The organism is Pseudomonas sp. IPO3778, from assembly GCF_013386825.1.
Classification (GTDB): domain Bacteria; phylum Pseudomonadota; class Gammaproteobacteria; order Pseudomonadales; family Pseudomonadaceae; genus Aquipseudomonas.
This window is the reverse complement of the sequence record NZ_JACARC010000082.1, coordinates 1-57,172: the sequence shown is the minus strand read 5'-3', so window position 1 is coordinate 57,172 and position 57,172 is coordinate 1. Positions and strand designations below refer to the sequence as shown.

General features: G+C 59.8%; 53 protein-coding genes, 1 tRNA gene and 1 pseudogene (1 of these 55 cut by a window edge). 25 read left to right on the top strand and 30 right to left on the bottom strand.

What is annotated here, in order from left to right:
* The 3 genes in view from HX855_RS30985 to HX855_RS30975 are tightly spaced (at most 18 nt apart) and all read right to left on the bottom strand, a layout consistent with a single transcriptional unit that may run on beyond the window.
* Window positions 1-404, bottom strand: the 5' portion of a protein-coding gene (locus tag HX855_RS30985) for an efflux transporter outer membrane subunit (protein ID WP_177091044.1). Its footprint begins 976 nt before the window's first position; only the first 404 of its 1,380 coding nucleotides appear in the window; the start codon lies at window positions 402-404; the stop codon falls past the left edge of the window.
* A gap of 18 nt (window positions 405-422) precedes the next feature.
* Window positions 423-1,877 (bottom strand): MFS transporter, encoded by a 1,455-nt coding sequence (locus HX855_RS30980; protein ID WP_177091046.1) that lies wholly within the window; start codon window positions 1,875-1,877, stop codon window positions 423-425.
* Window positions 1,874-2,905, bottom strand: a complete 1,032-nt coding sequence (locus tag HX855_RS30975) for an HlyD family secretion protein (RefSeq protein WP_177091048.1) — start codon at window positions 2,903-2,905, stop codon at window positions 1,874-1,876. Before HX855_RS30975 ends, HX855_RS30980 begins: the two co-directional genes overlap by 4 nt.
* 104 nt (window positions 2,906-3,009) lie before the next feature.
* Between HX855_RS30975 and HX855_RS30970 the strand changes: the two genes are divergently transcribed.
* On the top strand, window positions 3,010-3,633 hold the full coding sequence (locus HX855_RS30970; RefSeq protein ID WP_177091050.1) for a TetR/AcrR family transcriptional regulator: 624 nt from the start codon (window positions 3,010-3,012) through the stop codon (window positions 3,631-3,633).
* Window positions 3,630-4,145, top strand: a complete 516-nt coding sequence (mug, locus tag HX855_RS30965) for a G/U mismatch-specific DNA glycosylase (protein WP_177091052.1) — start codon at window positions 3,630-3,632, stop codon at window positions 4,143-4,145. The genes HX855_RS30970 and mug overlap by 4 nt, the downstream gene beginning before the upstream one ends.
* On the opposite strand, the gene HX855_RS30960 is transcribed toward mug, so the two are convergent.
* Genes HX855_RS30960 through HX855_RS30945 form a run of 4 tightly spaced genes read right to left on the bottom strand, consistent with a single transcriptional unit; the run spans window position 4,142 to window position 8,318 of the window.
* Window positions 4,142-5,257 carry an agmatine/peptidylarginine deiminase gene (locus HX855_RS30960; protein WP_177091054.1) on the bottom strand — a complete coding sequence of 372 codons (1,116 nt, stop codon included), beginning with the start codon at window positions 5,255-5,257 and terminating at the stop codon, window positions 4,142-4,144. The two genes, mug and HX855_RS30960, sit on opposite strands and share 4 nt — an antisense overlap.
* A gap of 20 nt (window positions 5,258-5,277) precedes the next feature.
* Window positions 5,278-6,366: an extracellular solute-binding protein gene (locus HX855_RS30955; RefSeq protein WP_177091057.1), complete on the bottom strand. Its 1,089-nt coding sequence runs from the start codon at window positions 6,364-6,366 to the stop codon at window positions 5,278-5,280.
* A gap of 1 nt (window position 6,367) precedes the next feature.
* On the bottom strand, window positions 6,368-7,261 hold the full coding sequence (gene aguB, locus HX855_RS30950) for an N-carbamoylputrescine amidase (RefSeq protein WP_177091059.1): 894 nt from the start codon (window positions 7,259-7,261) through the stop codon (window positions 6,368-6,370).
* A gap of 4 nt (window positions 7,262-7,265) precedes the next feature.
* Window positions 7,266-8,318 carry an agmatine/peptidylarginine deiminase gene (locus HX855_RS30945; RefSeq protein WP_177091061.1) on the bottom strand — a complete coding sequence of 351 codons (1,053 nt, stop codon included), beginning with the start codon at window positions 8,316-8,318 and terminating at the stop codon, window positions 7,266-7,268.
* 134 nt (window positions 8,319-8,452) lie between these two features.
* On the opposite strand from HX855_RS30945, the gene HX855_RS30940 reads away from it, so the two are divergent.
* Window positions 8,453-9,322 carry a LysR substrate-binding domain-containing protein gene (locus HX855_RS30940; RefSeq protein WP_177091063.1) on the top strand — a complete coding sequence of 290 codons (870 nt, stop codon included), beginning with the start codon at window positions 8,453-8,455 and terminating at the stop codon, window positions 9,320-9,322.
* Here the strand turns inward: HX855_RS30940 and HX855_RS30935 are convergent.
* Entirely contained in the window at window positions 9,319-11,364 is a 2,046-nt protein-coding gene (locus HX855_RS30935; protein ID WP_177091065.1) for a prolyl oligopeptidase family protein, read from the bottom strand. The genes HX855_RS30940 and HX855_RS30935 overlap by 4 nt on opposite strands.
* 337 nt (window positions 11,365-11,701) lie before the next feature.
* On the bottom strand, window positions 11,702-12,607 hold the full coding sequence (locus HX855_RS30930) for a LysR family transcriptional regulator (RefSeq protein WP_177091067.1): 906 nt from the start codon (window positions 12,605-12,607) through the stop codon (window positions 11,702-11,704).
* 87 nt (window positions 12,608-12,694) lie between these two features.
* On the opposite strand from HX855_RS30930, the gene HX855_RS30925 reads away from it, so the two are divergent.
* Genes HX855_RS30925 through HX855_RS30910 form a run of 4 tightly spaced genes read left to right on the top strand, consistent with a single transcriptional unit; the run spans window position 12,695 to window position 16,265 of the window.
* Complete coding sequence (locus HX855_RS30925; protein WP_177091069.1) at window positions 12,695-13,819, top strand: alanine racemase; 1,125 nt, start codon at window positions 12,695-12,697, stop codon at window positions 13,817-13,819.
* A 59-nt stretch (window positions 13,820-13,878) separates the two neighbouring features.
* On the top strand, window positions 13,879-15,177 hold the full coding sequence (locus HX855_RS30920; RefSeq protein ID WP_177091071.1) for a dicarboxylate/amino acid:cation symporter: 1,299 nt from the start codon (window positions 13,879-13,881) through the stop codon (window positions 15,175-15,177).
* Window positions 15,178-15,190: 13 nt separating this feature from the next.
* Complete coding sequence (locus tag HX855_RS30915; protein WP_177091073.1) at window positions 15,191-15,598, top strand: RidA family protein; 408 nt, start codon at window positions 15,191-15,193, stop codon at window positions 15,596-15,598.
* Complete coding sequence (locus tag HX855_RS30910) at window positions 15,585-16,265, top strand: HAD-IA family hydrolase (protein ID WP_177091075.1); 681 nt, start codon at window positions 15,585-15,587, stop codon at window positions 16,263-16,265. Before HX855_RS30915 ends, HX855_RS30910 begins: the two co-directional genes overlap by 14 nt.
* Before the next feature lie 140 nt (window positions 16,266-16,405).
* Here HX855_RS30910 and HX855_RS30905 read toward each other — a convergent pair whose 3' ends face one another.
* Complete coding sequence (locus HX855_RS30905) at window positions 16,406-17,146, bottom strand: SDR family NAD(P)-dependent oxidoreductase (RefSeq protein ID WP_177091077.1); 741 nt, start codon at window positions 17,144-17,146, stop codon at window positions 16,406-16,408.
* A 97-nt stretch (window positions 17,147-17,243) separates the two neighbouring features.
* On the opposite strand from HX855_RS30905, the gene HX855_RS30900 reads away from it, so the two are divergent.
* The gene (locus HX855_RS30900; protein ID WP_218176074.1) at window positions 17,244-17,615 is read left to right on the top strand and encodes a helix-turn-helix domain-containing protein; all 372 of its coding nucleotides are present in this window, start codon (window positions 17,244-17,246) and stop codon (window positions 17,613-17,615) included.
* Window positions 17,616-17,872: 257 nt separating this feature from the next.
* Complete coding sequence (locus HX855_RS30895; protein WP_177091079.1) at window positions 17,873-18,601, top strand: SDR family oxidoreductase; 729 nt, start codon at window positions 17,873-17,875, stop codon at window positions 18,599-18,601.
* Window positions 18,602-18,792: 191 nt separating this feature from the next.
* Here HX855_RS30895 and glcC read toward each other — a convergent pair whose 3' ends face one another.
* On the bottom strand, window positions 18,793-19,560 hold the full coding sequence (gene glcC / locus HX855_RS30890; protein ID WP_177091081.1) for a transcriptional regulator GlcC: 768 nt from the start codon (window positions 19,558-19,560) through the stop codon (window positions 18,793-18,795).
* A 232-nt stretch (window positions 19,561-19,792) separates the two neighbouring features.
* Here glcC and glcD point away from each other — a divergent pair, with 232 nt between their 5' ends.
* From glcD to HX855_RS30845, 9 genes are all read left to right on the top strand, one after another.
* On the top strand, window positions 19,793-21,292 hold the full coding sequence (glcD, locus tag HX855_RS30885) for a glycolate oxidase subunit GlcD (protein WP_177091083.1): 1,500 nt from the start codon (window positions 19,793-19,795) through the stop codon (window positions 21,290-21,292).
* On the top strand, window positions 21,292-22,356 hold the full coding sequence (gene glcE, locus HX855_RS30880; protein WP_177091085.1) for a glycolate oxidase subunit GlcE: 1,065 nt from the start codon (window positions 21,292-21,294) through the stop codon (window positions 22,354-22,356). Before glcD ends, glcE begins: the two co-directional genes overlap by 1 nt.
* A 3-nt stretch (window positions 22,357-22,359) precedes the next feature.
* A complete protein-coding gene (glcF, locus tag HX855_RS30875; protein ID WP_177091142.1) occupies window positions 22,360-23,577 on the top strand; it encodes a glycolate oxidase subunit GlcF in 1,218 nt (405 codons plus the stop codon).
* A 23-nt stretch (window positions 23,578-23,600) separates the two neighbouring features.
* Entirely contained in the window at window positions 23,601-24,002 is a 402-nt protein-coding gene (locus HX855_RS30870; RefSeq protein WP_177091087.1) for a heme-binding protein, read from the top strand.
* A gap of 50 nt (window positions 24,003-24,052) precedes the next feature.
* Window positions 24,053-26,233, top strand: a complete 2,181-nt coding sequence (locus HX855_RS30865; protein WP_177091144.1) for a malate synthase G — start codon at window positions 24,053-24,055, stop codon at window positions 26,231-26,233.
* A gap of 430 nt (window positions 26,234-26,663) precedes the next feature.
* On the top strand, window positions 26,664-27,473 hold the full coding sequence (locus tag HX855_RS30860; protein WP_177091089.1) for a transporter substrate-binding domain-containing protein: 810 nt from the start codon (window positions 26,664-26,666) through the stop codon (window positions 27,471-27,473).
* A gap of 57 nt (window positions 27,474-27,530) precedes the next feature.
* Window positions 27,531-28,205, top strand: coding sequence for an amino acid ABC transporter permease (locus tag HX855_RS30855; RefSeq protein ID WP_177091091.1), 675 nt, complete (start codon window positions 27,531-27,533; stop codon window positions 28,203-28,205).
* A complete protein-coding gene (locus tag HX855_RS30850; protein ID WP_177091093.1) occupies window positions 28,202-28,858 on the top strand; it encodes an amino acid ABC transporter permease in 657 nt (218 codons plus the stop codon). The genes HX855_RS30855 and HX855_RS30850 overlap by 4 nt, the downstream gene beginning before the upstream one ends.
* Complete coding sequence (locus HX855_RS30845; RefSeq protein ID WP_177091095.1) at window positions 28,855-29,580, top strand: amino acid ABC transporter ATP-binding protein; 726 nt, start codon at window positions 28,855-28,857, stop codon at window positions 29,578-29,580. Before HX855_RS30850 ends, HX855_RS30845 begins: the two co-directional genes overlap by 4 nt.
* A 94-nt stretch (window positions 29,581-29,674) precedes the next feature.
* On the opposite strand, the gene HX855_RS30840 is transcribed toward HX855_RS30845, so the two are convergent.
* From HX855_RS30840 to HX855_RS30815, 6 genes are all read right to left on the bottom strand, one after another.
* Complete coding sequence (locus HX855_RS30840; protein WP_177091097.1) at window positions 29,675-30,487, bottom strand: aspartate dehydrogenase; 813 nt, start codon at window positions 30,485-30,487, stop codon at window positions 29,675-29,677.
* Complete coding sequence (locus tag HX855_RS30835) at window positions 30,484-31,251, bottom strand: alpha/beta fold hydrolase (protein ID WP_177091099.1); 768 nt, start codon at window positions 31,249-31,251, stop codon at window positions 30,484-30,486. Before HX855_RS30835 ends, HX855_RS30840 begins: the two co-directional genes overlap by 4 nt.
* A gap of 10 nt (window positions 31,252-31,261) precedes the next feature.
* The gene (locus HX855_RS30830) at window positions 31,262-31,783 is read right to left on the bottom strand and encodes a cupin domain-containing protein (RefSeq protein WP_177091101.1); all 522 of its coding nucleotides are present in this window, start codon (window positions 31,781-31,783) and stop codon (window positions 31,262-31,264) included.
* Window positions 31,784-31,919: 136 nt separating this feature from the next.
* Window positions 31,920-32,954: a proline racemase family protein gene (locus tag HX855_RS30825; RefSeq protein WP_177091103.1), complete on the bottom strand. Its 1,035-nt coding sequence runs from the start codon at window positions 32,952-32,954 to the stop codon at window positions 31,920-31,922.
* 51 nt (window positions 32,955-33,005) lie between these two features.
* Entirely contained in the window at window positions 33,006-33,578 is a 573-nt protein-coding gene (locus HX855_RS30820; protein ID WP_256353129.1) for an NIPSNAP family protein, read from the bottom strand.
* A 4-nt stretch (window positions 33,579-33,582) separates the two neighbouring features.
* Window positions 33,583-34,335, bottom strand: coding sequence for an SDR family oxidoreductase (locus tag HX855_RS30815; protein ID WP_177091105.1), 753 nt, complete (start codon window positions 34,333-34,335; stop codon window positions 33,583-33,585).
* A gap of 577 nt (window positions 34,336-34,912) precedes the next feature.
* On the opposite strand from HX855_RS30815, the gene HX855_RS30810 reads away from it, so the two are divergent.
* Window positions 34,913-35,941 carry a LacI family DNA-binding transcriptional regulator gene (locus HX855_RS30810; protein WP_177091107.1) on the top strand — a complete coding sequence of 343 codons (1,029 nt, stop codon included), beginning with the start codon at window positions 34,913-34,915 and terminating at the stop codon, window positions 35,939-35,941.
* Window positions 35,942-36,034: 93 nt separating this feature from the next.
* Here HX855_RS30810 and HX855_RS30805 read toward each other — a convergent pair.
* Window positions 36,035-36,409 (bottom strand): annotated as a pseudogene (locus HX855_RS30805) (ParA family protein); the annotation flags it as partial.
* A gap of 123 nt (window positions 36,410-36,532) precedes the next feature.
* Window positions 36,533-36,608: transfer RNA gene (locus tag HX855_RS30800), tRNA-Asn, on the bottom strand.
* Between the two features lie 175 nt (window positions 36,609-36,783).
* Here HX855_RS30800 and HX855_RS30795 point away from each other — a divergent pair.
* Complete coding sequence (locus HX855_RS30795; RefSeq protein ID WP_177091109.1) at window positions 36,784-38,166, top strand: glycerophosphodiester phosphodiesterase family protein; 1,383 nt, start codon at window positions 36,784-36,786, stop codon at window positions 38,164-38,166.
* Window positions 38,167-38,208: 42 nt separating this feature from the next.
* On the opposite strand, the gene HX855_RS30790 is transcribed toward HX855_RS30795, so the two are convergent.
* Genes HX855_RS30790 through HX855_RS30780 form a run of 3 tightly spaced genes read right to left on the bottom strand, consistent with a single transcriptional unit; the run spans window position 38,209 to window position 41,785 of the window.
* Window positions 38,209-39,441 carry a CaiB/BaiF CoA-transferase family protein gene (locus tag HX855_RS30790; protein WP_177091111.1) on the bottom strand — a complete coding sequence of 411 codons (1,233 nt, stop codon included), beginning with the start codon at window positions 39,439-39,441 and terminating at the stop codon, window positions 38,209-38,211.
* Window positions 39,442-39,467: 26 nt separating this feature from the next.
* The gene (locus HX855_RS30785; protein WP_177091113.1) at window positions 39,468-40,997 is read right to left on the bottom strand and encodes a 3-hydroxyacyl-CoA dehydrogenase; all 1,530 of its coding nucleotides are present in this window, start codon (window positions 40,995-40,997) and stop codon (window positions 39,468-39,470) included.
* A 2-nt stretch (window positions 40,998-40,999) separates the two neighbouring features.
* Entirely contained in the window at window positions 41,000-41,785 is a 786-nt protein-coding gene (locus HX855_RS30780) for an enoyl-CoA hydratase (RefSeq protein WP_177091115.1), read from the bottom strand.
* 263 nt (window positions 41,786-42,048) lie between these two features.
* On the opposite strand from HX855_RS30780, the gene HX855_RS30775 reads away from it, so the two are divergent.
* From HX855_RS30775 to HX855_RS30760, 4 genes are all read left to right on the top strand, one after another.
* Window positions 42,049-42,906: an IclR family transcriptional regulator gene (locus HX855_RS30775; RefSeq protein ID WP_177091116.1), complete on the top strand. Its 858-nt coding sequence runs from the start codon at window positions 42,049-42,051 to the stop codon at window positions 42,904-42,906.
* Window positions 42,907-42,975: 69 nt separating this feature from the next.
* Window positions 42,976-44,130: an acyl-CoA dehydrogenase family protein gene (locus HX855_RS30770; protein WP_177091118.1), complete on the top strand. Its 1,155-nt coding sequence runs from the start codon at window positions 42,976-42,978 to the stop codon at window positions 44,128-44,130.
* Window positions 44,131-44,313: 183 nt separating this feature from the next.
* Entirely contained in the window at window positions 44,314-45,588 is a 1,275-nt protein-coding gene (locus tag HX855_RS30765) for an MFS transporter (RefSeq protein ID WP_177091120.1), read from the top strand.
* A gap of 169 nt (window positions 45,589-45,757) precedes the next feature.
* On the top strand, window positions 45,758-46,684 hold the full coding sequence (locus tag HX855_RS30760; protein WP_177091122.1) for a GGDEF domain-containing protein: 927 nt from the start codon (window positions 45,758-45,760) through the stop codon (window positions 46,682-46,684).
* A gap of 21 nt (window positions 46,685-46,705) precedes the next feature.
* Here HX855_RS30760 and HX855_RS30755 read toward each other — a convergent pair whose 3' ends face one another.
* From HX855_RS30755 to HX855_RS30725, 7 genes are all read right to left on the bottom strand, one after another.
* Complete coding sequence (locus HX855_RS30755; RefSeq protein WP_256353131.1) at window positions 46,706-47,467, bottom strand: iron-containing redox enzyme family protein; 762 nt, start codon at window positions 47,465-47,467, stop codon at window positions 46,706-46,708.
* 80 nt (window positions 47,468-47,547) lie between these two features.
* On the bottom strand, window positions 47,548-50,010 hold the full coding sequence (locus tag HX855_RS30750) for an EAL domain-containing protein (protein ID WP_177091126.1): 2,463 nt from the start codon (window positions 50,008-50,010) through the stop codon (window positions 47,548-47,550).
* Window positions 50,011-50,085: 75 nt separating this feature from the next.
* Window positions 50,086-51,906, bottom strand: a complete 1,821-nt coding sequence (locus HX855_RS30745) for an ABC transporter ATP-binding protein (protein ID WP_177091128.1) — start codon at window positions 51,904-51,906, stop codon at window positions 50,086-50,088.
* Entirely contained in the window at window positions 51,899-52,534 is a 636-nt protein-coding gene (locus HX855_RS30740) for a DsbA family protein (protein WP_177091130.1), read from the bottom strand. The genes HX855_RS30745 and HX855_RS30740 overlap by 8 nt, the downstream gene beginning before the upstream one ends.
* A gap of 3 nt (window positions 52,535-52,537) precedes the next feature.
* On the bottom strand, window positions 52,538-53,482 hold the full coding sequence (locus tag HX855_RS30735) for a rhodanese-related sulfurtransferase (RefSeq protein WP_177091132.1): 945 nt from the start codon (window positions 53,480-53,482) through the stop codon (window positions 52,538-52,540).
* Window positions 53,483-53,709: 227 nt separating this feature from the next.
* Window positions 53,710-54,003 (bottom strand): BolA family transcriptional regulator, encoded by a 294-nt coding sequence (locus tag HX855_RS30730; RefSeq protein WP_177091134.1) that lies wholly within the window; start codon window positions 54,001-54,003, stop codon window positions 53,710-53,712.
* Between the two features lie 6 nt (window positions 54,004-54,009).
* Window positions 54,010-54,528 carry a DUF2059 domain-containing protein gene (locus tag HX855_RS30725; protein ID WP_003216742.1) on the bottom strand — a complete coding sequence of 173 codons (519 nt, stop codon included), beginning with the start codon at window positions 54,526-54,528 and terminating at the stop codon, window positions 54,010-54,012.
* 193 nt (window positions 54,529-54,721) lie between these two features.
* Here HX855_RS30725 and HX855_RS30720 point away from each other — a divergent pair, with 193 nt between their 5' ends.
* Window positions 54,722-56,110 (top strand): class II fumarate hydratase, encoded by a 1,389-nt coding sequence (locus tag HX855_RS30720; protein ID WP_177091136.1) that lies wholly within the window; start codon window positions 54,722-54,724, stop codon window positions 56,108-56,110.
* On the opposite strand, the gene HX855_RS30715 is transcribed toward HX855_RS30720, so the two are convergent.
* Window positions 56,107-57,063, bottom strand: coding sequence for a DMT family transporter (locus HX855_RS30715; RefSeq protein ID WP_177091138.1), 957 nt, complete (start codon window positions 57,061-57,063; stop codon window positions 56,107-56,109). The two genes, HX855_RS30720 and HX855_RS30715, sit on opposite strands and share 4 nt — an antisense overlap.
* Between the last annotated feature and the right edge of the window lie 109 nt (window positions 57,064-57,172).

The window sequence follows — 57,172 nt, the reverse complement described above, 5'->3', positions numbered from 1 at the left end:
ACGTCGAGGTCGAAGCGGACCTGGGGCCCGACGCCATAGACATTCGTCACTGTTGGCCGCGCGGCGTTATGCACGCGCTGGCGGCCGGCTTGCGCAGCGAAATCCACCTGCGGGAACAGGGCACCTTCCGCCGCCGCCACCGAAGCAGCCGCCTGGCGCAACGTGGCGTCCGCGGCCGTCAGCTCAAGGTTGCCGGCAATTGCCCGGCGCATGACGCTGTCGAGCCTATGGGACTGGAAAGTCGACCACCAATCGACATTCACCGGCTGGCTGAACGAAACGCGCTGCTCGGCCTGCACGTCGTAGTGCGGCGAGGCGGTAACCGCCGGCGCTTTATAGTCCGGGCCAACGGAACAGGCGGACAGGGTGATAACGGCCGTGATAACAAGCCCATGGGATTTCATTTGGCACACTCCGGAAAACTAGTGGGTCGTGACAGGTTTACGCAGCAGCAGCACCAGCGGGCTCACCACCAGCATCGCCCACAGCAGAATCTTGAATTGGCCCAGCACCGCGATGAAGGCGGCCTGGCCGGTGATGGCTTCGTTCAACGCACCGAAGCCTGCCAGGGACGTCGATGCAGGGACCGAATGCCCGGTCAGGTGACTGGCCAGCGCCACGTGCATCGTCTGGGTGTTGTTGAAGAAGAACCACTGCACCACCGCCACGCCGAGGGTGCTGCCGTAGACCCGGGACAGGTTGAACAACCCGCTGCCTTCGGGGCGCAAGCTCGGGTCCAGGGTGCTGAACGCCACCCGCGAGAGCGCCGGCATCAGCAGGCCCAGCCCCGCACCCTGGATGGCCCCGGCCACCGCCACCGGCCAGCTGTCCATCAGCGGTGAGTAGCCGAGCATCGACTGGTTGGCGTAGATCACCACCGCGATCCCGGCGACCACGAACGGGCGACCATCGAGCGACGCGGGCACCCGGTTCATCAACCAGAACGCACCCAGCAGGCCCAAGCCACGGGGGATAGTGAGGAAGCCTGTGGTGTCCGGCGGAAAGCCCAGCAGTTCATCGAGCATCGGCGAGGTCATCGCCATGGTTGGCAGCAGCACGAAACCGACAGCGAAGAAGATCAGGGTCGACAGCACGAAGTTGCGGTCACGCAGTAAGCCCTTGCTGATGAAGTGCGTGTTGGACGTGAACCGGTGCACGGCGAACAGGTAAAACCCCAGCACGCTGGCGGTCGCTTCAAGCCAGACCTCGGGCGAGTCAAACCACTCCAGGCGCTGGCCACGGTCGAGGAGCATTTGCAGGCCGATCACACCGAGGGTAAAGCTGGCGAAGCCTGCAAAATCGAACGCCGGCGGGCTGCTGGCTTTCTTTTCTGGCTGCAACAGCGCCACGATCAACACGCTATAGGCCAACCACGGCAGGCTGGCATAGAACATCCAGCGCCAGCCGAAATGCTCGCTGACCCAGCCGCCGATCGCCGGGCCGCTGACGATGCCCAGCAGCCCGATCGCCGTCCACAACGGGCCGAAGGATGGCCGCCGCGCCGGGGCACGTGTCTCCAGGGCGATGGCCATCGACAACGGCGCCAACACGCCGCTGGCCGCACCCTGAATCAGCCGTGCGCCGACGAACTGCAGCGACGTGGTCGCCTCGGTCGCCAGCAGCAACCCAAGGCCAAAGATCACCATCGCCGCCTGGTAAACCGCCTTCACGCCGAAGCGCGCGGCCAGCCACTGGGCCACCGGCAAGGTGATCGCGCTGGCGGCCAGGTACGACGTGAAAATCCACCCCGCCTCATCATCCGTCATCGACAGGCTGCCCTGCACAAACCGCAGGGCCGCGTTCGGCAGCGACACGTTGACCGCCTGCAACCAGGTCACCAGCAACGCCGCGAACCTGAGGGTGCGTGCGCCGTTCATGGCCCGGTCCTGATATCGACGGTGACGGTGGCGCTGGTGCCGGAGAACAGCGGCAAGTCGGCGCTGGCGTCATCCAGCTCCAGGCGCACCGGTACCCGCTGCACCACCTTGACCCAGTTGCCGGTGGCGTTTTCCGGTGGCAGCAAGGCGAAGTCGGCACCGGCACCCGGGCTCAGGCTGGTGATGTGGGCCTTGAAGGGATGGTCCGGGTAGGTGTCGAGCTTGATGGTTGCCTGCTGGCCGGCGCGCATGTGGGTCATCTGGGTTTCGCGGAAGTTGGCTTCAACCCAGGTGCGACGGGGCGACAGCAAGGCGAACGCCGGCGCGCCGCTGTTCAGGTAGTCACCGACCTGCACGTCATCCACCTTGGCCACCACGCCATCGTCGGGGGCATAGACCGTCGCGTACGAGAGGTAAAGTTGTGCTTCGTCGAGCTGCGCCATGGCCTCGCGAATCGCCGGGTGGCGGTCGATGTCGATGTCCGGGTTGCCGTTCAAGGCCACCACCGTATTGGCGATCTGCTGCTCGATGGACGCGACGCGTTGCCGGGCGACTTTCAAGTCAGTGTCGGCCCGCTCAAACACCGCCTGGGACACAAACTCAGTGGCCACCAACGCCTTTTTGCGGGCGAATTCCTTCTGGTCGAAACCCGCCGATTCCTTGGCCGCTTGCAGTTCTGCCTGTTGCTGCCGGTAGCTGGCCTTGAGGCCTTCGATGCGCAGGCGCGCCACGCTCAGTTGGGCCTGGGCACGGTCCACCGCGACCTGGAACGGCTCGGGGTTGATCCGCAACAGCACCTGCCCTTTGTGCACGGCCTGGTTGTCTTCCACGGCGATCTCGACCACCTGCCCCGACACCCGTGCATTGACCGACGCTTTTGCCACCCGGGCATAGGCGTTATCCGTCGAAACGTACGGTGCGTCCTTCAGGTAATACCCATACCCGACCGCGGCAATGAGTACCGGAAAGCCCACCATCAACAGTGAACGCCAGGGTGTGCGGGTCGTGTTTTCCAACGCGTTGCTCATGATCGAATCACCTTTGCTGAGCCCGGGATTACTGAGGCCTGAATTTTGTGCGATGATGTAAGAATATCCATCCACCCACCTCTACTCAAGGATTTTTGTACGTCATGGCACAAAAAAAGACCACAGAGGCAAAAGGCCGTGGCCGCCCACGCGCCTACGACCCTGAAACAGCGCTGCAGCAGGCGCTTGGGGTGTTCTGGAGCACCGGCTATTCCGGCGCTTCCCTGGACAGCATCGCCACCGCCGCCGGGATGAACCGGCCGAGCCTGTACGCCGCCTTCGGCGACAAGCATGCGATCTATCTCAAGGCACTCGAGCAGTATTGGGGCCTCGCCTCAGCCGCCATCGACGCCGCACTGGACGACCCGGACCTGACGTTGGCCGACGCGTTGATGCGTCTGTATGAAGGCCAGTTGTCGATCTACTTTTCGGGGGATGGCGACCCACGGGGCTGCTTTATCATCGGCACCGCCACCACCGAAGCTGTCGAGGACGCCGAGATTCGTGCCGTGCTGTTGCAGCGCCTCGACGCACTCGACGCCCATCTGGAAACCCGCTTGCGCACGGCCATCGAGGCCGGCGAATTGAAAGGCGGTGCAGACCCGGCGGCCGTCGCCGTGCTCGCCGCTTCCCTGGTGCACAGCCTGTCGATCCGCGCACGGGCGGGCAAACCCCACGCCGAACTGATCGCCCTGGCGCGCAATGCGGTGCAGGTCATCTGCGGATGAAAGAAGGACTGGACGATATTCTGGCCGACAACCTGGCCGTGATTTTTTGCGGCATCAACCCCGGGCTGCGGGCCGCCGCCACCGGGCATCACTTTATGGGCAGGAGCAACCGGTTCTGGCGCACCCTGCACCTGGCCGGGTTTACGCCCCATGAAGTGCAGCCGGAAAACGACCGCACGATCTTGCAGTATCAGTGTGGGTTGACCACGGTGGTGGAGCGCCCTACGGCGCGGGCGGATCAGTTGTCGGCGGGTGAGTTCAAGGCGGCGGCAGTGGGGTTTGAAAACAAGATCGCCCGTTATGCGCCGCGGTGTGTGGCGTTTCTGGGCAAGGCGGCGTACGGCGCGCTGACGGGGCAGCGGGAGATGGCGTGGGGGTTGCAGCCGCACTCCCTGGGGAATGCGGCGGTGTGGGTGTTGCCCAACCCCAGCGGGCGCAACCTTGGGTTTACGCTGGAGCAGTTGGTCGACGCGTACCGGCCACTCCGGCAGGCACTGAATGACCCGCGCTAAACCAGCGGCTGGTGACCGGTCACACAATGAATCCCGCCGCCCCCCGCCGCGATTGCATCGATATTGAGCTGCACCACCTCGCGCTCCGGGTAGAGCCTGGACAGGAGTTCAAAGGCTTTTGCGTCGGCGACCTTGTCGCCAAACTCGGGGGCAATCACCGCCCCGTTGATGACGAAGTAGTTGATATAACCTGGCGCAAAATCCGGGTTGTTCCGGCTGAACCGGTTCTTGCGTGGGTTAAGCGGCGGCGACACGGTGTGCACCTGCAGCGGCCGGCCGTCTGCATCGGTGGCCTGCTTGAGCATCTCCAGATGCGCCAGCGTGACCTTGTGATCATAGGACTCGGGGTCGGTGTCGAGGTTGGCAATCACCACGCCCGGCTTGACGAAGCGTGCATAAAAATCGACGTGGGCATCGGTGATGTCTTTGCCCTTGATGCCCGGCAGCCAGATGATTTTGCGCAGGCCCAGACGCGCCTTCAGCTCGGCCTCGACCTCAGCCTTGCTCCAGCCGGGGTTGCGGTTGGCATTGATCCAACTGCTTTCGGTCATGATCCCGGTGCCATGGCCATCCACTTCGATCGCGCCGCCCTCGCCCACCAGTTGGCTGCGAATCGGCTGGGCGTTGGTGACTTCAGTGGCCAGGGCGGCCACCTGTGCATCCTCGGCGTGCTGCTGTTTGTCGCCCCAGCCATTGAAGTTGAAATCCACGGCGCCCAGCCCGCCCTGGCCATCGATAACGAAGTTGGCGCCGATATCGCGCATCCAGATGTCGTCCAGCTCCGTGACCACGAACGTGGTGTTGTGGGTGCCGCACTTGGCTTCGGCCAGCGCCCGCTCATCCGCGCGGCAGAACACCGTCACCGGCTCGTGACGAGCAATGGCGCGGGCGATCCGGCCCAGGGCCGCTTGCACATCCGGCGTAAAGTCCTCGTGAATGGCCTCTTGCGCGCCAAAGGCAATGAACGCCTGTTGGTGTTTTTCACCTTCGTCCGGCATGAACCAGTGGCCCTGGGTGGCAGCCTGCACCTGGCCCGGTCCCAGCCCAACGGACACGGCCGCGCCCACGGCGGTAACCACCGATACCTGTTTGATGAATTCGCGACGTGTCATGGGCAACTCTCTCAGTGGGGTTATTTAACGGTAGCAGTTTTGAATTTGGTCCAGACCCGCATGCGCGCACGCATGTCCGCCTGGGGGATGTCCTTACCCGGGATCAGGCGTTCGAAGGTGGCCTCGTCCGGGTAGAGTTGCGGGTTGTTGCGCATCGCCGGGTCAACCCCGGGGCGTGCCTTGGCATTCGCGGTGGGGTAGCCGGTGAAGTTACTGATAGCGGCCATCTTCTCCGGGCGCATGACGAAGTTGATGAACGCGTAGGCATACTCCGGATGCCGGGCATCCACGGGGATCGCCATGGTGTCCATCCACACCGTGGTGCCCTCGCGGGGGATGTGATAGCCGAACGTGACCTGTTTGCCGGCGGCGTCCGCTGCGCGTTGCGCCTGGGTCATGTCACCGCTGTAGCCGAGGGACAGGCACAGGTTGCCGTTCACCAGGTCGGTCACCGGTTGCGACTGGAACTTGCGGATGTAAGGCCGCACCTTGAGCAACAGCTCGCTGGCCGCGGCCAGGTCTGCCGGCTTGGCGCTGCGCGGGTCACGCCCCAGGTAATTGAGTACCACCGCCAGCACTTCGTCCGGCGAGTCGATCAGGGAAATTCCGCAGTCGGCGAATTTGGCGGCGAACTCCGGCTTGAACAACAGGTCGAGGCTGTTGACCGGCGCGTCCGGCAGGCGCTGTTTGATCTGCTCGGTGTTGTAGGTCAGGCCGATGGTGCCCCAGGTGTAGGGAACGGTGGCTTTGTTCGAGTAGGTGTAGTGCGTGCGCAACTGCTGCAAACCGGGCTCGATGTCATCCAGGGCGGTGAGCCTGGACGGATCCAGCGGCTGCAGGCTGCCGGCGCGCATCAACCGCTCGCCCACGGTGTCACCCGGAAAAATCAGGTCGTATCCACTGCCGCCGGCCATCAGCTTGGCCTCCAGGGTTTCGCTGCCGTCCATCACATCGTAGATCACCTGGATCCCGGTTTCGGCGGTGAAACGCGACAGCGTGTCCTCGGCGAAGTAGTCGGCCCAGTTGTAGAGCTTCAGGGTCTTTTCTTCCGCGTGCAGCGGCGACGCCAGCGCCAACGAGCAGAGCAACAGCGTGCAGGTAACCTTCATGTCAAAGCCCTCGGTAGGTGTGATGCCCATCCAGACTCAGCAGCCCGCCATACATCTCCGGGCGACGGTCGCGGTAGATGCCCCAGGTCAGGCGGTCCTCGCGCATGGCCGCCAGGTCCAGGCGGTGCACCAGCACGCCAGTGCTGTCGCGGTCGGCTTCGGCGAGCAGCTTGCCCTTGTGATTGCAGATAAAAGACGAGCCGTAGAAGTCCATTTGCAAGGTTGGGTCGGTGGTCGCCACCTCGCGGCCGACACGGTTGGCCGCGACCACCGGCACCAGGTTGGCGGCGGCATGCCCACGCATGGTCATCTGCCAATGGTCCCGGGAGTCCAGGGTCGCGCAGCCAGGCTCAGAACCGATCGCCGTGGGAAACAGCAACACTTCGGCGCCCATCAGCGCCAGGCAGCGTGCGGTTTCGGGGAACCATTGATCCCAGCAGATGCCCAGGCCGATACGCCCGAAGGCCGTGTCCCAGACCCGAAAACCGGTATCGCCGGGGCTGAAGTATTCCTTCTCCTGATACCCGACGGCGTTGGGGATATGGGTCTTGCGATACACCCCCAGCAACTGCCCGTCCGCATCGGCCACGCTCAAGGAATTGAAACAGGCATTGCCGGCCTTCTCGAACCAACTGAGGGGCAGCACCACCCCCAGCTCCCGGGCCAACGCGGCAAAGCGTTTGAGCACCGCGCTGTGCCGGTATTCCTGAGCCAGCGCCAGGTGTTTGTGGTGCTGCTCGATGCAAAAATACGGGGTGGCAAACAGCTCTTGCAGCAGGATCACCTGGGCGCCCTGCCGTGCCGCATCACGCACCAATTGCTCGGCCAGATCGAGGTTCTTGGGCAGGTCCCAGGTGCAGGGCATTTGTGTGACGGCGATCGTCAGTACGGACATGGCGTCACCCCTTCACTGGCCAGGCCGGCTGCTGCTGGGTGATGCAATGCACCCCGCCGCCGCCGTGGGCCAGGTGATTGATCCGCACCGGCACCACCGTGCGCCCGGGGAACGTCCGGGCCAATACGTCAGCCGCCACCTGGTCGGCATCAATGCCATAGGCCGGCATGATGATCGCGTCATTGGCGATGTAGAAGTTGGTGTAGGAGGCGCAAAACACTTCAGCCTCGGTGTCCACGGCGTCGGTCGCCTCATACAGCTCGACCATCTCGAAGCGGCGGCCCCGGGCATCGGTGGCCAACTCCAGGGCGCGACGGTTTTCCCGCACTACCTCGGCGTACACCGAGTGTGTGTCGTGGGTGGCATCCACCAGCAACACGCCCGGACGGGCGAATGCGCACACACCATCGACATGGCCGTCGGTCATGTCGCCGGTCACATGGTCGGGATCGCCGGGCAGCCAGATGGTTTTCTTCACGCCCAGCAGCCGCGTGAATATCTCCTCGATCTCGGCCTTGGTCACCCCCGGATTACGATTGGGGTTGAGTAACACCGATTCGGTGGTGATCAACGTGCCCTCGCCGTCCACATGAATGGCGCCGCCTTCGTTGCTCAACGGCGTGCCCAGGCATTCCATGCCCAGGTGATTGAGCACACGGCGCGCCAGGCTTTCATCCAGGTCATGGGCCGACTTGCCGCCCCACGCGTTGAAGCGCCAGCTCACACCGGCCAGCCCGTGTTGCGGGTGACAAACGAAGCTGGGGCCGGAGTCGCGGCACCAACTGTCATTCACTGCCAGTTCGATCAGTGCAATGTTCGGCCCGCACAAGGCCCGTGCGCTTTCCACCGCCGAAGGGTCGACGATCATTTTCACCGGTTCAAACCGCGCAATCGCATTGGCGACACGGGCAAAGTCTTCCTGCACCAGCGGCAACGTCACGCCCCAACCCGACTCCCACAGCGCCTGGTTATGGGGCCACACCATCCACGTCGCCGCATGCCTGGCCCACTCCGCCGGCATCCACCCGCCACTGTTTTGAATTTCGTTCTGCTGCATGACAAATACCTTTGAGTTAAGTCATTGTGTTCAATGAAAACTGCCTGTGAGGTCTTGGCATGCATGCTACGGCGGTGAAAACGGGCAAACAAACGATGGATTTTGTGGAAAACTGATTAGAGGAACTTATCAGCATGCTGAACCATTGGCCGCCTCTGGGCACCCTTCGCGGCTTCGAAGCCGCCGCCCGGCTGGGCAGTTTCCATAAGGCCGCCGAGGAACTGCACCTCACCCAATCCGCGATCAGCCAGCAAATTCGCAGCCTTGAGGCGTACCTGGAACAACCGCTGTTTTTTCGCAGTGGGCGCAGCGTCAGCCTGACCGATGCCGGGCACGATTTCCTCAGCACCACCCAGGCGCTGTTGCAGCAATTGGCCGTGGGTGTTCGTCGCCTGGGGCAGTACCGCAAACCCAACCAGTTGGTGCTCAACACCACGCCGACCTTCGCCCGCCATTGGCTGCTGCCACGCCTGGAGGATTTCCGCCGCCAGTACCCTGAGGTCGACCTGTGGATATTCAGCACCGACGAAGTCCCGGACATGGCCAGCCAGACCATCGACCTCGCCGTACGCGACGACATCAGCTCCCAGGCCGAATGCAGCTTCAAGGTGCTGCATGCCGACCGCCTGTTCCCGGCGTGCCATCCGCGGGTATTGGCACAGCCCAGGGAGCAACGCACCACCCTGCACGGCGAACGGGAGATGGATTGGAGCCATTGGGCGGTGGAGGCCGGGATTGATGTGGGGCAGCAGGATCAGGGGCTGAATTTCTCTGACCCGGGGCTGTTGCTGGATGCGGCGTGTACGGGGTTGGGGATTGCGCTGGTCAGCCAGTTACTGAGTCGCCAGGCACTGGAGAGCGGGCTGTTGCAGCCACTGGTAGAGGACACCATTCGGGGGCCGAATTGGGCGTTGCTGACCCACCGTGACAGCGAGAACGACCCGCTGGCACGGTGTTTCAGTGAATGGTTGACGGCCAACCTGGCAACCGCCGGCGCCGGTTAGTCCCGGCTGCCGCTCAGTGTCTCCCACAAAAAGCGGTAGACCAACGCTTTCATATGCGCCGCCTGTGCATGGTCCGCCGCACCGCCGTGCCCACCCTCGATATTTTCGTAGTAGGTCACGTCCTTGCCGGCCGCAATCATCTTCGCCGCCAGCTTGCGGGCATGGGCGGGATGGACGCGGTCGTCACGGGTCGAGGTCAGGAAAAACACCGGCGGGTAGGCCTTCGCCGGATCAAACAGGTGATACGGCGAAAACCTCTGGATGTACGCCCACTCTTCAGCCGCGTCCGGGTTGCCGTATTCCGCCATCCACGACGCCCCGGCCAGCAAGTGGTGATAGCGCTGCATGTCGAGCAAGGGCACCTGGGACACGATTGCACCGAACAGGTCCGGGTATTGGGTCAGCATATTGCCGGTCAACAAGCCGCCATTACTGCCACCCTGTGCCCCCAGGTGCCGGGCAGACGTGATGCCCCGGGCGATCAGGTCCCGGGCCACGGCGGCAAAATCTTCATAAGCCCGAGGCCGGTTCTGCTTGAGCGCCGCCTGGTGCCAGCGCGGGCCGTATTCACCACCACCGCGAATGTTGGCAACCACGTACACGCCACCCTTCGAGAGCCAGGCGCGGCCGACTTCACCGGAGTACTGCGGGGTCAGGGAGATTTCAAAACCGCCGTAGCCATAGAGCAAGGTCGGCGCCGTACCGTCCAGTGGCAGGCCCTTCCCGCGCACCACGAAATACGGCACACGAGTACCATCCCTGGAGACCGCGAACTGCTGCTCGATCATGTGCTGGCTTGAGTCGAAAAACGCCGGCAGGCTTTTCAGCACCTCGGGCGCCTGACCGATCTCGGCCAGCGCCAGGGTGGTGGGCGTCAGGTAATCGGTGGTCACCAGCCACACGGCATCACTGTCGTCGCTGTCCACTGCGCGGGCATACACCGTGCCCATGCCGGGCACCCCCGTGAACGGGCGTTGCTGCCATCCGTTCGCGCCGGGCGTGAGCACGCTGAGGCGACTCTTGACGTGATCGAGTACGTTCAGCACCAGGTGATTCAGGGTCCAGATAAACCCTGTCAGCGAGGTGCTGTCCGTGGGCGTGAACAGCACGTCGAAATCCCGCTGGCCCGCCATGAACCGATCAAAATTGATCGCCAGCAACGAGCCGGAAACAAACACTTCGTCCAGCGCCCAGTCGTCGCGCAACTCCAGCAGCAGCCAGCCTTTATGCACCGACTTTTCAGCCGAGTTAGGCGCGTCGATTTTGCTCAACCGGCCATCGTTGCCCCGCAGGTACAGCTCGTTGTTGTAGAACGCCAGCGTGCGGCTGACGAAGTCACGCTCATGGCCGGGCGTGTCGTCGTGCATCGCCGCAATGTACATATCATCCAGCGTGCCTTCGTAGACAACCGTGGCGGCGCTCAACGGCGTACCGCGCTGCCACTGTTTGACGATGCGCGGGTAACCGGAACGGGTCATCGAGCCTTCGCCAAAATCGGTGAAGACATACACGTTGTTACGATCAATCCAGCCCAGGCCGCCCTTGGACTCGGGCAATTGGAAGCCGTCTTCGACCCAGGTTTTAGTGCCCAGATCAAACTCACGGATGACCCCCGCATCCGCCCCGCCGCGGGACAACTCCAGCAGGCAGCGTTGGTAATCCGGGCGCAAGTAATCAGCGCCGTGCCACACCCAGTTTTCGCCTTCGGCGGCGTTCAAGGCATCCAGGTCCAGCAGCGTTTCCCAGGCAGGCTGGGCCTTGCGGTACTCCGCCAGCGTGGTGCGACGCCACAGGCCACGGGGATGAGCGGCGTCCATCCAGAAGTTGTAGTAATAGGCGCCGACTTTATCGACGTGGGGAATGTTGCTGTCCGAGTCCAGTATCTGCAGCACCTCGGCTTTCAGGTGCAGGAAGCTATCGGTGCGGGCGAGCCGGTCTTCGGTCTTGAGGTTCTGGGCCTGGACCCAGTCCAATGAACCCGTGCCGTCGACATCTTCAAGCCATTGGTAGGGGTCGGGGGACGTTTCGCAGAGTTTTTCCATGTTCGAATCCAGTCGAAAAACAGTAAGGGATAGCCCATAGGGTGCCCGACTTTGACCTGCTTTGAGCGATAAAAAAAGCTCACGCCAGCGAGCAATGCTGTTCACTTAAGCGATAGATTGATCAATCCGTACCCGGGACCGAATGATTAACCGTCATTGGCGACCGCCGGGCGATACGTCCATCACGATGAAGCCTCGGGGTGTTCGAAGCCCTTCAAGTTCTAAAATGGCGGCGTTCCGTCTCGCTCCCAAGCGATCCAATGGCGTGTCTCCGCGGGCCGCGCGTGCCGCCAACGGCCTCGCGCAGACGGCTACGTCAGGCATCACCTGGCCAGGATCAAACACGCCACGGTGGCATGGGGCGGAAAGACGCCTGCAAAAAGCTCATGTAGTTGCGCGTCCGTGCAGGCAGGCCTTCGCGCTGGTGAGTCAAGGCCACGACATCGGCGTCCGGCAATTTCCAGGCCGGTAGCAAGCGCACCAAGGAGCCGTCGGCGAGGGCATCAGCGACGTCCCATTCGGACCGCAGGATGATGCCCTGCCCCTCGCGGCCCCATTGCCGAATCACACTGCCGTCATTGCAGCTCAGGGTTGGACGAATACGCACGCTCTGGGTTTTTCGGCCACGGGTGAAGTGCCAGAGGGTCACGTCTTCATTGTTCTCGCGCAAGGCGATGCAAGGCAGTTCAGCCAGTTGTTCAGGACTTTCGGGCAGGCCGTACTGTTCGATAAACGTCGGCGAGGCGCAGATGAACCGGCGGTTCGGCGCAATGGCATGGCAGACCAGATTGGAGGCGCGCAGCTCACCAATGTGGATCACCACATCAAAGCGATCCGTGGCTTCGACCATCGGTTGGTCCGATAGCGTCAGCGCAATCTCGACCTCCGGATGCAGGCGCTGGAAAGCTGCGACCGCAGGCGCCACGTACTGCCTGCCAAAACCGAAGGGCGCGTTGATTTTCAGTTTGCCGACAAAGCCGCTACGCCGCTCTTGCAGGTCTTCCAGCAGGGCATCGAATTGCTGGATCAGCTCAGCTCCGCGCAGGCACAACACCTCGCCTTCATCGGTGAAGCGCAGTTGCCGCGCAGAGCGGTCCACCAATCGAATGCCGAGTTTTTTCTCCATCTGCTGCAATCGCTGAGTGACTGCTGAAGGTGTCAGGCCCAGTTTGCGTGACGCTTCCAGCAGGCTTTTGCTTTCACGTATGACCAGCAGGAAACGTATTTCGAATGCATCGTTCATTAAGTTTTACTGAATTATAGAGTTAGGGAGATTAAAGTTCACGACGGTTTTGACGGCTTAGAATAGCGCCATTACCGGAGAGCACAAATGGCAGAACTACTCGAAACCCCCACGTTGTTACTGGACCTTGAACGTCTGGACGCCAACATTCTGCGTATGCGTAACAAGCTGGCGCCGTTCAATGTGGTGTTGCGGCCCCACGTAAAAACCAACAAATCCCTCGAAGTGACCGAGCGCCTGTTTGCCGGTGGGCGTGGGCCGATTACGGTGTCCACGTTGCGCGAGGCAGACTTCTTTTTTGCCGCCGGGTTTGTCGACATCCTGTACGGCGTAGGCATTGCACCCAACAAGTTCGACCATGCCGCGAGGCTGATCAAGCAGGGGCTGGCGTTGAAGCTGGTGTTGGACAACTTGGAAAGCGCCCGGCTGCTGGCCAATTTTGCCCGCAGCAACGAGCAGGTGTTCGAGGTTCTGCTGGAGATCGACTGCGACGGCCATCGTTCGGGTATACCGGCGCACTCTGCGCTGCTGGTGGAGATTGCCCAGCTATTGCGTGGCAGCGGTGTGACGGTCAGTGGGGTTATGACCCATGCCGGAAACGCCTACGACAGCCGCTCCATCGCCGAAATCGAAGCCTATGCCCGGCAAGAGCGTGCCGCAGTGGTCGATGCCACTCGGTTGCTCGATGAGGCGGGGTTTGAGCTATCCATCGTCAGTATCGGTTCGACGCCCACGGCACTCTTTACCCAGGATCTGTCCGGTATCACGGAAGTCCGGGCCGGGGTATTTGCCTTCTTTGATCTGGTGATGGCGGGCCTGGGTGTTTGCCAGGTTCAGGACATTGCGGTCTCGGTGCTGACCACCGTCATCGGCCATCAGTCAGAAAAGGGCTGGACCATTGTCGACGCGGGCTGGATGGCGCTGTCCCGTGACCGGGGTACGGCCAGGCAAAGCGTGGACCAGGGTTATGGCATCGTCTGCGACCTCGCCGGGCAGCCCATTGGTGATTTGATCGTTTCGGCGGCCAATCAGGAGCACGGGATCATTTCCTCGCGTTCCGGAAATATCGGGTCTGCCGTGGAACTGTCGGTAGGCACCCAACTGCGCATCCTGCCCAACCATGCCTGCGCCACCTCGGCACAACATGCCGGTTATCACGTCCTGGCCGAGGGACGCCGCCTCGGTTACTGGTCACGCATTTCGGGCTGGTAAAAATCATTGATCGTTCGACTGCCGCCACTTAATCCCATAACAACAAAGGCGTACCTCTGATGATGAAGAACCTGTCACTCTGGATTTTAATCGGCATGATGCTTGGGGCCGTTACAGGCGCCCTATTGCATCCCCTGTTGAGCGAGTCCACTGCACAGTCAGTGGTTTCTCAATACCTGTCGATATTCACCGAGATATTCCTGCGCGCGATCAAGATGATCATTGCGCCGTTGGTGTTCTGCGGGCTGGTATCGGGGATTGCCAATATGCAGGATCCCCAAGCCATCGGTCGTATGGGCGTGCGTTCGTTGGCCTGGTTTTTATCTGCGTCGGTGGTGTCGCTGTTAATCGGCATCGTGGCGTGCAACGTTCTGAATCTGGGCGGCGAGATGGCGGCTCATTTGCCAGCCGCCAATGAAAGCTCCGGCATCAACGTAGCCCCCTTCAATCTTAAGAGTTTCATCATCAACATCGTGCCGCAAAGTGTGGTCAGTGCGATGGCCAGCAACGATATCTTGCAGATCGTTTTGTTTGCGGTGCTGTTCGGTTTTGCCACCGCGTCGGTCGGCGGGGCATTGAAACGCCGGATAGTGGAACTGACTGATGCCATCTTCGACATCATGTTGAAGTTGACCGGCTACATCATGTGGCTGGCGCCGCTGGGGGTGGGGGCCGCATTGTGTTCCATCATCACGACCCGTGGCCTGGGGGTGTTGGGCACCTATGGCAAGCTGCTGGGGGGTTATTACCTGGCACTTATTCTATTGGCGTTGTTCTTGATAGGGGTGGGACGGTTGATTCTCGGGCCGCGCATCTACCGGCTGCTGGCCTTGATCCGCGACCCGCTGTTGATTGGGTTTTCTACCTCAAGCAGCGAAGCGACGTTTCCCAAGACCATCGAGCAATTGCAGCGCTTCGGCGTGCCACGCCGTGTTTCCGGCTTCGTGCTTCCGCTGGGTTATTCCTTCAACCTCGATGGCGCCATGCTCTATCAGTCATTTGCGGTGATTTTCATTGCCCAAGCCTTCCATATCGAAATGACGTTCGCCCAGCAGGTCGGTGTATTGCTCGTGATGTTGCTGACCAGCAAAGGCATGGCGGGTGTGCCGCGTGCATCCCTGGTGGTTGTCGCCGCTTCATTGCCTTCTTTGGGGCTGCCGGCTTCGGGCTTATTGCTATTGCTGGGTATCGATCCTTTTTTCGATATGGGTCGCACGGCGATCAATGTGCTGGGTAACAGCATCGCGACGGCTTCGGTTTCAAAGTGGGAAGGTTATACCGATGCTGAAATCCCTCACGCTGTCGAAACCGTTACGCAGCCATCAAACGCGTATAGCGAACCGTGTTCCAACGCTTGAGCGGAAGGTCTTAATGGAAATCATCACCTCAGAAAAACTACCGGCGCCGGGCGGACATTACTCCCACGGCGTGATCTCGGGCCACTTGCTGTATGTGTCTGGCCAGCTGCCTTTCAGCCCGGATTCCAGCGGCTTTGCGGAGGGTATCGAGGCCCAGTTCGTTCAGGCCATGGCCAATCTCGAAGCCGTTCTCGGGGCTGCCGGTGCAACCCTGACGAATCTGGTCAGCGTGCAAATATTTATCAACGACGTTCAGCACTGGCCGACCATCAACACAATCTACACGGCGTTGATGGGCGCGCATAAGCCGGCGCGGGCAATCATTCCCTGTGGCGAACTCCACCATGGTGCCTTGGTAGAGATCACCGCCGTGGCTGAAATTCGACACCCCTTAAGAGGACCATCGCATGACTTCAAATAACCCCGTAACACCGCTCGACACTCAAGCATCCGGCCCTGTGGAGCTTGTCCTGTTTGATCTGCTGACTGCCTTGCTGGACTCTTGGACGCTGTGGAATGCCGTGGCCGGTTCAGAGCAAATGGGTCGTACCTGGCGCATGGCGTATCTCAGGGCGACCTATGGTTGCGGCACGTATCGGCCTTATGAAACGCTCGTCGAAGAAGCGGCAATCGAGGTTGGGCTGGGCCGTGAGGCCGCTGGTGAGTTGGAAGCACGCTGGGGTGAGTTGGCGCCATGGCCCGAGGCCAAGTCCGTGCTCGCGGCGTTGAAACCCCACTATAAGCTGGGCATTGTCACTAACTGCTCAGAGAAACTGGGCCGCCTTGCTGCAGACTTGATGGGCGTACCGTTCGATGTCGTCATCACCTCGGAAAAAGCCGGATTCTACAAGCCGGACCCTGCGCCCTATCGTTTGGCCTTGGAAACCTTGGGTATTGCCCCAGCCAATGCGGTGTTCGTCGCCGGTTCCGCTTATGACCTGTTCGGGACCGAGAAAGTGGGCTTACCAACGATCTGGCATAACCGTGTTGGATTGGCGGCTCCAGAGGGCGCCCCACGGCCTCTGATCATGAGACCGACCCTGGACACCCTTGCGGCGGATTTGGCGAGCATTGTTTCAGCGTCATAAGGTGGATGCATCCCAAAGTAGCAGGGTCAACCTCGGAGCAGATCACATCAGTAGGGGCGCCGTTGATGATGAACGACTCACCGCATTGATAAAATAATCTGAGGTAGACCCCTGGCGCCCGAGGCGCCCTGGGACGTGTGTTACAGGCCGCCGCTGGCAAGAAGCACGTCGCCCGTAATCCAGGCCGAGTCATCCGAGGCCAGAAATAACGCAACTACAGCAATGTCTTCGGGCAACCCCATTCTGCCCAGCGGTGTGTTGTTGATAATGTGCTGGCTCATTTCGTTATTGGTCATGATTTGGCGGGTACCCTCAGTGCGCGTAGGCCCTGGATTCAGGGTGTTTACACGAATTTTCTGACCACCCAGTTCCTTGGCCAACACCCCGCCGATCGTTTCGATTGCGCTTTTGCTCGCAGCATAAACGGCAGAGCCTGGCGGTTTCATATGGGTGATATTGGAACCAATGTTAATGACACTGCCTCCCTCCCCCAAGTGTTTCGCAGCGGCCTGCGTCATCAGCAGAGGGCCCAGTACATTGATGTTGAAGCTCTTGTGAAAATGCTCCGGAGTGATCTCCTGGAGCGGTGCAAACTCGTAAATACCGGCGTTGTTGACAAGAATGTCCAGGCGGCCAAATTCGGCAACCGCAGCCTTGATGATCGTGCTGGCTTGCCCAGCGATGCTCACGTCGCCCTTGACGGCGATGGCCTTGCCGCCCGCCGCGGTGATGCTCGCCACAACCTTGTCAGCATCGTTTTTGCTTGAGGCGTAGTTCACAACAACAGCTGCACCTTCGGCGGCGAACAGCGTAGCGATAGCCGCCCCAATGCCTTTGGACGCACCCGTCACAACGGCCACTTTATTTTCCAACCGGCCCATACTGATACCTCTGTAATGATTCTGACCAGAACCACCTTAAGTCGCCGCTGGCATCATTGTAAGTAGGCACTTTCAAGTAACCGCAGGAGCCAGTCACATGTCATCCATCGATGCAGAACACGTAGATTATGACGGCGAGCCTGAGGCTGAACGCTGCGCGATGAGGGTACTTCTGGAGCTGATTACCGCCCCATGGACGCTGCACATCCTATTGATTCTGACTGACGAGGGGCCGACCCGATTTGGCGCATTGCGACGCAAAGTCGAAGGCATTTCGTCACGAGTACTGACCGTACGATTGCGATCACTTGAGGCGCGCGGTTTGTTGTCACGTTCAGTCAGTTCGAGCAAGCCCCCCGAGGTCACCTACTATCCGACCCCACGCTTGCATGACATGCGGGTGTTCATGCAACAACTGCGTGACCTTTCGCTTAAATGGCACCACGAAGACCATCCAAATCCAACGTAGGTAGTTACTCCAGCGTGCCTGGTTGTGGGGGGCGATGACAGTCACTACCCTGGCTGCCTCACTGCGGTGGATCAGCTCCGTTTACCGGCACGTTGTGCTCTTACCTGGAATCGCGCATGCCTCGAAGTCTTGCTCTGCTCGCTTTGCGGCTGGGGCTCATCACTGTATGCACACTGCGGCGCCTACCAACGCACTTAGCTGTACCCGTCGCACCTTCTTCTTGATTTTGCCTTTTAACACGCCAGGAGATGACTGCAATGAGTCTGTCAAAACGAATCGCGCTGGTGACGGGTGCCAACAAGGGAATTGGTCTGCGCCTGGTAGAGAAACTGGCAGACGCGGGGCTGAAGGTCTATCTGGCCAGTCGGGATGCAGAACGTGGACGCCTGGCACTGGACTCGCTCAGGCAGGGCGAGCGAGATATTCGTATGCTGGGGCTGGATGTGACCGATGAAGCCTCCCTCCATCAGGCCGCAGCGTATCTGACTGAAACAGAAGGCAGGCTGGATATTTTGGTCAACAATGCGGGTGCCGCACTGGATCGGGCCAGTCCTACCGAGGCGAACCTGAAGCTCCTTCGTGCGACCTTTGAGGTCAACGTGTTTGGCGTTATCGCGACGACACAAGTGTTCATGCCGCTGTTGCGCCAGAGCGCCCTGCCAGTCATCGTCAATGTATCGAGCGACATGGGCTCTCTGGGTTTGCACAGCAACCCTGCCTTCGAATTTTTCAAATTCAACTCACTGGCTTACAACGCTTCAAAGACGGCGCTGAATGCCTTTACAGTCATGTTGGCCAAAGAACTCAAGGAACAGGGATTTAAAGTCAACTCAGTCAATCCAGGATTTACCGCGACTGATTTGAACGGTTATAGAGGCTACGGCACAGTTGATGAGGCCGCTTCGACACTGTTTAAGTACGCCATGCTGGATGCCTCCGGGCCGACGGGTGGCTACTTCGACCGCAATGGAACATTGCCTTGGTGATATTGATAATGACGAAGCTCTGGCTGGACTTGCTGCCAGAAAGGGGTGACCTCGGAATTCCTGAGCGTTTTCGAAGGTGTTTTTGGGGCCGATTGCAGCCCATCGTGACAGGCTGCTATGCGCCGGGACCAGCGTTTGCTCAAGTCGTGAGCAATTGATGGTAACTACCAGGACTCATTAATCTGAATTCCTCACGCCCACCCCTCGAGGCGCAATGTTGCGCGGATCAACCGCTGCTCCTCGACTTCGATTTCCTTGAGGTTTTCACAGATGCTACGCAGGTGAGCGATCGCTGCCTTCCGCGCCTGATCCGGCATACGTCCGACCACCGCGTTATAGAGCCTTGCGTGCTGGCGATCGATTTGGCGTTTTTGCGGCTCACGGTGATAGAGGTTATTGACCGAGGCAAACACCGTATTAAGCAGCAGGTCCGTCAGCGAACGCAGCGTCTGTACCAACACCGGATTGTGTGAGGCCTCGCAGATTGCCAAATGAAAGGCATGATCAAGCCGGGCATGCTCGCCGGCATCCAGACTTCGGGTATGTGCGTCAACCAGCGTCTGGTAGCTACGGGTGATCAGTACAAAATCGGCCTCGGTCCCGCGTAATGCGGCCAGGCGTGCAGACTCCCCTTCAAGAAGGCTACGTACCTCGAACAGATCGTAAAGCGTTCGTGGCTGCGAGCTGAAAAGATGCATCAGCGGCGACGCGGCGCCGTGGCTCGACAGGTCGGCCACGTACGATCCCTTGCCGTGCTCTGTGTCGATAATTCCACGAGCACGCAGCAGCTTTAACCCCTCGCGAAGCGCCGTACGGGATACGCCAAGTTTCTCGGTCAAGCGCCGTTCGGACGGCAACAATTGCCCGGTCTTGAACACACCGTCCACGATCAAGCGCTCGATGCGTTCACAGACCACGTCTGCGACCTGGGGATTTCGTCTTGAACCTGTGCCGTCCATCCTGCCTCCGAGTGGTATTACCAGTACAAACCTTTTCTTCCGACCATCAAATATCAAACATCAACTATATGTTTTTAAACATCTTTATCCGATATCTAAAAACACAACAAATAAAAAACTGGTTCGACCAGTAAAACATCACATAGACAGTAAAACGCCTCAGGTCAATGATGCAAGTCAGCCGTAACCGCAACAGCCTCTAATAAAAACAAATGAGAGTTGCCACCTGCCTATGAACATTCTCTACGATGAGCGCGTCGACGGCGTTCTGCCTGACGTCGACAAATACGCACTGGTGAAGGCGCTGCAGGCACGATTGCCCGATCTGGAAATCCTCCAGCAACAAGAAGAGCTCAAGCCCTACGAATGCGACGGCCTGTCGGCCTATCGCACCACGCCAATGGTGGTGGTACTGCCCCGCCATCTCGATGAAGTTCAGGGCGTGCTCAGGCTGTGTCATGAGCGCCAGGTACCGGTGGTGGTGCGAGGCGCAGGAACGGGCTTGTCGGGCGGTGCCCTGCCGCTGGAAAAAGGCGTGCTGCTGGTGATGGCGCGTTTTAACCAAATACTGCACATCGACCCGGATGCGCGTACCGCCAGGATTCAGCCGGGAGTGCGCAACCTGGCGATTTCCCAGGCAAGCGCGCCGTATGGCCTTTACTACGCACCGGACCCCTCCTCCCAGATCGCCTGCTCCATCGGCGGAAACGTTGCCGAAAACGCTGGCGGCGTGCACTGCCTTAAATACGGGCTGACGGTACACAACCTCCTTAAGGTCGACATCCTCACCGTTGAAGGTGATTACCTGAGCCTGGGCTCGAACGCCTTCGACTCTCCGGGTTTTGACCTGCTGGCCTTGTTTACCGGCTCTGAAGGCATGCTGGGCGTGATCACCGAAGTGACGGTCAAACTCCTGCCCAAACCGCAGTCTGCGAAGGTGTTGCTGGCCGCCTTCGACTCTGTGGAAAAGGCTGGGCGTGCGGTCGGTGACATCATTGCTGCCGGGATTATTCCCGGCGGCCTGGAGATGATGGACAACCTGGCGATACGAGCCGCCGAAGACTTTATTCACGCCGGCTACCCGGTCGACGCGCAAGCCATTCTGCTATGCGAACTCGATGGTGTTGAAGCCGACGTGCATGAAGACTGCGACAGAGTTCGCCACGTGCTGGAACTGGCTGGGGCCACCGAAGTACGCCTGGCCAGGGATGAGGCAGAGCGCGTGCGGTTCTGGGCAGGACGCAAGAATGCGTTCCCGGCGGTCGGCCGGCTTTCACCGGACTATTACTGCATGGATGGCACCATTCCACGGCGCGAATTGCCCGGCGTGCTGCAGGCTATCGCGGCGCTGTCTGCCGAGTACGACCTGCGGGTGGCCAACGTCTTTCATGCCGGCGACGGCAATATGCACCCGCTGATTCTATTTGATGCCAATCAGCCGGGTGAACTCGAACGTGCCGAAGCATTGGGCGGAAAGATTCTGGAGTTGTGCGTGAAGGTCGGCGGCAGCATCACCGGTGAACACGGTGTGGGCCGCGAGAAGATCAATCAGATGTGTGCCCAGTTCAACAGCGACGAGCTGACCCTGTTCCATGCGGTCAAGGCAGCCTTCGACCCGAGCGGGTTACTCAACCCGGGCAAGAATATTCCGACCCTGCATCGCTGCGCCGAGTTTGGCGCGATGCACGTTCATATGGGTCAGCTGCCCTTCCCTGAACTGGAGCGTTTCTGATGCGCGATCAACACGATATGGATGCCAGTGGCGCACTGCTGGAGCAGGTCGGCCAAGCATTGCGCGATGCAACGCCGTTACGTATTCAGGGCTCCAACAGCAAAGCCTTTCTGGGGCGCAGCGTTGCCGGTGACGTACTCGATACCCGGGCCCACTGCGGCATCGTCAGCTACGACCCTACCGAGTTGGTCATCACCGCACGCTGTGGCACGCCATTGGCAGAGCTGTCCCACGTATTGGAGGCGGCACAGCAGATGCTGCCTTGTGAGCCTCCGGGCTTCGCTGGCGCCGCCACGGTTGGCGGCATGATTGCCAGCGGATTGTCGGGGCCACGGCGCCCTTGGTCGGGGTCGGTGCGCGATTTCGTCCTGGGGACCCGCGTGATTACCGGCCAGGGCAAGCATCTGCGCTTTGGCGGCGAGGTGATGAAGAACGTCGCCGGCTATGACGTGTCGCGGTTAATGGCCAGCAGTTACGGAACACTGGGCCTGATCACGGAAGTCTCCCTCAAGGTGCTTCCCAAGCCCCGCCAAACCTTGAGTATCAGCCTGGAAATGGACAGCGAACGTGCGTTGCAGCACTTGGCGCAATGGGGTCAGCAACCCTTGCCAATCAGCGCTGCGTGCCATGACGGTGTACGGCTTCATCTGAGGCTGGAGGGCGGTGAAGGCTCGGTAGCGGCTGCCCACGACCGGCTGGGTGGCGAAGTGCTGGACGGCTCGTACTGGGCGGATCTCAACGAGCATCGATTGAGTTTCTTCGATGCGGGCAAACCACTTTGGCGCCTTTCACTGCCGAACAACACACCAGTGCTCGACTTGCCCGGCCAGCAATTGATCGACTGGGCCGGGGCCCAGCGTTGGCTTAAGTCCGACGCCGAAGCCGCGTTGATTCGCCAGGTTGTCGAAAAAACCGGTGGGCATGCGACCTGTTACAGCCACGGCCACACCGATAGCCCGTTCCAGCCGCTGCCCGCCGCCTTGATGCGCTACCACCAAAACCTCAAGCGGCACCTGGACCCCAGTGGAATCTTCAACCCCGGACGCCTTTACGCGGAGCTTTGAGTGATGCAGACCACCTTGAGTGAACAGGCAAGCCAGCTCCCTCGCGCCGCGGAAGCAGAGCGCATCCTCCGTAGTTGCGTGCACTGCGGCTTTTGCAATGCAACCTGCCCGACCTACCAACTGTTAGGTGACGAACTGGATGGGCCCCGAGGCCGCATCTACTTGATCAAGCAGGTTCTGGAAGGCAATGAAGTCACCCGAAAGACCCAGGAACACCTGGATCGCTGCCTGTCGTGCCGCAATTGCGAAACCACCTGCCCGTCTGGTGTGGAGTACCACAACCTGCTGGACATCGGCCGGGCGGTGGTTGATGCGGCAGTGCAAAGACCCCTCGCCCAGCGGATGCTGCGCCAGGGGCTACGTAAGCTGGTGCCCAACCCTGGGTTGTTCAAAGGATTGATTGGCAGCGGCCAAGTCTTCCGCGCATTGCTGCCAGGCGGCCTCGAATCAAAATTGCCGCGCAGCCCAGAGCCGGCCAAACAGCGGCCCACCGCCCGGCATGCGCGCAAGATGCTGATCCTGGAAGGCTGTGTGCAATCAAGCCTTTCGCCCAACACGAACGCGGCCGCTGTGCGAGTTCTGGACCAACTCAAGATCAGTGTCACCTCGATCAAACAGGCGGGCTGCTGCGGCGCGGTGGAATACCACCTGGACGCTCAAGCGGCCGGGCTCGACCGAGCCCGCCGAAACATCGATGCCTGGTGGCCGAGCATCGAGCGTGGGGCCGAAGCCATTGTGCAGACGGCTAGTGGCTGCGGGGCGTTCATCAAGGAATATGGTCACTTGCTGAGCACCGATCCGGCCTACGCCGATAAGGCAAGAAGGGTCAGCGCGCTGGCCAAAGACCTGGTTGAAGTGTTGCGTGACGAGCAACTTGAGCGGCTTGGGGTTAAAAGCGCCCAATCAATTGCCTTCCATTGCCCCTGCACCTTGCAGCACGCGCAGAAGCTCGGCGGAGCCGTCGAGGCGGTGCTCACAAGCCTTGGCTTCAACCTCACCGCTGTTCCGGAGGGTCACTTGTGCTGCGGGTCGGCGGGCACCTATTCAATTACCCAACCCGAACTGTCACTGCAACTGCGTGACAACAAACTGAATGCCTTGGAAAGCGGAAAACCCGACGTCATCGCCACGGCCAATATTGGCTGTCAGACCCACCTCGGTGGCGCTGGTCGCACCCCTGTACGGCACTGGATCGAGTTGGTTGAAGCTGCGTTGCCCTAACCGCCCCCCCCTGGAGAAGCCCCATGAAAAGCAAAGCCATATTGAGTCAACTCGAAATCAACCAAATCCTGAACGCTGCACGTGCCGAAGCACACAGCAACCAATGGGCGGTGACCATCGCGATTGTTGATGACGGCGGCCACCCTCTTGCCCTCGAACGCTTGGACGGTTGCGCCGCGATCAGCGCCTACATCGCCGTTGAAAAGGCGCGCACTTCCGCATTGGGGCGACGCGAATCCAAAGGCTACGAAGACATGGTCAATGGTGGGCGACACGCCTTTTTATCGGCGCCATTGCTGACCTCCCTGGAAGGCGGCGTACCGATCTTCGTCGATGGACATGTGATAGGGGCCGTCGGGGTTTCCGGGGTTAAAGCCGAGCAGGATGCACAGGTCGCAAGAGCTGGCGCGCAATGCGTGAGCTGAGCACAAAACCAAAGCAACCGAATGAACACAGTATGATGGAGATGCACAACGTGACCGATTTCGTTAACTGCCATGGCCTTAAAGTCGCCCCCGCCCTGCAGCATTTTGTGGATGCTCGAGTGTTGCCGGGAACCCGGCTTTCCGCTGAAGCGTTTTGGAGCGGCTTTGCAAGCCTGGTGCATGATTTGGCACCCAAGAACCGCGAGCTATTGGCTGAACGTGATCGCCTGCAGGTACAGCTGGACGACTGGCACCGAGCCCATCCAGGGCCTGTGACCGATATGCCGGCCTATCAAGCATTCTTGACGAGTATCGGCTACCTGCAACCGGAACCCGACGACGTCAACGTCACCACCAGCAACGTTGACCCTGAGGTTAGTGTGCAGGCCGGGCCGCAACTGGTGGTGCCCGCAGTTAACGCTCGTTACGCGCTGAATGCCGCGAATGCACGTTGGGGGTCGCTGTACGACGCGCTTTACGGAACGGATGCAATCCCTCATGAGAATGGCGCCCAACCTAGCGCAGGTTACAACCCGGTTCGGGGAGCCCAGGTGATTGCGTTTGCACGGGCGTTCCTGGATGACGCATTTCCCCTGAGCAACGGCTCACACGCCGCCGTGGTTCAGTACACGATAGAAGGCGCAACACTGCGGGCCACTCTGCAAGATGGCACCCAGGCAGTGTTGTCGCAGACCACGCAATACGCCGGCTACCAGGGCGTGCCGGCAGATCCGGTCGCCATTTTGCTGAAACACAATGACCTGCATGTGGAAATACAAATCGACCGGGAGAGCCTCATCGGTCAAGACGACGGTGCAGGCGTCAAGGATCTGCTGATTGAGTCCGCACTGTCCACGATCATCGATTGCGAAGACTCGGTAGCGGTGGTCGATGCTGAAGACAAAGTACAGGTCTACAGCAACTGGTTGGGCCTGATGAAAGGTGACCTGACGGAAAGTGTCGAGAAGAATGGCAAAACCATTACCCGCCGCCTCAACCCGGACCGGGTGTATATCGCCGCAGATGGTACCTCGCTGACACTCCCTGGGCGATCGTTGCTTTTCATTCGCAACGTGGGGCACCTGATGACCTGCCCGGCCATTTTCGATAACACCGGGCTTGAAATTCCAGAGGGCATTCTCGATGGCGTCATCACCAGCCTGATTGCCCTGCACGACCTGCAACGCAAGGGCAACTCACGCACGGGCAGTGTCTACATCGTTAAACCGAAAATGCACGGCCCTGCCGAAGTCGCTTTCGCCGACCACTTGTTCAACCGTATAGAGGACCTGCTTGGGCTCCCACGGCACACGCTGAAGATTGGCATCATGGATGAGGAGCGACGCACCAGTATTAACCTGAAGGCCTGCATCGCCGCAGCGTCGTCAAGGGTAGCGTTTATCAATACCGGGTTCCTGGATCGCACCGGCGATGAAATGCACACGTCCATGGAAGCCGGCGTGATGCTGCGTAAGGGCGACATGAAAAACACCGCCTGGATCCAAGCCTATGAGCTTAATAACGTGCTGGTCGGGCTGGACTGCAAGCTGCGCGGGCGAGCTCAGATAGGCAAGGGGATGTGGGCCATGCCAGATCGAATGGCCGATATGTTGGCGCAGAAAATCGCCCATCCAAAGTCGGGGGCGAATACAGCGTGGGTCCCCTCCCCAACTGCCGCCACCTTGCACGCGCTGCATTATCATCAAGTCAACGTACGAGCGGTGCAGGAGTCACTTGAAGGCAACAGGTCGGGCAGCACCCGGCAAACGCTTCTGGATGGACTGCTCAGTGTGCCGGTTGTTACCGACAACGGCTGGTCGGCGGATGAAATCCGCCAGGAAGTCGAAAACAACGCGCAGGGTTTGCTGGGTTACGTGGTGCGCTGGGTCGAACAGGGTATTGGCTGTTCGAAGGTTCCCGATATCCATAACGTGGGGTTGATGGAGGATCGCGCCACCCTGCGTATTTCCAGCCAGCACATGGCCAACTGGCTGAGACACGGGGTTATTACTGAAGCTCAAACCCTGGAGGTTCTGCAACGTATGGCGCGGGTCGTCGATCAGCAAAACGCGGCAGCCCCCCACTATGCCCCGATGGCACCTGACTTCTTTAACTCCCTGGCATTTCAAGCGGCTTGCGCGCTGGTGTTCGAAGGACAAGCCCAGCCCAATGGTTATACCGAACCGGTGCTGCATAAATTTCGGCTAACGTTCAAGCAGTTAACGGTTTAAACCCATTCGGAACAGGTTTCACTGGCGCCCTCGACGCCCGACGCATTGCATCGGGCGTTGCCGCTTTTGTGGGTAGCCGCGAGCACTCAGCGTTACGGAGCGCGGTCGATCCGTCACCCTTCGCCGCATCTGTTCCCTAACCCGCACACGCCTGTCGTTACGAATTTTCTCATCACCGGAACCAGAAAGTAATCGATTACATTTTGGCGCGCCAAAACAGGGCGTCCAATGTGCCATCTCAGTTCGTTTCGGTGGTTTGAAAATGTTTAAAGGGCGTAAATACGTACTATATTCTGTCAATTGAACGTAAAAACCCTCAAAAGACAGGCATATGAAGGCAGCGAAGGCCACTGAAAATCGACATGGCACGGTTTCTGCTTTTACAGATGTAATGGATTACATTACTGACCACCACCGAAAGGTATGAAGAATGAACGTGAAGCAGAAACTTGTTACCACCGCCGCTCTGGTCTCGCTGATGGCTGCAGCTGCACCCGCCATGGCCGACAAACTCGACGACGTGATCTCGGCGGGAGAGCTTAAATGCGGCGTCATGCTGGACTATCCGCCGAATGGTTTTCGTGACTCGTCCAATAACCCGACCGGCTATGACGTCGAGTACTGTCAGGACCTGGCCAAGGCTCTGGGTGTCAAACCGGTCATTGTCGAAACGCCCTCCCCTCAGCGGATTCCAGCGTTATTGTCGAGCCAGGTCGATATTTCGATTGCCAGCGCAACCATCACTCTGGAGCGCGCCAAAACGGTCGCCTTTACCTCTCCTTACTCCTCATACAGCTTTGTCGTGGTCGCGCGTAAAGACTCAAACATCAAAACGTTTGAAGACTTGAAGGGCAAGCGTGTAGCCGGCGTTCGTGGAGCCGCAGAGGACTCGCTTTTCGAGAACTACTTCAAGAAATGGAATGATGCCAGCGGCCAATACCTGACCGTCAGCAATGACAGTGACCGAAACCTTGCACTGGCCCAAGGCAAGGTGGACGCCTTCATCGTCAATGTCCAAGCCGCCAGCGAACTGACCAAACTGCCTCAGTACCAGGCGTTTCATACCTGCTGCGATGCCCCGTTTCCCAAGGACACTGTTGGGATGATGGTGACACGCGACAGCACGGACTTCCTTCGTTTCACAAACCTGTTCCTGCACCAGCAGCAAGTGAGTGGCCGTTACGCCGAGCTGTACAAGAAGTGGTATCAAGCCGACGCCCCTGCCCTGGACAAGCTTTAATTTCGTTGGACGGTGGGAGCCTCCAGGCTCCCACCCTATTGAAGGAGGAGCGATGCCTTGAACTATCACTTCCAATGGGCGCCAGTATGGAAGGCTTTTCCCGACTTGCTGCCCGGGTTGGTCATGACGCTGGAACTGACGCTGCTGTCATTCGTTCTGGGGTCAGTGATTGCATTCGTACTGGCTTGGGGTAAATCCTCGAGCAGTCGATCAGCGAAGGGAATCTGCGTCAGCTGGATCGAGATTGCGCGAAATACACCGTGTTTGTTCCAGATCTATATGGCGTACTTCGGCTTGGGGGCACTGGGCGTTGATGTGAACTCCTTCTATGCCGTACTGGGCGCCATTACATTCAATACGGCCGGGTACCTGGCCGAAGTGATTCGCGGCGGAATAGAGGGGATTGATCCGCGGCAATACCGTGCGGGTGCAGCGCTGGGGATGAACCGCCGCCAAACATTCGTCCGAATTGTCCTTCCTCAATTGGTGCCGTTGATTTTGCCTGGCGCCGGTAACCAGTTGATCTGGAGTCTGCTGAACACGTCATTGGGCATGGTTGTTGGGCTCCAGGAACTTACCGGTGCAACTTACACCGCCCAGTCGCTTACCTTTCGCTCGTTCGAGTTTTTCATTGCTACCGCGGTCATCTATTACGTGCTCGCCAAATTGGTGACGCTGATGCTTTACGGGGCAGCTCGGCTGTACGGCGGAAAACGGAGAGTTCAAGCATGAACAGTGTGCCGTTATTCTCGGGCCTTCAAGCCAATGACCTTCTCTACTTGCTCCAGGGGGCAGGACACACTCTCTGGCTCGCGCTCTGGGCAATCGTCCTGGGCACTGTGCTGGGTTTTTTGATGGGCTGGCTGAGGTCGGTGTCAAAAATCGGCAATGGCCTGATCATGATACTGGTGGATGTTTCCCGCTCAGTTCCGCTGCTTATACAGTTAATCGTAGTGAATGCCGCGCTGGCCGCCTTTCGTTTTCCGTTAAGCCCATTCCTTTGCAGTGCACTCGTACTCACCTTGTACATGGCCTCGTTCTGCTCGGAAATCTATAAGGGGGGATTTGAGGCGGTACCCCAAAACCTGCAGAAGGCGGCACGGTCTCTCGGTATGAGCTACCTGCAGGCTTTCGTCAGCGTCACCGCACCTATCATGCTGCGGCGCACATTTGCCTCATGGATCGGCATTGTCCTGGGCGTTTTGAAGGACACATCCCTGGCTGCGGTTATCGGCTACATAGAGCTTTTACGCGGATCGCAAATCATCGTTACCCGAACTCAGGAGCCGCTGTTGGTGCTACTGATCGTCGGTGTCTTTTACTTCCTGTTGTGCTACCCCATCGCTCGCTTGGGTGCCAAAGTTGAAAAAGGTCTAAGTCAATGATCGAAATCAAGAACGTCCATAAGTCCTACGGCAACCTGAACATTTTGAAGGGTGTCGACATGAGTGTTGAGAAGGGTGAAGTTGTATCGATTATCGGGCCAAGCGGTTCAGGAAAATCGACCCTGCTTCAATGCATCAATGGCTTGGAAAGCATCAGCGACGGCACTATTTGTGTCGATGGTATCGATGTCTTTTCGCGAGCCACCGACCTTAACGCGCTTCGGGCAAATGTCGGCATTGTGTTCCAGCAGTACAACGTGTTCCCGCACCTTTCGGTGCTCGACAACGCGGCGTTGGCCCTCAAAGTTGTTCACAAGATGAAGCGCCAGAACGCCGAAGAAGTTGCCTACGCACAGCTCGAAAAAGTGGGGTTGGGCGATAAGGCGAACATGTCCCCTACCCAGTTATCCGGCGGCCAACAACAGCGCCTGGCTATCGCTCGCGCCCTGGCTATGCAGCCTCGGTACATGCTGTTCGACGAAGTCACCGCCGCACTCGACCCTCAGTTGGTACGTGAGGTGCTCGACACGCTTTTGATGTTGTCGACAGAAGGGATGACGATGGTGCTCGTCACACATGAAATTGCTTTCGCCCGAGAGGTTTCCAGCCGGGTTGCCTTCTTCGACGCCGGCAAGATCGCAGAAATCGGCCCTGCGGCCCACGTCATCGACTCACCCAAGCATGTGCGTACGCAGCAATTCCTTTCCCATCAGATTCACTGACAAAAACAAACGGCGACGCACATCATGGATGGCGTCGCCGTTGGCTATTGGTGCGTCCTGAAAGGGTGTATTCGATGACATCAAGGCTCGAAAATCAGAACACTGTGCTGAGCAGCTGCTTGCTGACCGCTTCCTCAATGCTCAACGCGGCCAGCCACGATGTTTTAACGTTGTCCGGCAGAGGATTATTGACCAGCCGAATCGACAACTCGCCAAACGCTCCCTTTGCGGTCACTTCGTGAACATTTTTGGCAACGGTCGGGTCAGCGATCAGCTCCACCTGTGTGTGATCAAAACCCACGCCCGACAACGCGACGGCAGCGGTGACGTTTGCATTTTTTGGGAAGAGAGCTGACGCATGGGCGGCGGTACCGCGGAAGATGGTCGTTGGCACCTTGATCTGATCGAGATCGAATTCTTCCTCAGCAGGCGTTCCAACCCATGCCTTAGGAGGTTTGCGGCCGGTGTACAGCACTTCATCAAGGCCTGCAGAACGAGCAGAACGCATGGCATCCAAACCGCCGATTGCACCTGAAACGAGAATCAAGCGTGCGCCGCCTGCCTGTGCGGCGTGCTCAAGCGTCGCCGCCAACGCCTTATCAGCGAGCGCACCGATAGAAGCGATGACGACATCGATCCCAGCGTTAAGGAAAGCAGGTACTGCATGAACAACCGCGCTGTGCCCTGCGCACTCGATGACCAGGTCTGGTTTCCAGCCGATCAGATCTTGAACCGTCGTAAATAACTCGACCTTGCGACCTTTGGCATAGCCATCAACATCCGCAGCGTGGTTAATCGCGGCATAGGAAGCCAATGGCAGGTGCTGGGTTTGCAAGGCGGTCAGGACGCGCTTGCCGATTGCTCCCAGTCCGATAATCCCGACGCGCCTGATTTTGTGGGTACTCATGCGATGGACTCCCAGAATTGACGAAGCAGTAATGAGTAATATTGGGTGCATGTAACGGGTGGGAAGTGACCACCACTCAGTTCTACAAGCGTGGCGCCTGGGATCAGGCTGGCGAGTTCCTGCGAGTGATGAAAAGGAATGATGTAGTCATCTTTGGCACCTATCACCCAGGTTGGCAGGTTGAGAGACGGCAACTCGTCACGGCGGTTGAAGTTCAAAAGCATCTCCATCCGAGCGTGGGTCATCTCGATATCCACCGATGAGGTTTCTTCAAAATTCAATGGACGCTCCGCTGCGAAATGCTCGCCATACCATGCAGATGGGTAAGCAACCAGACGAGTCAGCGCGTTGTAGGCCGTGCCACCCAGCTTGATCAGCAGGTATTGGCGGTAGGCAAAAAAGTCCTTGAAGCGTTTGTCAGGCATTGCCCAGCCACAGCTCAACACGATGCTCTTCACCCGTTCAGGGTGATCCAGCGCCATGCTTTGCGCGACCAATGACCCGGTCGAGTGCCCTACAATATGCGCAGACTCAATGCCCCTCTCATCCAGCAGGCCGAGCAAAGCATGCTTGATACCGGGGATGTTTGGCGCCCCTTCTATCTCGCTTTGGCCGACTCCCGGATGGTCGAACGTAACCACCCGGTAGTCATGCTTAAGCTGATCAACGACCGGCCTCCAAAAGTCGGCCAGCCCGCCCAGCCCGGATATCAACACCACGGGAATACCCGCTCCCTCCTCCCGGGCGTAGAGCTTTTTTGCCATGTCATCAGTCTCACTTTTTGGTGTAGGCGAAAATGCCCGTGGACTCGATTTGCTCGATGTTCGCCGGGCGCTCAAAAGGCTCAGGAGCCGCCTCGCCATGCTGACGAGGACGGCCTATATCGCGGAAAAAAGTCTCCAGACCGCTGGGGGTCATGAACCAAACCCACTGCAAATCGACGTCACCGTCGTTGCTGAATGTGTGTGAGTTGTGTTTACCCAAAAACAAGGTCGCGCCAGGCTCAAGCTTGAAGACCTTGCCATCGACCACGGCAGTTCCCGTGCCGGAAACGAAGTGCAGGACCTCTTCGTTAATCACATGGGCATGCTCGCGAACACGGCCACCCGGTGGAAGCAATTGGGTGCCCACAGAGAAGTTGTGATTCATCTTGAACAGCTGCGGTGACACCGCCACTGATACATAGCCGTTAGCAGGCTTGGGCTGCCAATAGCTCACCTCCGTCTCGCGGGTAACGTAAACCAGCGTTCCTTTAACGTCTGGCGTTTCGTTTGAATCCATTGCGTTGTCACTCATAAAAACCTCCGTCAACCTTGCTGGATGAACCGGAAAAGGCGCGCTTGACCGGCTGGTAATCGTTTACATTTCAAGGTGAAAAATAACCTCTACCGGACAGGCACCGGAGAGTTTCAGCCGAGCATCCGGCCAGTCATCAGCTATTTTTACGCCAGGTATCGCTCAGGGTGTAACCGGTTGGGAAAGGGTCGTTTGGATCAAGCACATACTGGTGAAAGCCAGTGAGGAACGCCTGGCCGCTGATGGCCGGACGAATGCCGGCGCGCCCCCCTACCGTCAGCGTCTCGACGATTTCACCGACAAACTCAGTGCTCAGAATGGACTCGTGAATCAGCTTCTCGCCCGGCTTGATTTGACCTCGCGCATGCATGACTGCCAGGCGCGCGCTGGTGCCCGTGCCACAGGGTGAGCGATCGAGGCGGCCAGGGGACACGATCACGCCATTGCGCGAGCGCTTGCCTTCAGGGTCGTCACGCATTGGCCCGGCAAAAAGGGTTTGGTTGATGGTATGAATGTCAGGTTGCTCTGGGTGTACCGCGGGGATTTGCTCGGCTGCCGCGGCCTTGATGGTCTCTCCAACGCTGACCAGCGTTGCCGCTTCGTCAGGCGTAATGTCGAAGCCAAGCGACTGAGCATCTGCCAGTACGTAGATCATGCCGCCATACGCCACGTCGACTTTGATCGTGCCAAGCCCGGGTACTTCTATGTGCTTGTCGAGGGCAAATACGAAGCATGGGACGTTAGTGAATTTCACACTCAGGCATTTGCCATCCTGGCATCGTGCCTCAACACGCACGAGGCCTCCCGGGGCTTCGAGGGTAAGGCGGGTAACAGGCTCGACCATCGCAATCATGCCGGTTTCAAGCAAAGCGGTGACGGTACAGATGGTGTTGCTTCCCGACATCGGCGGATAGAACTCGGACTCCATAATCACGAAACCGGCATCCGCCTCGGGGTGCGACGAAGGCAACACCAGGTTGATGCACTGTGTCACCGTGCCGCGGGGTTCCTGGAGCAGAAACTTACGCAGGTCATCGCCCTGGGTTTCGAGGTACTTCATCTTGTCGAACATGGTGTTGCCAGGCACATCCAGGACACCACCGGTAATCACATCATTGCGCTCACCAGCAACGTGAGCTCCGACAACATTGATCATTCGCTTGAATTTCATAGGTCACTTTTCTGAGTCATTGATAAGTAATCCAGCCGATGTGCCCGGACATCAGGTGCGCGTTACGCGTAATGGCTTGAGAGAGCGTGTTTCTACAACCAACGAAGCCTGGACGTCGACTTGGGGAGCCACGGGGCCGGCCCCCATTACCACGACCTGGTTGGGATCCGAAAACTCCGTCGCCCAAAGGCCGCACACAGGGGATCGACCTTCAGCCACCGCCGTGCTGATTTGTTGGATCACCGCACCTGCCTTGCCCGTTGGACAGCGATATTTATGCAGGTAGCGAACCGGTGCGAGGCTATCGATGGCCGTTTCAAACCGGGGTATAAGCACTTGCAGGAACTGCTGGCTGACCTGGGCTGCTGCTTGAGGCAGAAATCCCTCTCGCCACGCATCAACCTTGATCAATTGCGCCCGCAGACGGGCCCGCTCGTCCAGGGAGTCATACCGCCAGAGATGTCGAAAGGTGACGCTGTCCCCGGCTCGCTCCTGCCACAGGCCTTGCAACTTGCCATATTTATCACCCCTGATCGGCAAACAAAGGCTCTCGAAAAGATGCCAGTATTTTTCCCAGGCTTCAGGGGTGAATTGATATTCGCGCAGCTCATCGATCATCGACATGTCCTCACCAGGCGGTGTAGCCACCATCCACCGTGAACATCGCACCCGTTGCAAAACTCGAATCGTGAGAAGCCAAAAACAGAATCACATTAGCGATATCGATCGGCTCGCCCATCTTGTTCAATGGGGAGCGCGCTTCAAGCCCTTTTTTGAACGCTACCGGATCTGGAACGGTTTCGAAAATCTTGTCGTAATAGCTCGATGCGATCACCCCGGGCGCCACGCTGTTCACACGCACGCCTTCAAGGGCATGATCGAGCGCCATGGCACGCGTCAGTGCTGCAACGCCGCCTTTGGCAGCAACGTAAGCCGCACGATCCTTGATGCCAACTACAGAAATAGTAGATGCCAGGTTCACGACCGCCCCGCCGCCACGTCGAATAATTTCAGGGATGGCGTATTTCGAGCAAAGAAATACCCCCTTCAGGTTGACGTTGATGACCTCGTCCCAGGTGTGCTCATCCACGGTAACGACAGTTCCCAACGTACCGAAACCTGCGTTATTAACCAGAATGTCGATACCGCCGAAATGTGCCACGGCCTTTTCAACCATCGCCTTGACCTGAGCCGCATCAGACACATCTGCCTGGACCGCAAATGCCTGGCTACCCAGTGCTTTTGCTACCGCCAGTGCTTGCTCGATGTTGCGATCGGCGACAACAACCTTGGCCCCCTCGCTCACAAACAGCTTGGCCGTCGCTTCACCAATACCCGCACCGGCACCCGTGATGAGTGCAACCTTGTCTTGTAATTTCATCGTTCAATTCCTTCGCGCATTACTGAAAAATCATCATTGGAAAACAGAACGCATTGAGGCGACGCGAATGGCGGCACATCAGATGTAAACGTTTACAATCCAAAGCTCAAAATAACAACAAATAATCACCTTAGGAAGATGCTTGTAGAAATCTCTGCATTGGATGAAATCAGTAAAGCAAATCGCATGCCTGCCTGGAGGCGCCTTATCTTTGCGGGCTGCCGGCCCTTGCCTGGCTAACCTCAGCCTTTACGTCTGCCCTTACTCGAACCTTCGTGTGTGTTACCGCACCGTATTTGTGCGAAAAATGGTAACGTTTACAGAAAAGGATTACATTGAGTAAGGCAACACATTGAAGTCGGTGAGAGGGACGGCCTTACAGCGATGTTGCCCGCGATCTCCCTGTCAGCACAACGACCGCTTTTTTTGATGCGGGACGGGACCGAATGCCGCAGAATCGGGGTATATAGCCGTGAAAACGGCTCCAGGGAGCAGGCAGCAGTCTGAATGAGCGGTAATCGATATCAGTCGTTCCACGCCGCGTCTTCATCTGCATGCGCCATCATGAGGAATCTGTGTGAGTATTAAACGTAATCCATCGGGACGCGTAAACGTCACTGACGTGGCAAAAGCTGCCGGTGTTTCGGTGGCCACCGTCTCCAGGAGCTTCAATTTACCCCATCATGTTCGAGACGACGTGCGAGAAAAAGTCCTGCAGACGGCGAGTAAAATGGGTTATACGCCCAACTCTGCTGCCAAAGCCTTGAGGCTTCAGAAGACCCATGTCATTGGGGCGATCATCCCCACGCTTGACCATTCCATTTACGCGACGATGGTCAAAAGCTTCCAGGACAAACTCGCCGAGTATGGTTATGTCGTCTACGTACTCAGTTGCGGATTTGATTCAAATGCAATCTCCGACAACGTACGGTTGCTGGTCGAACGGGGGGCCGAAGCTTTGCTGATCGTGGGGGATATCGCCGATTCTGACCTGGTTCGATACCTCAAGGAGTACCGCATGCCGGTGGTCTGCACGTATTCCTACTTTGAAGACAAAGCCTTTCCCTTCATCGGTTTCGACAATTACCTGGCCACGAAACAAATGACGGAATACCTGCTTGGCCTTGGGCATCGCCACATGGCGATGCTAACCGGCCCTATGCAAGGTAATGATCGCCAACAGGCACGTCACAAAGCATTCATTGATGCGCTCACTGTATCCAAATCCAAATGCACTCACTTCACCTACGAAAGCGCCGGCGGATACACCATTGAATTCGGTGAAAAAACCCTTCGCCGAATCCGCCTGGAATACCCGGACGTGACCGCGATAATTTGCAACAGCGACGTTATCGCTTTTGGTGTTCTCTCAGCGTGCAAAAAGCTGGGTATTGATGTGCCCAGAGAGATGTCGGTAGTGGGGTATGACAATCTCGAGTTCGCTGAATACCTGGACCCTCCCCTGACGACGCTTGCAGTACCTGCAGGAGAGATGGGCCTAAGGAGTGCAGAGGCGCTGATCGCAAACTTGAAAAACGGTACCGAGATAAAACCGCTGCTGCTCGGTACTCAGTTGATGATCCGTCAATCCAGTCACTCAATCTAGTAGCCCTCGCGCTCTGAGGCCAGCGAGGCAGGGTGGGTGATCATGCGCGATGGTAAAAAACACGCACCGCCAGCCATATCGTTGATCCGGCGGGGTGTCGATCAAAATCAGATCAAAGTCGCTCTCGAATGCCGGCATCAAATTTTTGAGACGAAGACGGCCGTCAGCGGCGTGCAAAAGCAGATTGCTCAACTGGTTGAACGGGTCATTGGAGTGAATCAGCGAGAGATTGGGAATGCAGGTCTGGGAGATGATCTGGTCGGCCCGGGTCTCATTCTTCGCGATCAGTTGATAGGTGCCGCCTGGCGCTTCATGCGATAGCGCGTAGAAAGACGACAGCGACGGCTGGTTATCAAGATCAATAAGTAGGGTTCGAAGACCTGCATCGGCGCAGAACGCGCCTAGATTGGCGCCTACCGTGCTTTTACCCGGTCCGCCCTTGGTTGAAACGATTGCTGCGATTTTCATACTGCTTGCCTCTGAATCGAAGGATTAGAGGCAGCTTCATAAAAGTCACGCTATAGACTGATCTTCAGGAAAAAACGCCCTGAACGAAAAAAGCCTGCATCTCTGCAGGCTTTTCTCAATGTCTGGCTCCACGACCTGGACTCGAACCAGGGACCCAATGATTAACAGTCATTTGCTCTACCAACTGAGCTATCGCGGAATGCGCCGTATGTTACTGATTGAAAAGGAGAAGTCAAGCATTCAGTGCGTTATGTACTTCCCCAAGGCGCACCGCGCAGGAAAATCATCGCTCCACTTCCTGTCACGACTCTGTCATACGTCAACGCCAACATCCGCAGATACCCCGCTCCCACCCTCTTCTTGAAGGACGACACATGCACACTCGCTCAGGCCCGCCCTCGGTCAAAACCCTGCTTGCCCGCTTTATCGTTATCGGATGCAGCCTGACGGTGAGCGCGTGTGACAGTGTGACCAAAGGTGCACCCGTCGCCTCTGCTTCGTTCAAAACCCTCGACGGTGCACCGCCCCTGGTGATCGGCCATCGCGGCCTGCCGGGGCTGTACCCAGAGGAAACCCGGACCTCGTATGAGCAGGCGGCCGATGCGGGCGCGGATTCGCTGGAACTGGACCTGCACATGACCAAGGACTGTGTATTGGTGGCGCGGCACAACCCCTGGTTGAGCGACAACACCAACATCAGTGACGTCGCAAAGACCAACCCCGAGGTTGCACGCCGCAAGCGTACGGTTCCGGGCGTTTTGGTTAACGTCCGGTACCCTGCCATCGCAGAAAATGGCCCGGCCCAGTACCTGAGTGACTTGACCAACCCCAACGATCCCAAGTCCGTATTGAAATCCTTGATCGTGGATGGCGAAGACCACACCAACGACTGGTCAATCAGCGATTTCACCCTGGCCGAACTCAAGCAATGGATCGGCGGCACGACCTACGATGCCCGCGACGAGCGCCCCACCGAACTCAACGGCAAGTTGCCGATCCTGAGCTTCCAGGAAGTGATCGACATTGCCAAAGCCAAAAGCGCCGCCACCGGCCGGGTGATCACGACCTACCCCGAAAGCAAGAACCCGATCTGGAACAATGCCCAGGCCATTGCCAACGGTTGCGGCGCGCCGGGCACGCATCCGTTTGAGGCGGCGTTTCTCAAGACCCTGAAAGACAACAACCTCAATCGCAAAGACGCGCCGGTGTTTGTGCAAAGCTTTGACCCGAACAGCCTGAAATACCTGCGCTCCATCGGCCTGCAAGCCAGGGCGGTTCAGTTGGTGGATGGAAACGGCGTGAACTTCAAGACCGGCGAAACCATTTTCATCACCGACAAACCCAACACCTTCGTCAGCGGCCGCCCGTACAGCTGGACCGTCGCGGGCGACCCACGCCCCTTTGGTGCACTGCTGACGCCGGCAGGCCTGGCCGAAGTCAAAACCTACGCTGACGGCATCGGCCCGTGGAAGCCGCAAGCGATGTCGCTGACCGCCACTTCAGCCCAAAACCCCGGCTTGCCCGAGGTCGATACCGTCAAGCCCACCCGCCTGATCAGCGATGCCCACAAGGCCGGGCTGTTCGTCCATATCTTCACCTTCCGCAATGAAGCGAAGTACCTGGCGGGTGCCTACAAGGGCAATCCAGCGGCGGAATACCTGGCGTTTTTCCGGGCCGGTGTGGACGGTGTGTTTACGGATTTCACGCCGACTGCGGTTGCAGCCCGCAATACGTACCTTAAAGAAGTCGCGCGTTAATAAGTCATCGAAGTGGATGGCGGCCTCCCCGGCCGCCATTGTTCAATCCAGCTGCTCGATCACCCCGCCCGCCTTGAGTTGCCCCAGCTGTTCTGCCGACAACCCCAGCCGCTCACCCAGCACTTCATCCGTGTGCTGCCCCAACATCGGCGCGGGCCTTACATACTCCACCGGCGTGCCCGACATCTTGATCGGGCTGCCAACCATCTCGAACTCCGGGTTCTTGGGATGCGGGATCTTCACCATCAACCCACGGGCGATCACCTGCGGTTCTTCCAGGGATTGGGCGATGCTGTTGATCGCCCCCACAGGCACCTTCGACGCGTGAATGCTCGCCACCCACTCGTCCGCCGTGCGCCCCAGGAAGTGCGCCGATAACAGCTCGACAATCTCCGCCCGGTGCGCAACCCGATCGGCATTGCGCCGAAAGCGCGGGTCTTGCGGCAGGTGTGGCAAACCAATGCTGTGGCACAGCGCAATAAACTGGCTGTCGTTGCCGCAGGCAATAATGAAGTCGCGGTCTGCGGCGCGGAACACCTGGTACGGCACGATGTTGGCGTGGGCGTTGCCGTAGCGCTCCGGCACCTTGCCCGAGGCCAGGTAGTTCATGCTCTGGTTGGCCAGGGTTGCCACTTGCACGTCCAGCAGGGCCATGTCGATGTGTTGGCCGACGCCGGTGCGTTCGCGGCTGAGCAAGGCGGCCTGGATCGCGACGGTGGAATACAGGCCGGTCATCAGGTCGGAGAACGCCACGCCGACTTTTTGCGGGCCGCCGCCGGGCAGGTCGTCGCGTTCGCCGGTGATGCTCATCAGGCCGCCGATGCCCTGGATGATGAAGTCGTAGCCGGGCTCTTCGGCACGCGGGCCGGTCTGGCCAAAGCCGGTGATGGAGCAGTACACCAGCCGTGGATTGATCTCGGCCAGGGTCGCGTAATCCAGGCCATAGCGGGCCAGGGAGCCGGCCTTGTAGTTTTCGATCAGTACGTCGGAACTGGCCGCCAGCGCCCGCACCAGTTCCTGGCCCTCACTCGTGGCGAGGTCGATGGCCACGGAGAGTTTGCCGCGGTTGGTGGACTGGTAATAAGACGCCTGCCCGGACGACTCGCCGGTGTCAGTCTTCATCCACGGCGGCCCCCAGCCGCGAGTGTCGTCACCGCTTTGCGGCCGTTCGATCTTGATCACTTCCGCACCCAGGTCAGCCAACACCTGGCCACACCAGGGCCCGGCCAATACCCGGCTTAAATCCAGCACCCGCAAACCTGTCAATGCACCCATTATTCTTGTCCTGTGATGAATCGATATCAGCCGATTGCCGGCTCTTCATGACGCAGGGAAATCCCCAGCACCGCACGCCGCCGCAGCCAGGGGCTTGGGCGATAGCGCGGGTCGTGGGTGAGTTCGCTCATGCGCTGCAAAATCGTGAGGATGCGCCGTGGCCCGAGGGCATCGCCCCAGGCCAGCGGGCCTTGTGGGTAACCCAGGCCGAGCTGCACCGCCTGGTCAATATCGTCGACACTGGCGATGCGTTGCTGGGCGATGTCGCAGGCCAGGTTGACCACCATCGCCAAGGTGCGCTGGGCGACGAAGCCAACGCTGTCACTGATCAACGTCACGCCCACACCGTCACTGGCGAGCAGCGCGTGGGCGGCGTCGCGCGTGGCGCTGGAGGTCAGCGGGTTTTGCATCAGGGTGCGATGGCGCGACAGGTCGGTCAGCAGGTCGATGCACAAGGTGCGCGCCGGGTCGGTGTGGAAGCGGTCGCTGGCCGAGGTGGCGTCGAGACCGTAAGGCGCCAGCAGGCACAGCGCGTCAGGCGAAGGCTGCGCCGCGCTTTCCAGGTGCGCGCCCAACCCGATCACCAGGGCGCTGAGGCGCTCGTAGTCGTCGGCGTTTTCGGTGGCGATCCACACCGGCGGCAATGCCTTCACTGAAGGTACTGGCTGGGGTTGCGGACCGTCGACCACCTGGGCATTTTCATAACGGTAGAAGCCCTGCCCGCTCTTGCGCCCCAGGCGCCCGCCCGCCAGCATCTGCCGGGTCAGGGGCGACGGTTTGTAGCGTGGGTCTTGATAGAACTGGTTGTAGATCGACTCCATCACCGGGTGCGACACGTCGAGCCCGGTGAGGTCCAGCAGCTCCAGCGGGCCCATGCGAAAGCCTGCGCCTTCACGCAGGATGCGGTCGATATCGCCGCGCTCGGCAATGCCCTCATCGAGCATCTTCAAGGCTTCGGTGCCGTAAGCACGGCCGGCGTGGTTGACGATAAAGCCCGGGGTGTCCTTGGCGCGCACACCGCGATGGCCGGTGCGGGCGACGAAGGCCAGCAGGTCATCGCCGACCTTCGGCGCAGTGGCCAGGCCGTCGATCACTTCGACCACGCGCATCAACGGCACCGGGTTGAAGAAGTGCAGCCCCGCCACCCGCTCAGGGTGTTGGCAGCCGGTGGCAATGGCCGTGACCGACAGCGACGAGGTGTTGGTGGCGAGGATGCAGTTCGCGCTGACCACACCTTCCAGTTGCTGCAACAGGCCGCGCTTGGCATCGAGGTTTTCGACGATGGCTTCCACCACCAGGTCGCAATCGTGCAGCGCCTCAACCGTGGCAGCCACTTGCAGGTTCGCAAGCGTTGCGTCCACCGCCGCCTGGGTGATCTTGCCCTTGGCGGCCAGCTTCGAAAGCGTGGTGCCGAGGTTGTCCCGGGCAGTCTGTGCCGCGCCGTCGCGGGCATCAAACAGGCGCACCAATACGCCGGCCTGGGCGGCAATCTGTGCAATCCCGGCGCCCATCACGCCGGTGCCTACCAGGCCCATGATCTTGATTGAATCCGTCATCGTCATTCCCCCAGGTAGTTCGCGGTGCGTTTTTCGAAGAACGCCGCGGCGCCCTCCTTCTGGTCTGCCGAATCGAACAGCAGTTGAAAGGCTTTGCGCTCCAATACCAGTGCGCTTTCCAGCGGCAGGTCGGCGCCGGCGAGCATCACTTCCTTGATCTGTTCCACGGCCAGTGGCGGCAAGGCAGCAATGTGCGCGGCCAGTTCCAGGGCGCGGGGGATGGTTTGGTCATCCGCCACCACTTCGCTGAGCATGCCCATGGCCAGGGCTTCCGGCGCCTTGACCATGCAGCCGGTCAACGCGATGCGCATGGCCTGGAACTTACCCACAGCGCGCACCAGGCGCTGGGTGCCACCGGCGCCGGGCATCAGGCCCAGCTTGACCTCGGGCTGGGCGAACCGCGCCGATTCCCCGGCGACGATCAGGTCGCAATGCATGGCCAATTCACAACCGCCGCCCAGGGCAAAGCCATTCACGGCGGCGATCACCGGCTTGGGGCAACGGCTGATGGCTTCCCACAGGTATTCGGTGTGCCGGCGATACATCTCGATCGGGCTCGCGCTGGCGAACTCCTTGATGTCAGCGCCGGCCACGAAGAACTGATCGCCGCCGGTGAGCACGATGGCGCGCACATCACGGCGCTTGGCCAGGGTACGAAAATGCTCGGCCAGCTCTTCGCGGACCTGGGCGTTCAAGGCGTTTTTCACTTCGGGGCGGTGGATGCGTACCACGGCGACGCCATTGTCCTGGACGTCGAGGTGCACCACGGGTTGGTCGAGACTGGCCACACATTCTCCTGCTGCAATGTTCTTGTTAGTTCGGATATCGACAGTTTCGCTATGCGAAACAAAATTCCGTATTTAGCGATAATCATAAGGACCGAGTTGTCGTGATGTAAACGTAAAAACCTGCTGGCCTTGTAAATCGGGCTATAACTCTTTGTTTAGACGGGTTTTATTAAACAAAACGACAATCAGGCGATCAGTTGATTAGTTTCGCTGTGCGGAATACAATTTTGTTTTGTTGATTTTCTAAAAAAAGGGGGACTAACATGCGCCGTCGAAACCTGGATCCGAATTCACCCGAAGCACCTGCCGGCAACCACGGGTTCGAGCACGTGCTGATCGACCCGATGAATGCCGAGGAGGAGGAAGACAAGGACCGCCAGTTCGTCACCGCCCTGGCCCGAGGCCTGGAACTGCTGCGCTGCTTCACCCCCAGCGAAAGCGTGCTGGGTAACCAGGAGCTGGCGCGCAAGACCGGGCTGCCAAAGCCGACGATCACGCGGATGACCCACACGCTGACCCGCTTGGGCTATCTCAAGCACCTGCCGCAGTCGGGTCGGTATCAGTTGGATGTCGGGGTGATGGCGTTCGGTTACGCCATGCTGTCGAACCTGTCGGTGCGGGCCGTGGCCCATCCGCTGATGGAGACGATGGCCAAGTACGCCCAGGCCGCCGTGGCGATGGCCACGCGGGACCGCCTGGACATGGTGTACCTGGACGTGGTCCAGGGTGAAGCCAACATGACCATGCGCCGCCAGGTCGGTACGCGGTTGCCGTTGCACTTGAGTTCCGCAGGCCGCGCCTGCCTGGCAGCGATGCCGGAAAACGAGCGGGAATTTATTCTCGACCATATCCGCCAGCGTCATCTGGAGGACTGGCCGGGCATCAGGAAGGGCCTGGAACGGGCCTTCCGGGATTACACCGATTTCGGCTACTGCATGTCGATCGGTGAGTGGCACCGCGATGTAAACGCCATCGCCGTGCCGCTGCTGCATGCACAACATGGGCTGCTGACGTTCAACTGTGGCGGACCGAGTTTTCACCTTTCCCGGGAGAAACTCGAGGACGACATCGGGCCCCGTCTCAAGCACATGGTGAACAACATCGAGGCCGCCACCCGCTAGACAGATCGGTGCAGGGCCTCGGCAGATTGACGACAACAGGCCCGCTGAACGGGCCGCTGAGGAATGCACATGATCCGAGACCCCGAAACGCTTCACCTGTTGCTGGAAACCCTGCAGCAGTTCGTCAACGAAGCGCTGATCCCCCGGGAAAACGAGCTGGCCGAGACCGATGACGTCCCGGCGGACATCGTCAGCCAGTTTCGCGAGCTGGGCCTGTTCGGCCTGACCCTGCCCGAAGCCTACGGCGGCCTCGGGCTGACCATGGAAGAAGAGGTCAACGTGGCCTTTGAACTGGGGCGCACCTCGCCGGCCTTCCGTTCCTACTTCGGCACCAACAACGGCATCGGCTCCATCGGCATCCTGCTGGACGGCACCGAGGCGCAGAAGCAGCACTACCTGCCGAAGCTGGCCAGCGGTGAACTGCTCAGCTCGTTCTGCCTGACCGAACCGGACTCCGGCTCCGACGCCGCCTCGCTGAAAACCACCGCCGTGCTCGACGGTGATCACTACGTCATCAACGGCACCAAGCGCTTCATCACCAACGCCCCCCACGCCGGGATTTACACGGTGATGGCCCGCACCAACCCGGACATCAAGGGCTCGGGCGGCATCAGTGCATTCATCGTCGAGCGCAATACGCCGGGCCTGTCCCTGGGCAAGCGCGACCACAAGATGGGCCAGAAAGGCGCCCACACCTGCGACGTGATTTTCGACAACGTGCGCGTGCCGGCCGACCAGTTGATCGGCGGCGTCGAAGGCGTGGGTTTCAAGACCGCGATGAAGGTGCTCGACAAGGGCCGCCTGCACATTGCCGCCGTCAGCGTCGGGGCCGCCGAGCGCATGCTCAACGATGCCCTGCACTACGCCCTCGAACGCAAGCAGTTCGGCCAGCCGATTGCCGAGTTCCAACTGATCCAGGCGATGCTCGCCGACAGCAAGGCCGAGATCTACGCCGCCCGCTGCATGGTGGTGGACGCGGCGCGCAAGCGTGACGAAGGCCTGAACATCGGCACCGAAGCGTCCTGCTCGAAAATGTTCGCCACGGAAATGTGCGGCCGCGTGGCCGACCGTTGCGTGCAGATTCATGGCGGCGCCGGGTATGTGAGCGAGTACGCCATCGAGCGGTTTTATCGCGATGTGCGCCTGTTCCGGCTGTATGAAGGCACCACGCAGATCCAGCAATTGGTGATCGCCCGCAACATGATTCGCGAGGCCAAGCACTAACCCCCCAGGAACAACACAAAACCCGTGTGGGAGCTGGCTTGCCTGCGATGCAGACAACTCGGTGTGGCAGTAACACCGTAGCGATGCCATCGCAGGCAAGCCAGCTCCCACAGTGATCGTGTTCCAACCGCATTACCGCAACACCCATAACTTGTGCCCTAACAACTACAACAAGGTATCGCTATGGAAGTCGCCGCTTCGGCGGGCGCGTTGTCGCCCGCGAAAAACAACCTGTGGATCATCGTATTCATCTTCTGCTTCCTCGGCCTGCTGATCGATGGTGCAGACCTGATGCTGCTGTCCTACAGCCTCAGCAGCCTCAAGGCCGAGTTCGGCCTCACCAGCGTCGAAGCCGGCAGCCTGGGCAGTTTCACCCTGGCCGGCATGGCCATCGGCGGGATCTACGGCGGCTGGGCCTGTGACCGTTTTGGCCGGGTGAAGACCGTGGTCTGGAGCATCGTGCTGTTCTCAGCCGGCACGGCGATCCTGGGCATGACCCACAGCTATTGGCAGTTCGCGAGCACGCGCTTCTTCGCCTCCCTGGGGCTGGGCGCGCTGTATGTCGCGTGCAACACCCTGATGGCCGAATACGTGCCGACCCGCTATCGCACCACCGTGCTCGGCACCCTGCAGGCCGGCTGGTCGGTGGGTTACATCGTTGCCACCCTGCTCGCGGGCTGGATCCTGCCCAACCACGGCTGGCGCTGGTTGTTCTACGTGGCGATCATCCCGGTGATTCTCGCCGTGCTGATGCAACGCCTGGTGCCGGAGCCCCAAGCCTGGGTCAAGGCCCAGGCCGAACGCGCCCGGGAAAAGGCCGAAGGCATCAAGCGGGTCTCGGCGAAGAAGCCCGACGGCATGTTCAAGCTGATCTTCAGCGACCCGAAAGCCAGCCGCATGTTCATCCTCTGGGCGTTGACCGCAGGCTTCCTGCAGTTCGGCTACTACGGCGTCAATAACTGGATGCCGTCGTACCTGGAAAGCGAACTGGGGATGAACTTCAAGTCGATGACCAGCTACATGGTCGGCACCTACGCGGCGATGATTTTCGGCAAAATCCTCGCCGGCCTCGCGGCAGACCGCCTGGGCCGGCGCGTGGTGTTCGCGGTTGGCGCATTGGGCACGGCGATTTTCCTGCCGGTGATCGTGCTGTTCCAGAGCCCGGACAACATACTGTGGATGCTGATTGTGTTCGGCTTTCTGTATGGCATTCCCTACGGCGTGAATGCGACCTACATGACCGAAAGCTTCGAAGCGAAATTTCGTGGCTCGGCCGTGGGCGGCGCCTACAACATTGGCCGGATTGGTGCGGCAGTGGCACCGGCGGCCATTGGCTTCCTGGCGTCCCATGGCTCGATCGGCGTAGGATTTTTGGTGATGGGCGGCGCGTACTTTATCTGCGGAGTGATCCCGGCGCTGTTTATCCGTGACAAGCAGTTTGACCCGCAAAAACAATAAGCCCCATGCCGGGGCCCGCAGCAACGCGGCCCCGGCTATAAGACGTGCGGCAGTTATACCCTCCGTCAAACCGGGCTAGACTGTACATCAGTCCTACGGAACTGAAGGAACAGTAAGACGCTCTCACCCAGCCTGTAAGACAGTTTTGTGCTTAGAGGCCCATTCGCTTATGAAAACACCGACCCAGACCAACGCAATTGACTTCGACAGTGCCAAATTGCAACGCCTGGGCTTTGGTCAGCCTTCCCTTCTTCCAAGACGCCCCGCCACGGTGGCCCAACTTCGCCAGCAATTGGGCATGCAATTGCAAACCAGCCTGGAGCCGGAGCACATCCTTGCGCTGTTCTTCCGCGAGATCCAACGCCTGGTGCCGCTGGACGCCCTGCAATACCGTCACGAAGCCAGCGACCTGCGCCTGGAATATGGCCACCGCGGTCACCATTCGGTGAGCTATGCCCTGAGCCACGACGGCGAGCACCTCGGCGAACTGGTGTTCCGCCGCAATCAACGCTTGATCGAAGATGAGCTGGCCAGCCTGGAGTCACTGCTGGCGACCCTGCTCTACCCGATGCGTAACGCCCTGCTCTACCGCGCGGCGACTCGCAGCGCCCTGCGCGACCCGCTGACCGAAACCGGTAACCGCGTCGCCATGGACCAGACCCTGCAACGGGAAATCGACATGGCCCGCCGGCACCTGCAGCCGCTGTCCCTGTTGATGCTGGACATTGACCATTTCAAGCACATCAACGACACCCACGGCCACGCCACGGGCGACAAGGTACTGAAAGCGGTCGCCGCCTCGATCAAGAACCAGCTGCGCAACGTAGACATGGTGTTTCGGTTTGGCGGGGAAGAGTTTTTGATCCTCCTGTCCAACACCGGCCGGGATGCGGCGTCGATGGTCGGCGAGCGCCTGCGCCAGGCGGCACAGGCCCAGGATTACTGGGCGGATGATGAGCGTATCGAATTGACGGTGAGCCTGGGTTGCTCGACGTTGCTGGCGGGAGAGTCCGCCGAGAGCCTGTTGCGCCGGGCGGACAACGCCTTGTACGTGGCCAAGCGTGAAGGTCGCAACCGCCTGGCAATGGCGGGGTAAGCCACCCCGCCATCACGCGATTTACGCTTCGCTGGCCACCAGGGTAGGTTGTTTGCGGGGGGTGGTCGCCGCCTTTTCCAGCTGCATGCAGCGTTCCAGGAACAGGTACATGTAGTCGTAGCTCTTGCACACCGCCTGACGCAGTTCTTCCTGCAGCGCCTTGGTCGGGTTCATGCCGGCCAGGGTGCAGATGATTTCCAGCGCTTCCCACGGGTGAGCGTCATCGTACTGGGCATGCATCTTCAGCCACTTCATGGCGCGCTTGCGGTCTTCCTCAGGGAACGCCGCGGCATAGACGCCCGTGGAGCACACCACGGCAGACCACTCCCCAGTGGCCCCCTCGATGGCGTAGTTGGTGGCGGCAATCGCGACAATCAATGAATCGGCCGAGCTGGTGTGCCAGCACCAATGGCTCAGCGCATGCAGCTCCGGCGGAACGTCCTGTGCCTGCAACTCTTCCAGGCTGACACCGTGGGCGCGGGACCAATGCACCCAATAATCGGCGTGGTTGAGTTCCACGCGAATATTGCGCATCAGCCACCGGCGCGCCATGTCCTCCCCAGGATGGCGGGCAAATTTGGTCTTGGTGAGGTTCTGTGCCATGTACAACGCGAACTGTTCAACCACCGGCCAGCCACCAATCAGGTAGTGACGCATGGTTTTGGCGCTGAGCTTGTTATCGCGCATACGCTGGTACAGTTCGTGTTCGACAACGCGGCGCTTGCTCTCGCTACAGGCCTGGATCAATTGCTGCGCCCAGGCGGGGTAACTCGAGGCTTCCATAAGCGGGCCGGTTCTGTTGAATGTGTCGATCACTGTCGGGCTCCTTTTGATTTGTGATGATGTACAGACCAGCAAATGTTTCATCGGAACGTGCCAGGCGCCTTGAATAACAGAGGCTGCGGTCGCACAGGTCGACACTGCAAACTATCAAAGGTAAACAACTGCGGACGCTCGATCAGGTATCCCTGAGCGTAGTCGACCCCGATCTCAAGCAGGGCTTGTTCGATCTGGGATGTCTCGACAAATTCGGCAATTGTGCGCTTACCCATGACATGACCGATGTGATTGATCACTTCGACCATGGCGCGGTTAATCGGGTCGTCCAGCATATCCTTTACGAAACTTCCATCGATCTTCAAGAAGTCTACAGGTAAATGTTTAAGATATGCGAACGAGGACATCCCGGCGCAGAAGTCATCCAGGGAGAAATGGCACCCTAACTCTTTGAGCTCGTTGATAAAACGAATCGCACTGCCCAAATTCGCGATAGCACTGGTTTCTGTAATTTCAAAACAAATCATTTCTGGCGGAATGCCATAGGCCGTGAATTGCTCACGTAAAAACCCCAGAAAGTCCTCATCGCCGATGGTAATGCCTGACAGATTGATCGCACACATGGCCATGGGCCGGCCCGGGCGCTCGCGCATGCAGCCCGCGATGATCTTGAACACGTTCTCCACCACCCAACGGTCCAGGGAGGTCATCAACCCGTAACGTTCGGCCGCCGGGATAAAACTGTCCGGCAGGATGATCCGCCCCGCCTCGTCGTGCAGGCGCAGCAGGATTTCGATGTGCCCGTTACCCTGTTCGGTATGCCCCAGGGGCGCGATTTCCTGGGCGTACAGGCAAAAGCGGTTCTCTTCCAGGGCCATATGCAGGCGCTGCACCCAGGCCATCTCGCCAAAGCGCAGGGACAATTCCGAGTCATCGGCGTGATACACCTGCACCCGGTTGCGGCCCTTTTCCTTGGCCATGTAGCACGCCATGTCGGCGGCCCGCAGCGAGGTTTCCAGGGTGGTCGGGGCTTGTGTGATGTGCACCAGGCCGATACTGACGGTGGTGACAAACGGTCGGCCCTTCCACACAAAATGCAGGCTCTGCACGGTATGGCGCAGGCTTTCGGCGATTTTTTCCGCCACCGGGGCCGGGCAGTTCTCCAGCAGGATGCCGAATTCGTCACCGCCCAGCCGGGCCAGGGTGTCGCCTTCGCGCAGGTCGGATTGCAACAGGGCGCAGATATGCCGTAACAGCTCATCGCCTGCGGCATGGCCGCAGGTGTCGTTGACCAGTTTGAACTGGTCCAGGTCAAGGAACATCAAGGCGTGGCGCCCGGCTTGCTGGCGCCCGACGTTGTGCAGCACTTGCTCCAGGCGGAATTCAAACTCGCGCCGGTTGGCCAGGCCGGTCAAGGCGTCGTGGGTCGCCTGCCAGGACAGGTTGGCGATGTATTGGCGCTCCTGGGTCATGTCATGCAGCACCAGCACTGCGCCGACGACTTTGCCGGCATTGCGGATCGGCGCCCCCACCAGGGTGACCGACACGGTGGTGCCGTCCAGGCGCTGGATCAGCTTTGAATGCTCGCTGCCGCCACCGAGCTGGCCGCCCAGGATGCGTTCGATCAGGGTAAAGCCGTCGGCCTGGGCATTCTCATCCAGCAGGTTGAACAGCGCCGCCAGCGGCAGCCCCTGGGCCTGGGCGGCTTTCCAGTGGGTCAGGGCTTCGGCGGCCGGGTTCATATACGCGATGGCGCCGTCGACGTCGGTGGTGATCACCCCGTCGCCTATCGATTCCAGGGTGATCTGCGCCCGCTCCTTCTCCAACTGCAAGGCGTCGGCAAACGCATGCCGCTGGGTGAGCAGCTTGTGGGTACGCAACAGCGCCAGCACGATCAAGCCCAGCGCCGTGGCCAGGTTGGTCACCAGCAGCAGGCGCAGAATCATCCGAGAGCCTTCGCCCAGGGCATCGCTGAAGGCTTTCGCGGCCGGGGTCACGCCGTCGTTGATCGCGAAAATCCGTTCTTTCCAGTTGCGCACATCGGCACCGTTGACCTGATTGGTCAGGATCGCCCGGTGCATCTCCTGGGCCAAATCGTCCAGTTGCACCAGGTAGCCATCGCCCACCGTCCACAGTTCGATGGCCTTTTCCAGGTAACTGAAATGGCGAAAGTTGAGGTACAGCCAGATCAGGCTGGAAACGTCGTCGCGGTGGTTGCCGCCCTTGAGGATGCCCAGGCGTGCCGCGGTCAGGTCCGGCGTCGGCCGGTCCAGGGCTACCCGCAATTCATGGCCGCCCTGGGGCACGGCAATCGCGTTCTGGTATTTGAGGAAGGTGGCTTCGTCGCGGCTATCGGCGTACAGCGTCAGGTAAAAGATCGCGTCTTTCTGGCCCTTGGACCACAGGCTTTCGCCCGCCACATAACCGCGCACCGCCGAGAGCACGTAGAGACTGACGCAGCCTAACAATGCCTGGAACAGTACAACGGCTATAAAAGGGCAAACAATGCCCAATAACCGAGGGGTTCCGAGAGTCTGCTTTTGCTTCATGAGGTCCCTTGCACATGCACTACTAAAATACGCACGCGAGTGAAAACCGCTCCTGATAGCTCAGCGTAGGCTATATCACCGCACTTGCTGCAAGTGTCCGTAAAGTTTGGCGTACAGGCCACCGTCGGCAATCAACTGCTGGTGGTCGCCATCTTCGGCAATATGCCCACCATCAAACACCAATACGCGATCCGCCTGTTTCACTGCCGACAACCGGTGGGCAATGATCAAGGTGGTACGGCCACTGAGAAACCGCGCCAGCGCCTGATGCAGGTTGTATTCGGTGGCGGCATCAAGGGCCGAGGTGGCTTCGTCGAGTATTACCACTTTCGGCTCCGCCAACACCATGCGTGCAATCGCCAGGCGCTGACGCTGCCCCCCGGAGAAGCGCACGCCGGAACGCCCCACCACACTGTCCAGGCCCAACGGCAGCGCCTTGACGGTCTCCTCCAACTGGGCAATTTCCAGCGCCTGCCAGCACGCCTGGTCGCTGCGCTCGCGGCCCATGGTCAGGTTGGCGCGCACCGTGTCGTTAAACAGCGCCGGGTGTTGCAGCACCACGGCGACGTTCTCGCGAATCGTCTCCAGGCCGATTTCCTGCTGGGTCGCCCCCCCAAAACGGATGGTGCCTGCCTGGGGCGTATACAGCCCCAGCAGCAGCTGAACCAGGGTACTTTTGCCGCCACCGCTGGCGCCGACAATCGCGACTTTTTCACCCGGGGCAATGTTCAGGTTCAACTGGTCGAGCACCAACTCTTCGCCATAACCGAAGTTCAGGCCACGCACCTCGATGCCGACGGTCTCACGCCCGGTAAACGGATCGGCGCCACCCGCATATTGCGGCTCGTCGGCGCGGGCCAGCAGTTCGTTGATCCGCGTCAGCGCCCCGCCCGCCGCGTAGAAGGCGTATTGCAGGTTCAACAGTTGCTCCACCGGGCTGATCATGAACCACAGGTAACTGAACACCGCGAGCATCTGGCCGATGGACAGGTCGGAAAACAGCACCGTCAGCATGGCCGCCGCGCGGAAGATGTCGATACCGAACTGGAACAGCAAGCCACTGGCACGGTTGGAGGCGTCGCTTTTCCATTGGGAGTTGATCGCAAAATTGCGCACTTCCTGGGCGCGCTGGCCCAGGCGCCCAAGGAAAAAGCCCTGGCGGTTGCCGGCGCGCACTTCCTGGATGCCATCAAGGGTTTCGGTGAGCGCTTGGGTAAACCGCGACGTGCTGTCGTTTTCCAGCTTCTTCAGGTGTTTGACCCGCTTGCCCAATTGCACCGTGGCGTAGATCACCAGCGGGTTGAACAGCAGGATCAACAGCGCCAGCTTCCAGTGCATCCACATCAGGATCCCGGAGGTGCCCACCAGCGTCAGCATCGCCACCAGGAAGCGGCTGAGGGTTTCACCGACGAACTTGTCCACCGTGTCCAGGTCGGTGACCAAATGGGTGGTCACCGTGCCGCTGCCCAGGCTTTCGTATTCACTGAGGGAAATGCGTTTGAGGCGCTCGATCAGCCGTACGCGGATGCGGTACACGATGTCCTTGGCCAGCCGCGCAAACAACCGCGCCTGCAGCACGTTGAACACCAGGGCACCACACCGCAGGAGCAAGGTCACCAGCAACATCAGGCCGATATAACCGGCGGCCTTCTGCCAACCCAAAGGCAGCGCGTGGTTCATCACTTTCAGCGCCGCGTCGCCGTGGCCCAGCAGCACTTCGTCCACCAGCAACGGCAGCAGCAACGGGATCGGAACGCTGCACAGGGTCGCCAGTACGGCAACGCCATTGGCGATCCACAGGGATTTCTTGTGGCGCAGGGCCAGGCGGCGGATTTCGGCCCAGGTCAGCCGGTCGACACGCTGGGGTTGTTCGACGGGATCGGGCTGATCATGCACAGGCAGCTCGCTCCAGCCAGCGACTCAACAACGGCGCCAACTCGGACAGCGGCTGATAGCCGTTGGTCAGCAACGCCAACTGGCCATTGCGCTCAGCCAGCAAGGTCGGGAAACCGGCGATACCCAAGTCCTGGACCCAGGTAAAATCCGCCGCGGTGGCCACGTGCTGGTCGGCCCGGTCGAACGCTTCGGCAAACTCGATACGCGGCACGCCGGCGGTCTCGGCCAACTCCACCAACACGTCAGCGCGGGTCACGTCGCGCCCCTCGACGTAAAACGCCTGCTGGATCAGGCCCAGCAGCTTCCACGCGCAATCCGGCGCCAGGCTGCGGGCGGTGACCACGGCGCGGCACGCCGGCTCGGTGTCGTAGACGAACCCTTCAGGCAACGCGCCTTCGACCTTGAACGGCTGGCCGGTGGCGTCCGTCACCGCCTGCCAATGCTCCAGAATGTAGCGCCGGGTGGTCGGCTCCAGCGCTGCCCCACTGCCGGTACGCAAGCCGCCCACCACCAGGTGCAGCTCCACGCCGGCGGCCTGGGCCTGCTCAACCAGCGCCTTGGCCACCGGGGCAAAACCCCAGCACCAGGAGCACATCGGATCCATTACATAGAGCAGGCGCGCGGACATGGCTCAGGCCTCGGAGGATGGGGATTGCTTGTAGTTGTAGCCAATCGGGTGCGGCATATTGCGGGCCTTGGCCAGCTCAATCTGCTTCTGCCGGTCGATCGCGCTGCGACGGGTCTTGTCTGAAAGCTTATCCCAGCAATGTGGACAACTGATGCCAGCCACATAGTGTTCGGATGCACGGTCTTCGACGTTGACGGGTGTGCGGCAGGCATGACATTGATCGTAGTCGCCTTCGCTCAAGTCGTGGCGCACGGTCACGCGATTGTCGAACACAAAGCAGTCGCCCTGCCATTTGGTCTCTTCCTGCGGCACCTCTTCGAGGTACTTCAGGATGCCGCCCTTGAGGTGATACACCTCGTCGAACCCTTCGCTGAGCATAAAGCTCGAGGCTTTTTCGCAACGAATGCCGCCGGTGCAGAACATGGCGACCTTCTTGTGTTTGGCCGGGTCGAAGTGGGCTTTGATGTAGTCGGGAAACTCGCGAAAACTGGTGGTTTTCGGGTCGATCGCGCCTTCAAAGGTGCCGATCGACACTTCGTAGTCGTTGCGGGTATCGATCAGCAGCACTTCCGGGTCGCTGATCAGCGCATTCCAGTCTTGCGGGTTAACGTAGGTGCCGACTTTCTTGTTGGGGTCGACGCCTTCGACGCCCAGGGTCACGATCTCTTTCTTGAGCTTGACCTTGGTGCGGTAGAACGGCTGTTCGTCGCAGTACGACTCTTTGTGGTCGATGTCGTCCATGCGCGGGTCGTTCTTGAGCCAGGCCATCAAGCCATCAATGCCCTGGCGGCTACCGGAAACGGTACCGTTGATGCCTTCTTCGGCGATCAGCAACGTGCCTTTGATGCCGTTGTCGACCATCGCCTGCAGCAGGGGCTCGCGCAGGGCGACGTAATCTTCGAGGGTGACGAACTTATACAGTGCCGCCACGACAATCGGTTGAGTCATGGGTGTTCTCTCCAGGTGGCTACCCTCGTAAAGGGTGAACCGGATGCAAAAAAAACGCGCCGACTGAGCGGCGCGTTGCGGATTCTATCAGGGATAAACCGTTAACTGTAGGAGCGAGCTTGCTCGCGAAGGTCGTCAACGGTGACGCGGAACACCTGAAACCCAACGGCGCTCTCAGGTTTTTCGCGAGCAAGCTCGCTCCTACAGGGGAGCTCAGTCGATACCCATCAATGTCCGCCGGCGCAGGTCGGCGAGGCCGGGGCTGCGTCGATTTTCGCCCACTCATCGGGCGTGTAGGTATGCAGCGCCAACGCATGGAATTCGCTCATCAGGTCACCCAGCGTGGCGTAGACCTTCTGGTGGCGCTTGACGCGATTGAGCCCCTCGAACTGCTGGCTGACCAACACGGCCTTGAAGTGGGTCTGCAACCCACGGCTGTGCATATGGCTTTCATCCAGCACGCTCAGGTGTTCCGGGCTCAGGGCGACGAGTGCCGATTCGATACGCTGTTGCATGGTCATTCCTGTTTACTTCTTCTTGGCCGGGGCCGGGGCTTTTGGCGTCAGCTCGTTGGTCATGTCTTCCAGCAGCTTGTTCACCACCGGTACCGCGCTTTCCAGCTTGGCCTGGGTCATCTGGGCCGATTGCTGGGTCAGTTGGGGCATTTTTTCCAGGACTTTCTTGCCCAGTGGCGACTGGTAGAACGCAACCAGGTCCTTGAGCTCGGATTCGCTGAAGTTGTCGGTATAGAGCTTGATCATGTCCGGCTTGAGCTTGTTCCAGCCGATGGCCTGGTCCAGGGCGGTGTTGGCCTTGGCCTGGTAGGTGTCCAGAACGGTTTGCTTGGAAGCAGGCGCCTTGGTTTGTTCGAAACGCTGGGCGAACATTTGCTGCACTTGCATGTACACCGGGGTACCCAGCTTGTCGGCATGGGCCAGGGTAAGGAAGGCTTCGGCACTGGCATTGTGGCTGGCGGTATCGGCAAAAACCTGGCCGCTGGCGCATACCAGAGCAACCGCGGTACAGATGGCACGAAGACGAGTCATCGAGTTTCCTTTTCTAGCAGGCGAGGTAAGACCCCAAGGGCGACCATTCTGCGCCTAAAAAACGCCGCGGCTCAACCCCACGCCTTATGGGGCCTGGTTTTGCGGGGCTTAATCCGATGAAAAGTCTTTTAAGGGAACCCCACCGGACGATCACGGCCTAAACTGCGCAAACGAACCTGAAGGAGTGTGCCCGATGAGCCGTATCGAAACCGACAGCCTGGGAGAAGTACAAGTCCCGGATGACGCTTACTGGGGTGCGCAGACCCAACGCTCGCTGGTGAACTTCGCCATTGGCGACCAGCGCATGCCCCTCGCCGTCTTGCACGCCCTGGCCCTGATCAAGAAGGCCGCGGCCCGGGTCAACGACCGTAACGGCGACCTGCCCGCCGACATCGCCCGGCTGATCGAACAGGCCGCCGATGAAGTGCTCGCCGGCCAGCACGACGACCAATTCCCCCTTGTTGTCTGGCAGACCGGCAGCGGCACCCAGAGCAACATGAACGCCAATGAAGTGATCGCCGGCCGCGCCAACGAGCTGTCGGGCAAGCCCCGTGGCGGCAAGAGCCCGGTGCACCCCAACGATCACGTCAACCGCTCCCAGAGCTCCAACGACTGCTTCCCCACGGCCATGAGCATCGCCGCCGTGCAGGCCGTCACCGAGAAGCTGTTGCCGGCGATCCGTGAACTCTCCGGCGGCCTGGCGGAGCTGTCGGCGCGCCACATGAAGCTGGTGAAGACCGGCCGCACCCACATGATGGACGCCACGCCGATCACCTTCGGCCAGGAAGTGTCGGCCTTTATCGCGCAACTGGATTACGCCGAAAGGGCCATCCGCAGCGCCCTGCCCGCCGTGTGCGAACTGGCACAGGGCGGCACTGCCGTGGGCACCGGGCTCAATTCGCCCCATGGCTTTGGCGAAGCGATTGCCTCGGAGTTGGCGGCGCTGTCGGGCCTGCCGTTTGTCACCGCGCCGAACAAATTTGCCGCGCTGTCGGGCCATGAGCCGTTGACCACCTTGCACGGCGCCCTGAAAACCCTCGCCGTGGCCCTGATGAAAATCGCCAACGACCTGCGCCTGCTGGGCTCTGGGCCACGTGCCGGGTTGGCCGAGGTCAAGCTGCCGGCGAATGAACCGGGCAGTTCGATCATGCCGGGCAAGGTCAACCCGACCCAATGCGAAGCCCTGTCGATGCTGGCCTGCCAGGTGATGGGCAACGACGTGACCATCGGTTTTGCGGCGAGCCAGGGCCATTTGCAGTTGAACGTGTACAAGCCGGTGATCATCCACAACCTGCTGGAGTCGATCCGACTGCTGGCTGATGGGTGCAGCAACTTCCAGGAGCACTGCATCGCCGGGCTTGAACCCGACGCCGAGCAAATGGCCGCGCACCTTGAGCGCGGCCTGATGCTGGTGACCGCGCTGAACCCGCACATCGGCTACGACAAATCGGCCGAGATTGCCAAGAAGGCCTATGCCGAAGGCCTGACCCTACGGGAAGCGGCGCTGAAGCTGGGCTATCTCACGGACGAAGAGTTCGACCAGTGGGTGCGCCCGGAAAACATGCTTGAAGCCGGCCATTAAGACGCCAACCGTGCACGCCGGGCCCTGAGCCCGGCGAACAGCGACGGCGCCAGCGCCACGGTCGCCGAGCCCAATACCACCAACACCGCCCCGCCATAGCCGAGGGCATTGATGTCTTCGGCGTGCACATAGTCGGGCCACACCCAGGCAGCCACGGCCACGGCGACGAAGGTCACCAAGGGCGTCATCGCCAGCGTGGCGCTGACCCGTGAAGCTTCCCAGTGAGCCAGCGCTTCGGCGAATGCGCCGTAGGCAATCAGGGTATTGAAGCAGCAGGCGACCAACAGCCAGCCTTGTACCGGGCTCAGTTGCAGCGCTTCCATCGGGTGTGCCCAGGGTGTCAGCAACAGGGCGCAGGACAGATAGATCACCATCATCACCTGGACCGAATTCCACACGGTCAGCAACTGCTTTTGGCCCAGGGCGTAGAAGGTCCAGACGGTGGTGGCCAACAGGATGGTGAGCACCCCGGCGGTGTAGGCGCCCAGGGAGGTCAGCAGTTCGGTCAGGCGCTGGTTGAAGAACAGGCCGAAGCCGGTGATCAAGATGAGCAGGCCCACGCCCTGGCCAAGGCTGAAGCGTTCCTTGAACACGAAGACGCTTGCGATCATCAGGAAGATCGGGCCCACCTGCACCACCAACTGCGCGGTGCCGGGGCTTAGCAGCTTCAGGCCGACCAGGTAGAGCACATAGTTGCCCATCAGGCCGCACACGGCGATTGCCACCAGCCAGCCGCCTTTGGGTCCGAGGGAGCGCCAATTGGGCAAACGCCGGACCGCGGTGAGGTAGACGAACAGGCAACTGCCGGAGACTACCAGGCGAAACCAGGTCACGGTGACCGGGTCCATCACCTGCAACACCTGTTTGAGTTTGATCGGCAGAATGCCCCAGAGCAGCGCGGTCAGCAGGGCCAGGGATAAACCGTAGACCCAGCGGCCGGAAGAGATGTGCATGAGTGCCCCAAATGCCAGAGGTGGAGGAGGTGCATTCTAGGGGGATGCTGGGGGTGGGTGTATATCCGTTTTTTTGGGTGATGCGGAGGTGGGTTCCGCCCTTACGGCG

Coding starts and splice junctions, on each gene's coding strand:
- HX855_RS30915 (WP_177091073.1), top strand. CDS start 15,191: ATGGAAATCATCACCTCAGAAAAACTACCGGCGCCGGGCGGACATTAC.
- HX855_RS30845 (WP_177091095.1), top strand. CDS start 28,855: ATGATCGAAATCAAGAACGTCCATAAGTCCTACGGCAACCTGAACATT.
- HX855_RS30725 (WP_003216742.1), bottom strand. CDS start 54,528: ATGACTCGTCTTCGTGCCATCTGTACCGCGGTTGCTCTGGTATGCGCC.
- mug (WP_177091052.1), top strand. CDS start 3,630: ATGAAAGAAGGACTGGACGATATTCTGGCCGACAACCTGGCCGTGATT.
- HX855_RS30960 (WP_177091054.1), bottom strand. CDS start 5,257: ATGACACGTCGCGAATTCATCAAACAGGTATCGGTGGTTACCGCCGTG.
- glcF (WP_177091142.1), top strand. CDS start 22,360: ATGCAGACCACCTTGAGTGAACAGGCAAGCCAGCTCCCTCGCGCCGCG.
- HX855_RS30795 (WP_177091109.1), top strand. CDS start 36,784: ATGCACACTCGCTCAGGCCCGCCCTCGGTCAAAACCCTGCTTGCCCGC.
- HX855_RS30895 (WP_177091079.1), top strand. CDS start 17,873: ATGAGTCTGTCAAAACGAATCGCGCTGGTGACGGGTGCCAACAAGGGA.
- HX855_RS30815 (WP_177091105.1), bottom strand. CDS start 34,335: ATGAAATTACAAGACAAGGTTGCACTCATCACGGGTGCCGGTGCGGGT.
- HX855_RS30830 (WP_177091101.1), bottom strand. CDS start 31,783: ATGAGTGACAACGCAATGGATTCAAACGAAACGCCAGACGTTAAAGGA.
- HX855_RS30925 (WP_177091069.1), top strand. CDS start 12,695: ATGGCAGAACTACTCGAAACCCCCACGTTGTTACTGGACCTTGAACGT.
- HX855_RS30735 (WP_177091132.1), bottom strand. CDS start 53,482: ATGACTCAACCGATTGTCGTGGCGGCACTGTATAAGTTCGTCACCCTC.
- HX855_RS30930 (WP_177091067.1), bottom strand. CDS start 12,607: ATGAACGATGCATTCGAAATACGTTTCCTGCTGGTCATACGTGAAAGC.
- HX855_RS30785 (WP_177091113.1), bottom strand. CDS start 40,997: ATGACGGATTCAATCAAGATCATGGGCCTGGTAGGCACCGGCGTGATG.
- HX855_RS30840 (WP_177091097.1), bottom strand. CDS start 30,487: ATGAGTACCCACAAAATCAGGCGCGTCGGGATTATCGGACTGGGAGCA.
- glcC (WP_177091081.1), bottom strand. CDS start 19,560: ATGGACGGCACAGGTTCAAGACGAAATCCCCAGGTCGCAGACGTGGTC.
- HX855_RS30750 (WP_177091126.1), bottom strand. CDS start 50,010: ATGAAGCAAAAGCAGACTCTCGGAACCCCTCGGTTATTGGGCATTGTT.
- HX855_RS30790 (WP_177091111.1), bottom strand. CDS start 39,441: ATGGGTGCATTGACAGGTTTGCGGGTGCTGGATTTAAGCCGGGTATTG.
- HX855_RS30905 (WP_177091077.1), bottom strand. CDS start 17,146: ATGGGCCGGTTGGAAAATAAAGTGGCCGTTGTGACGGGTGCGTCCAAA.
- HX855_RS30975 (WP_177091048.1), bottom strand. CDS start 2,905: ATGAGCAACGCGTTGGAAAACACGACCCGCACACCCTGGCGTTCACTG.
- HX855_RS30850 (WP_177091093.1), top strand. CDS start 28,202: ATGAACAGTGTGCCGTTATTCTCGGGCCTTCAAGCCAATGACCTTCTC.
- HX855_RS30860 (WP_177091089.1), top strand. CDS start 26,664: ATGAACGTGAAGCAGAAACTTGTTACCACCGCCGCTCTGGTCTCGCTG.
- HX855_RS30730 (WP_177091134.1), bottom strand. CDS start 54,003: ATGACCATGCAACAGCGTATCGAATCGGCACTCGTCGCCCTGAGCCCG.
- HX855_RS30720 (WP_177091136.1), top strand. CDS start 54,722: ATGAGCCGTATCGAAACCGACAGCCTGGGAGAAGTACAAGTCCCGGAT.
- HX855_RS30945 (WP_177091061.1), bottom strand. CDS start 8,318: ATGCAGCAGAACGAAATTCAAAACAGTGGCGGGTGGATGCCGGCGGAG.
- HX855_RS30955 (WP_177091057.1), bottom strand. CDS start 6,366: ATGAAGGTTACCTGCACGCTGTTGCTCTGCTCGTTGGCGCTGGCGTCG.
- HX855_RS30980 (WP_177091046.1), bottom strand. CDS start 1,877: ATGAACGGCGCACGCACCCTCAGGTTCGCGGCGTTGCTGGTGACCTGG.
- HX855_RS30760 (WP_177091122.1), top strand. CDS start 45,758: ATGAAAACACCGACCCAGACCAACGCAATTGACTTCGACAGTGCCAAA.
- aguB (WP_177091059.1), bottom strand. CDS start 7,261: ATGTCCGTACTGACGATCGCCGTCACACAAATGCCCTGCACCTGGGAC.
- HX855_RS30935 (WP_177091065.1), bottom strand. CDS start 11,364: ATGGAAAAACTCTGCGAAACGTCCCCCGACCCCTACCAATGGCTTGAA.
- HX855_RS30970 (WP_177091050.1), top strand. CDS start 3,010: ATGGCACAAAAAAAGACCACAGAGGCAAAAGGCCGTGGCCGCCCACGC.
- HX855_RS30835 (WP_177091099.1), bottom strand. CDS start 31,251: ATGGCAAAAAAGCTCTACGCCCGGGAGGAGGGAGCGGGTATTCCCGTG.
- HX855_RS30910 (WP_177091075.1), top strand. CDS start 15,585: ATGACTTCAAATAACCCCGTAACACCGCTCGACACTCAAGCATCCGGC.
- HX855_RS30900 (WP_218176074.1), top strand. CDS start 17,244: ATGTCATCCATCGATGCAGAACACGTAGATTATGACGGCGAGCCTGAG.
- HX855_RS30740 (WP_177091130.1), bottom strand. CDS start 52,534: ATGTCCGCGCGCCTGCTCTATGTAATGGATCCGATGTGCTCCTGGTGC.
- HX855_RS30770 (WP_177091118.1), top strand. CDS start 42,976: ATGATCCGAGACCCCGAAACGCTTCACCTGTTGCTGGAAACCCTGCAG.
- glcE (WP_177091085.1), top strand. CDS start 21,292: ATGCGCGATCAACACGATATGGATGCCAGTGGCGCACTGCTGGAGCAG.
- HX855_RS30715 (WP_177091138.1), bottom strand. CDS start 57,063: ATGCACATCTCTTCCGGCCGCTGGGTCTACGGTTTATCCCTGGCCCTG.
- HX855_RS30820 (WP_256353129.1), bottom strand. CDS start 33,578: ATGTCGATGATCGATGAGCTGCGCGAATATCAATTCACCCCTGAAGCC.
- HX855_RS30870 (WP_177091087.1), top strand. CDS start 23,601: ATGAAAAGCAAAGCCATATTGAGTCAACTCGAAATCAACCAAATCCTG.
- HX855_RS30920 (WP_177091071.1), top strand. CDS start 13,879: ATGATGAAGAACCTGTCACTCTGGATTTTAATCGGCATGATGCTTGGG.
- glcD (WP_177091083.1), top strand. CDS start 19,793: ATGAACATTCTCTACGATGAGCGCGTCGACGGCGTTCTGCCTGACGTC.
- HX855_RS30755 (WP_256353131.1), bottom strand. CDS start 47,467: ATGGAAGCCTCGAGTTACCCCGCCTGGGCGCAGCAATTGATCCAGGCC.
- HX855_RS30940 (WP_177091063.1), top strand. CDS start 8,453: ATGCTGAACCATTGGCCGCCTCTGGGCACCCTTCGCGGCTTCGAAGCC.
- HX855_RS30765 (WP_177091120.1), top strand. CDS start 44,314: ATGGAAGTCGCCGCTTCGGCGGGCGCGTTGTCGCCCGCGAAAAACAAC.
- HX855_RS30775 (WP_177091116.1), top strand. CDS start 42,049: ATGCGCCGTCGAAACCTGGATCCGAATTCACCCGAAGCACCTGCCGGC.
- HX855_RS30825 (WP_177091103.1), bottom strand. CDS start 32,954: ATGAAATTCAAGCGAATGATCAATGTTGTCGGAGCTCACGTTGCTGGT.